At 58.6% G+C, this 55,479-nt stretch carries 59 protein-coding genes (2 of these 59 only partly in view); 33 read left to right on the forward strand and 26 right to left on the reverse strand.

Annotated elements, in window-relative coordinates:
• The 5 genes from ACOQH0_RS21560 to ftsY all read right to left on the reverse strand — a co-directional run.
• Nucleotides 1–604, reverse strand: partial view of a 4-aminobutyrate--2-oxoglutarate transaminase gene (locus tag ACOQH0_RS21560; RefSeq protein WP_042713697.1) — the 5' portion only. Its footprint begins 662 nt before the window's first position; the window shows 604 of its 1,266 coding nt (coding positions 1–604); it begins with the start codon at nt 602–604; its stop codon lies beyond the left edge, outside the window.
• Between the two features lie 136 nt (nt 605–740).
• Nucleotides 741–1,598 carry an RNA polymerase sigma factor RpoH gene (rpoH, locus tag ACOQH0_RS21565; protein WP_010436497.1) on the reverse strand — a complete coding sequence of 286 codons (858 nt, stop codon included), beginning with the start codon at nt 1,596–1,598 and terminating at the stop codon, nt 741–743.
• Nucleotides 1,599–1,849: 251 nt separating this feature from the next.
• Nucleotides 1,850–2,905 (reverse strand): permease-like cell division protein FtsX, encoded by a 1,056-nt coding sequence (gene ftsX / locus ACOQH0_RS21570; protein ID WP_126545877.1) that lies wholly within the window; start codon nt 2,903–2,905, stop codon nt 1,850–1,852.
• Nucleotides 2,892–3,563, reverse strand: a complete 672-nt coding sequence (gene ftsE, locus ACOQH0_RS21575; protein ID WP_008500091.1) for a cell division ATP-binding protein FtsE — start codon at nt 3,561–3,563, stop codon at nt 2,892–2,894. The genes ftsX and ftsE overlap by 14 nt, the downstream gene beginning before the upstream one ends.
• Before the next feature lie 2 nt (nt 3,564–3,565).
• On the reverse strand, nt 3,566–5,026 hold the full coding sequence (gene ftsY / locus ACOQH0_RS21580; RefSeq protein WP_256458771.1) for a signal recognition particle-docking protein FtsY: 1,461 nt from the start codon (nt 5,024–5,026) through the stop codon (nt 3,566–3,568).
• 127 nt (nt 5,027–5,153) lie between these two features.
• Here ftsY and rsmD point away from each other — a divergent pair, with 127 nt between their 5' ends.
• The 3 genes from rsmD (at nt 5,154) to ACOQH0_RS21595 (ending at nt 7,290) form a co-directional block, all read left to right on the forward strand.
• Nucleotides 5,154–5,756 (forward strand): 16S rRNA (guanine(966)-N(2))-methyltransferase, encoded by a 603-nt coding sequence (gene rsmD, locus ACOQH0_RS21585; RefSeq protein WP_421511160.1) that lies wholly within the window; start codon nt 5,154–5,156, stop codon nt 5,754–5,756.
• On the forward strand, nt 5,740–6,021 hold the full coding sequence (locus tag ACOQH0_RS21590) for a DUF1145 family protein (protein WP_010436509.1): 282 nt from the start codon (nt 5,740–5,742) through the stop codon (nt 6,019–6,021). Before rsmD ends, ACOQH0_RS21590 begins: the two co-directional genes overlap by 17 nt.
• A gap of 126 nt (nt 6,022–6,147) precedes the next feature.
• On the forward strand, nt 6,148–7,290 hold the full coding sequence (locus ACOQH0_RS21595) for an IS481 family transposase (protein ID WP_421511161.1): 1,143 nt from the start codon (nt 6,148–6,150) through the stop codon (nt 7,288–7,290).
• 116 nt (nt 7,291–7,406) lie between these two features.
• Here ACOQH0_RS21595 and ACOQH0_RS21600 read toward each other — a convergent pair whose 3' ends face one another.
• Complete coding sequence (locus ACOQH0_RS21600) at nt 7,407–7,766, reverse strand: DUF2500 domain-containing protein (RefSeq protein ID WP_214606133.1); 360 nt, start codon at nt 7,764–7,766, stop codon at nt 7,407–7,409.
• A 129-nt stretch (nt 7,767–7,895) separates the two neighbouring features.
• Between ACOQH0_RS21600 and ACOQH0_RS21605 the strand changes: the two genes are divergently transcribed.
• On the forward strand, nt 7,896–8,522 hold the full coding sequence (locus ACOQH0_RS21605) for a lysoplasmalogenase (RefSeq protein ID WP_421511162.1): 627 nt from the start codon (nt 7,896–7,898) through the stop codon (nt 8,520–8,522).
• A 76-nt stretch (nt 8,523–8,598) separates the two neighbouring features.
• Complete coding sequence (zntA, locus tag ACOQH0_RS21610) at nt 8,599–10,770, forward strand: Zn(II)/Cd(II)/Pb(II) translocating P-type ATPase ZntA (protein ID WP_421511163.1); 2,172 nt, start codon at nt 8,599–8,601, stop codon at nt 10,768–10,770.
• A 121-nt stretch (nt 10,771–10,891) separates the two neighbouring features.
• On the opposite strand, the gene ACOQH0_RS21615 is transcribed toward zntA, so the two are convergent.
• The 4 genes from ACOQH0_RS21615 to tusA form a co-directional block, all read right to left on the reverse strand.
• Nucleotides 10,892–12,178 carry a TRAP transporter large permease gene (locus tag ACOQH0_RS21615; protein ID WP_172701540.1) on the reverse strand — a complete coding sequence of 429 codons (1,287 nt, stop codon included), beginning with the start codon at nt 12,176–12,178 and terminating at the stop codon, nt 10,892–10,894.
• Between the two features lie 10 nt (nt 12,179–12,188).
• On the reverse strand, nt 12,189–12,698 hold the full coding sequence (locus ACOQH0_RS21620; RefSeq protein ID WP_010436519.1) for a TRAP transporter small permease: 510 nt from the start codon (nt 12,696–12,698) through the stop codon (nt 12,189–12,191).
• 12 nt (nt 12,699–12,710) lie between these two features.
• Nucleotides 12,711–13,682, reverse strand: coding sequence for a TRAP transporter substrate-binding protein (locus ACOQH0_RS21625; RefSeq protein WP_420984685.1), 972 nt, complete (start codon nt 13,680–13,682; stop codon nt 12,711–12,713).
• Nucleotides 13,683–13,873: 191 nt separating this feature from the next.
• Entirely contained in the window at nt 13,874–14,116 is a 243-nt protein-coding gene (gene tusA, locus ACOQH0_RS21630) for a sulfurtransferase TusA (RefSeq protein ID WP_010436523.1), read from the reverse strand.
• A gap of 167 nt (nt 14,117–14,283) precedes the next feature.
• Here tusA and ACOQH0_RS21635 point away from each other — a divergent pair, with 167 nt between their 5' ends.
• The gene (locus tag ACOQH0_RS21635; protein ID WP_010436525.1) at nt 14,284–14,949 is read left to right on the forward strand and encodes a 7-cyano-7-deazaguanine/7-aminomethyl-7-deazaguanine transporter; all 666 of its coding nucleotides are present in this window, start codon (nt 14,284–14,286) and stop codon (nt 14,947–14,949) included.
• Nucleotides 14,950–15,021: 72 nt separating this feature from the next.
• Nucleotides 15,022–15,579 carry a DcrB family lipoprotein gene (locus ACOQH0_RS21640; protein ID WP_010436528.1) on the forward strand — a complete coding sequence of 186 codons (558 nt, stop codon included), beginning with the start codon at nt 15,022–15,024 and terminating at the stop codon, nt 15,577–15,579.
• A gap of 4 nt (nt 15,580–15,583) precedes the next feature.
• Here the strand turns inward: ACOQH0_RS21640 and ACOQH0_RS21645 are convergent, their stop codons facing one another.
• Nucleotides 15,584–16,801, reverse strand: a complete 1,218-nt coding sequence (locus tag ACOQH0_RS21645; RefSeq protein ID WP_421511164.1) for an MFS transporter — start codon at nt 16,799–16,801, stop codon at nt 15,584–15,586.
• Between the two features lie 142 nt (nt 16,802–16,943).
• On the opposite strand from ACOQH0_RS21645, the gene ACOQH0_RS21650 reads away from it, so the two are divergent.
• The 18 genes from ACOQH0_RS21650 (at nt 16,944) to acpT (ending at nt 32,172) form a co-directional block, all read left to right on the forward strand.
• The gene (locus ACOQH0_RS21650; RefSeq protein WP_010436537.1) at nt 16,944–17,993 is read left to right on the forward strand and encodes an AI-2E family transporter; all 1,050 of its coding nucleotides are present in this window, start codon (nt 16,944–16,946) and stop codon (nt 17,991–17,993) included.
• A 125-nt stretch (nt 17,994–18,118) separates the two neighbouring features.
• Nucleotides 18,119–18,841: a beta-ketoacyl synthase chain length factor gene (locus tag ACOQH0_RS21655; protein ID WP_042717281.1), complete on the forward strand. Its 723-nt coding sequence runs from the start codon at nt 18,119–18,121 to the stop codon at nt 18,839–18,841.
• The gene (locus tag ACOQH0_RS21660) at nt 18,838–19,653 is read left to right on the forward strand and encodes a lysophospholipid acyltransferase family protein (RefSeq protein WP_421511165.1); all 816 of its coding nucleotides are present in this window, start codon (nt 18,838–18,840) and stop codon (nt 19,651–19,653) included. The genes ACOQH0_RS21655 and ACOQH0_RS21660 overlap by 4 nt, the downstream gene beginning before the upstream one ends.
• Nucleotides 19,634–19,891 (forward strand): phosphopantetheine-binding protein, encoded by a 258-nt coding sequence (locus tag ACOQH0_RS21665; RefSeq protein ID WP_010436544.1) that lies wholly within the window; start codon nt 19,634–19,636, stop codon nt 19,889–19,891. The genes ACOQH0_RS21660 and ACOQH0_RS21665 overlap by 20 nt, the downstream gene beginning before the upstream one ends.
• Nucleotides 19,892–19,904: 13 nt before the next feature.
• Complete coding sequence (locus tag ACOQH0_RS21670; RefSeq protein WP_010436547.1) at nt 19,905–20,156, forward strand: acyl carrier protein; 252 nt, start codon at nt 19,905–19,907, stop codon at nt 20,154–20,156.
• Nucleotides 20,128–20,727, forward strand: a complete 600-nt coding sequence (locus ACOQH0_RS21675) for a hypothetical protein (RefSeq protein WP_341494508.1) — start codon at nt 20,128–20,130, stop codon at nt 20,725–20,727. Before ACOQH0_RS21670 ends, ACOQH0_RS21675 begins: the two co-directional genes overlap by 29 nt.
• Nucleotides 20,720–22,069 (forward strand): AMP-dependent synthetase, encoded by a 1,350-nt coding sequence (locus ACOQH0_RS21680; protein WP_421511166.1) that lies wholly within the window; start codon nt 20,720–20,722, stop codon nt 22,067–22,069. The genes ACOQH0_RS21675 and ACOQH0_RS21680 overlap by 8 nt, the downstream gene beginning before the upstream one ends.
• Nucleotides 22,056–22,409, forward strand: a complete 354-nt coding sequence (locus tag ACOQH0_RS21685; RefSeq protein WP_174340008.1) for a hydroxymyristoyl-ACP dehydratase — start codon at nt 22,056–22,058, stop codon at nt 22,407–22,409. The genes ACOQH0_RS21680 and ACOQH0_RS21685 overlap by 14 nt, the downstream gene beginning before the upstream one ends.
• Entirely contained in the window at nt 22,400–24,091 is a 1,692-nt protein-coding gene (locus ACOQH0_RS21690) for a glycosyltransferase family 2 protein (protein ID WP_421511167.1), read from the forward strand. The genes ACOQH0_RS21685 and ACOQH0_RS21690 overlap by 10 nt, the downstream gene beginning before the upstream one ends.
• Before the next feature lie 3 nt (nt 24,092–24,094).
• Complete coding sequence (locus ACOQH0_RS21695; protein WP_100167327.1) at nt 24,095–24,517, forward strand: acyl-CoA thioesterase; 423 nt, start codon at nt 24,095–24,097, stop codon at nt 24,515–24,517.
• Nucleotides 24,514–25,119, forward strand: a complete 606-nt coding sequence (locus tag ACOQH0_RS21700; RefSeq protein WP_421511168.1) for an outer membrane lipoprotein carrier protein LolA — start codon at nt 24,514–24,516, stop codon at nt 25,117–25,119. Before ACOQH0_RS21695 ends, ACOQH0_RS21700 begins: the two co-directional genes overlap by 4 nt.
• Nucleotides 25,088–27,409, forward strand: coding sequence for an MMPL family transporter (locus ACOQH0_RS21705; protein ID WP_421511169.1), 2,322 nt, complete (start codon nt 25,088–25,090; stop codon nt 27,407–27,409). Before ACOQH0_RS21700 ends, ACOQH0_RS21705 begins: the two co-directional genes overlap by 32 nt.
• Nucleotides 27,406–27,984, forward strand: a complete 579-nt coding sequence (locus ACOQH0_RS21710; protein WP_421511170.1) for a DUF3261 domain-containing protein — start codon at nt 27,406–27,408, stop codon at nt 27,982–27,984. Before ACOQH0_RS21705 ends, ACOQH0_RS21710 begins: the two co-directional genes overlap by 4 nt.
• Before the next feature lies 1 nt (nt 27,985).
• Nucleotides 27,986–29,152, forward strand: coding sequence for a beta-ketoacyl-[acyl-carrier-protein] synthase family protein (locus tag ACOQH0_RS21715; protein ID WP_421511171.1), 1,167 nt, complete (start codon nt 27,986–27,988; stop codon nt 29,150–29,152).
• Nucleotides 29,152–29,625 (forward strand): 3-hydroxy-fatty acyl-ACP dehydratase, encoded by a 474-nt coding sequence (locus ACOQH0_RS21720; protein WP_421511172.1) that lies wholly within the window; start codon nt 29,152–29,154, stop codon nt 29,623–29,625. Before ACOQH0_RS21715 ends, ACOQH0_RS21720 begins: the two co-directional genes overlap by 1 nt.
• On the forward strand, nt 29,619–30,350 hold the full coding sequence (locus ACOQH0_RS21725) for a 3-ketoacyl-ACP reductase FabG2 (RefSeq protein ID WP_421512384.1): 732 nt from the start codon (nt 29,619–29,621) through the stop codon (nt 30,348–30,350). The genes ACOQH0_RS21720 and ACOQH0_RS21725 overlap by 7 nt, the downstream gene beginning before the upstream one ends.
• Nucleotides 30,347–31,576, forward strand: coding sequence for a beta-ketoacyl-ACP synthase (locus ACOQH0_RS21730; RefSeq protein ID WP_421511173.1), 1,230 nt, complete (start codon nt 30,347–30,349; stop codon nt 31,574–31,576). The genes ACOQH0_RS21725 and ACOQH0_RS21730 overlap by 4 nt, the downstream gene beginning before the upstream one ends.
• A gap of 2 nt (nt 31,577–31,578) precedes the next feature.
• Complete coding sequence (acpT, locus tag ACOQH0_RS21735) at nt 31,579–32,172, forward strand: 4'-phosphopantetheinyl transferase AcpT (protein ID WP_010436580.1); 594 nt, start codon at nt 31,579–31,581, stop codon at nt 32,170–32,172.
• Here acpT and arnF read toward each other — a convergent pair.
• The 8 genes from arnF to ACOQH0_RS21775 form a co-directional block, all read right to left on the reverse strand.
• The gene (gene arnF, locus ACOQH0_RS21740) at nt 32,123–32,527 is read right to left on the reverse strand and encodes a 4-amino-4-deoxy-L-arabinose-phosphoundecaprenol flippase subunit ArnF (RefSeq protein WP_218308714.1); all 405 of its coding nucleotides are present in this window, start codon (nt 32,525–32,527) and stop codon (nt 32,123–32,125) included. The two genes, acpT and arnF, sit on opposite strands and share 50 nt — an antisense overlap.
• Nucleotides 32,524–32,850, reverse strand: a complete 327-nt coding sequence (gene arnE, locus ACOQH0_RS21745) for a 4-amino-4-deoxy-L-arabinose-phosphoundecaprenol flippase subunit ArnE (protein WP_089598681.1) — start codon at nt 32,848–32,850, stop codon at nt 32,524–32,526. Before arnE ends, arnF begins: the two co-directional genes overlap by 4 nt.
• Nucleotides 32,847–34,502, reverse strand: coding sequence for a lipid IV(A) 4-amino-4-deoxy-L-arabinosyltransferase (gene arnT, locus ACOQH0_RS21750; RefSeq protein WP_421511174.1), 1,656 nt, complete (start codon nt 34,500–34,502; stop codon nt 32,847–32,849). The genes arnE and arnT overlap by 4 nt, the downstream gene beginning before the upstream one ends.
• On the reverse strand, nt 34,499–35,401 hold the full coding sequence (gene arnD, locus ACOQH0_RS21755; protein ID WP_421511175.1) for a 4-deoxy-4-formamido-L-arabinose-phosphoundecaprenol deformylase: 903 nt from the start codon (nt 35,399–35,401) through the stop codon (nt 34,499–34,501). Before arnD ends, arnT begins: the two co-directional genes overlap by 4 nt.
• The gene (arnA, locus tag ACOQH0_RS21760; RefSeq protein ID WP_010436592.1) at nt 35,398–37,380 is read right to left on the reverse strand and encodes a bifunctional UDP-4-amino-4-deoxy-L-arabinose formyltransferase/UDP-glucuronic acid oxidase ArnA; all 1,983 of its coding nucleotides are present in this window, start codon (nt 37,378–37,380) and stop codon (nt 35,398–35,400) included. The genes arnD and arnA overlap by 4 nt, the downstream gene beginning before the upstream one ends.
• Nucleotides 37,377–38,360: an undecaprenyl-phosphate 4-deoxy-4-formamido-L-arabinose transferase gene (gene arnC / locus ACOQH0_RS21765; protein WP_421512385.1), complete on the reverse strand. Its 984-nt coding sequence runs from the start codon at nt 38,358–38,360 to the stop codon at nt 37,377–37,379. The genes arnA and arnC overlap by 4 nt, the downstream gene beginning before the upstream one ends.
• Nucleotide 38,361: 1 nt before the next feature.
• Nucleotides 38,362–39,501 (reverse strand): UDP-4-amino-4-deoxy-L-arabinose aminotransferase, encoded by a 1,140-nt coding sequence (arnB, locus tag ACOQH0_RS21770; RefSeq protein ID WP_089598685.1) that lies wholly within the window; start codon nt 39,499–39,501, stop codon nt 38,362–38,364.
• Between the two features lie 323 nt (nt 39,502–39,824).
• A complete protein-coding gene (locus ACOQH0_RS21775) occupies nt 39,825–40,331 on the reverse strand; it encodes a phenolic acid decarboxylase (RefSeq protein ID WP_421511176.1) in 507 nt (168 codons plus the stop codon).
• 99 nt (nt 40,332–40,430) lie between these two features.
• Here ACOQH0_RS21775 and ACOQH0_RS21780 point away from each other — a divergent pair, with 99 nt between their 5' ends.
• Nucleotides 40,431–41,312 (forward strand): LysR family transcriptional regulator, encoded by an 882-nt coding sequence (locus ACOQH0_RS21780; RefSeq protein WP_421511177.1) that lies wholly within the window; start codon nt 40,431–40,433, stop codon nt 41,310–41,312.
• A 32-nt stretch (nt 41,313–41,344) separates the two neighbouring features.
• The gene (locus tag ACOQH0_RS21785) at nt 41,345–42,139 is read left to right on the forward strand and encodes an SDR family NAD(P)-dependent oxidoreductase (protein ID WP_172701558.1); all 795 of its coding nucleotides are present in this window, start codon (nt 41,345–41,347) and stop codon (nt 42,137–42,139) included.
• Nucleotides 42,140–42,143: 4 nt separating this feature from the next.
• Here ACOQH0_RS21785 and ACOQH0_RS21790 read toward each other — a convergent pair whose 3' ends face one another.
• Nucleotides 42,144–42,671 (reverse strand): NlpC/P60 family protein, encoded by a 528-nt coding sequence (locus ACOQH0_RS21790; protein ID WP_108417668.1) that lies wholly within the window; start codon nt 42,669–42,671, stop codon nt 42,144–42,146.
• A 237-nt stretch (nt 42,672–42,908) separates the two neighbouring features.
• Between ACOQH0_RS21790 and ACOQH0_RS21795 the strand changes: the two genes are divergently transcribed.
• Nucleotides 42,909–43,571, forward strand: coding sequence for an HAD family hydrolase (locus ACOQH0_RS21795; RefSeq protein WP_089598690.1), 663 nt, complete (start codon nt 42,909–42,911; stop codon nt 43,569–43,571).
• 496 nt (nt 43,572–44,067) lie between these two features.
• Here ACOQH0_RS21795 and ACOQH0_RS21800 read toward each other — a convergent pair whose 3' ends face one another.
• A complete protein-coding gene (locus ACOQH0_RS21800) occupies nt 44,068–45,093 on the reverse strand; it encodes a TerC/Alx family metal homeostasis membrane protein (RefSeq protein WP_421511178.1) in 1,026 nt (341 codons plus the stop codon).
• Nucleotides 45,094–45,422: 329 nt separating this feature from the next.
• On the opposite strand from ACOQH0_RS21800, the gene ACOQH0_RS21805 reads away from it, so the two are divergent.
• Nucleotides 45,423–46,757, forward strand: a complete 1,335-nt coding sequence (locus ACOQH0_RS21805; RefSeq protein WP_411777806.1) for an MFS transporter — start codon at nt 45,423–45,425, stop codon at nt 46,755–46,757.
• A 35-nt stretch (nt 46,758–46,792) separates the two neighbouring features.
• On the opposite strand, the gene ACOQH0_RS21810 is transcribed toward ACOQH0_RS21805, so the two are convergent.
• Nucleotides 46,793–47,530, reverse strand: a complete 738-nt coding sequence (locus ACOQH0_RS21810; protein WP_421512386.1) for an IclR family transcriptional regulator — start codon at nt 47,528–47,530, stop codon at nt 46,793–46,795.
• A gap of 169 nt (nt 47,531–47,699) precedes the next feature.
• On the opposite strand from ACOQH0_RS21810, the gene ACOQH0_RS21815 reads away from it, so the two are divergent.
• Nucleotides 47,700–48,392: an RraA family protein gene (locus ACOQH0_RS21815; protein WP_042717231.1), complete on the forward strand. Its 693-nt coding sequence runs from the start codon at nt 47,700–47,702 to the stop codon at nt 48,390–48,392.
• Nucleotides 48,392–49,345 carry a hydroxyacid dehydrogenase gene (locus ACOQH0_RS21820; protein ID WP_421511179.1) on the forward strand — a complete coding sequence of 318 codons (954 nt, stop codon included), beginning with the start codon at nt 48,392–48,394 and terminating at the stop codon, nt 49,343–49,345. The genes ACOQH0_RS21815 and ACOQH0_RS21820 overlap by 1 nt, the downstream gene beginning before the upstream one ends.
• Nucleotides 49,346–49,377: 32 nt before the next feature.
• On the opposite strand, the gene ACOQH0_RS21825 is transcribed toward ACOQH0_RS21820, so the two are convergent.
• Entirely contained in the window at nt 49,378–50,574 is a 1,197-nt protein-coding gene (locus ACOQH0_RS21825) for an NAD(P)/FAD-dependent oxidoreductase (RefSeq protein WP_421511180.1), read from the reverse strand.
• Between the two features lie 228 nt (nt 50,575–50,802).
• On the opposite strand from ACOQH0_RS21825, the gene pitA reads away from it, so the two are divergent.
• Entirely contained in the window at nt 50,803–52,302 is a 1,500-nt protein-coding gene (pitA, locus tag ACOQH0_RS21830) for an inorganic phosphate transporter PitA (protein WP_042717227.1), read from the forward strand.
• Between the two features lie 54 nt (nt 52,303–52,356).
• Here pitA and uspB read toward each other — a convergent pair whose 3' ends face one another.
• The gene (gene uspB / locus ACOQH0_RS21835) at nt 52,357–52,692 is read right to left on the reverse strand and encodes a universal stress protein UspB (protein ID WP_003861224.1); all 336 of its coding nucleotides are present in this window, start codon (nt 52,690–52,692) and stop codon (nt 52,357–52,359) included.
• A 283-nt stretch (nt 52,693–52,975) separates the two neighbouring features.
• On the opposite strand from uspB, the gene uspA reads away from it, so the two are divergent.
• The gene (gene uspA / locus ACOQH0_RS21840; RefSeq protein ID WP_003861223.1) at nt 52,976–53,413 is read left to right on the forward strand and encodes a universal stress protein UspA; all 438 of its coding nucleotides are present in this window, start codon (nt 52,976–52,978) and stop codon (nt 53,411–53,413) included.
• A gap of 96 nt (nt 53,414–53,509) precedes the next feature.
• Here the strand turns inward: uspA and rsmJ are convergent, their stop codons facing one another.
• Both rsmJ and prlC read right to left on the reverse strand, forming a co-directional pair.
• Entirely contained in the window at nt 53,510–54,262 is a 753-nt protein-coding gene (gene rsmJ, locus ACOQH0_RS21845) for a 16S rRNA (guanine(1516)-N(2))-methyltransferase RsmJ (RefSeq protein WP_421511181.1), read from the reverse strand.
• Nucleotides 54,263–54,269: 7 nt separating this feature from the next.
• Nucleotides 54,270–55,479, reverse strand: partial view of an oligopeptidase A gene (gene prlC / locus ACOQH0_RS21850; RefSeq protein WP_421511182.1) — the 3' portion only. The gene runs 833 nt beyond the window's last position; 1,210 of the gene's 2,043 nt are visible here — the last part of the coding sequence; the start codon falls outside the window, past its right edge — the gene reads right to left on this strand; the stop codon is at nt 54,270–54,272.

A 55,479-nucleotide genomic window follows, 5' to 3' on the forward strand; every position in this document is an offset into this window, starting at 1 on the left:
TGGCCGCCACCTGGTCTGGCGCGATATCCGCTTTGAAAATGCGCTCCAGGCTTTTTAACGCTTCCGCCGTGCTGATGCCGTGCAGATCGTTAGGGAACTGTGCGTGGTACACCGAGCCGGGGAACGGGCCGAAGCCCAGCTTGTAGGGTGCGACCTTGCCGGTCAGCGCCATGGTCATAAAGGTGCGGCCATGGAAGGCGCCGCCAAAGGTGATAAGGCCGGGGCGTTTGGTGTACGCGCGGGCAATTTTGACCGCGTTTTCAACCGCTTCTGCGCCCGTCGAGAAGAAGGCGGTTTTGGCAGGACCGTCAATCGGCACGCGCTGGTTGATGCGTTCGGCAAGCGCCACATAGCCCTCATACGGCACAATCTGGTAGGCCGTGTGGGTGAAGGCGTGGAGTTGTTTTTCGATGGCGGCAATGACTTTTGGATGGCGATGGCCGGTATTCAGCACCGCGATCCCGGCGGCGAAGTCGATGTACTCATTGCCTTCCACGTCCCACACCGTGGCGTTTTCAGCTTTATCGGCATAGAAGTTACACATCACGCCGATGCCGCGCGGCGTCGCCTGTAAACGCCGGTCGTTCAGTTCGTTATTTTTCACCCTGTCCCCCTGAGAAAGTCGCCTGCTTAGCGCATCAGTAAGTGTTTGCCAGGGGGAGGGAATTCGCCAGAGCGGGCGCTAAAAAAACAAAACCCCCGGACTCGCATCCAGGGGTTATCGGTGTACTTCGCTTAGATTACGCTTCGATAGCAGCGCGAAGTTTTTTCATGGCGTTCTTTTCAAGCTGACGGACACGTTCCGCGGAAACGCCGTAGCGGTCGGCCAGCTCCTGCAGCGTGGACTTGTTGTCTTCGTCCAGCCAGCGGGCGCGGATGATATCCTGGCTACGCTCGTCGAGACCTTCCATCGCGAAGGTCAGCTTATTCGCCGCCTGGTCTTCCCAGTTGTCCTCTTCAATGCCGTCGGCAAAGTTAGAGGTTTTATCCTGCAGGTACAGGACCGGGGCCATCGGCTGGCTGTCAGAGGCGTCGTCGTCGGAGGACATATCAAAGGTCATGTCCTGCGCGGCCATGCGGGATTCCATCTCACGGACGTCTTTGCTGGATACGCCCAGCTCGCGCGCCACCATTTCGACTTCATCCTGGTTAAACCAGCCCAGACGCTGCTTGGTTTTACGCAGATTGAAGAACAGTTTGCGCTGCGCTTTTGTCGTGGCGACCTTCACAATACGCCAGTTACGCAGGACGTATTCGTGAATTTCTGCTTTGATCCAGTGCACGGCGAAGGAGACCAGTCGCACACCCACTTCCGGGTTGAAGCGACGTACAGCCTTCATCAGGCCGATGTTACCTTCCTGAATCAAGTCCGCCTGCGGCAGGCCGTAGCCCGAGTAGTTACGAGCAACGTGAACAACAAAGCGCAGGTGAGACAGGATCAGCGTCTTAGCTGCTTCCAGATCGCCCTGGTAATGCAGCTTTTCAGCAAGCTCCTTTTCTTCCTCGGCCGTTAACATCGGCCAGGTGTTCGCAGCCCGGATGTAAGATTCCAGGTTACCAACAGGGGCTAAAGCTAAAGTTTGCATTTCTTTGGTCATTCATTCCTCTCAATGTTTCTTCTGGTCCAGGCTGTCCCCATCAGGCAACAACCATGCCAAAGCGTTTGAGCAGCGAGATTAGCATTCACACTTTTATCAGACCGTGATTTTATCCACAAGTTCCAGGTGCAACAGTGAATAAATTACGCACAAAATGTGACATGAAGATGATAACAGGGGAAGAGACAACAGGGACGCTTTCCCTGCAGAGCGAATATCTCGGTGCAGGGAAAGATTATATCACGCTTTTATTAGTCGGGAGTAAAGTGGCGTAAATGTTGAACCGTCGCCAGCCATGCGGCTACCCAGCCGATCATGGAACACACCAGCAGCAACAGCAGGCACTCATCGAACCCTAAGCCACTGATATCAAACTTTGTTCCGAAAACCTGCGCTACTTCAGTCACGGCAGACGAAAGCCGCATCACCAAAATTTCTGACAATATCAGTGAAAGAAATGCGCCGGAAAAACCGAGCAGCGCGCCGCCGTAGAGGAACGGACGGAGGATGAAACCATCCGTTGCGCCAATCAGTTTCTGCACGTTGATGGTATCGCGGCGGGCGAAGATGCTCAGACGCACGCTGTTACCGATGACGAGGAACACCGCCGCCACCATCAGCACGCCAATCATCGCCGACACGCGCCCCACCAGCCCGGTCAGGGCAGCAAGACGGGCGAACCAGCTGTCGTCCATGCGCACTTCATCAATCCCGTTGATACGGGTGATGCGGTCGCGCAGGGTGTTAAGCGAATCGGTACCCTGGAAATCGAGTTTCGGGATCACCACCGCCACGGCGGGCAGCGGATTCTCTTCCAGCATATCCAGCGCGCCGCCAAAGCCTGACCAGTTGCGGAACTCGCCCAGCGCTTCATCGCGCGAGAGATAGTTAACCTTCTCCACGCCCTGTTCGGCCTGGATTTGCCCGACCACCTGCGCCGCCGCGTTATCGTCGAGCGCTTTATCCAGATAAACGGTGATCTGCGGCGACGGATAATACTGCGACGCTGCCTGGTTAACGTTCTTATAGACCATGTAGCAGACGCTTGGCAGCGTCAGGGAGATGGCGATCACCATCACCGTCAGGAACGTCGCCAGCGGCTTGCTTTTCAGATCCTGCAATGCCCCCTGGAAGGCATAACGCACCTGCTCGTTGAACACGTTGGTCTTGCGGGAGTTCGGCTTCGGCGCGGCCTTCGCGCGCTTTGGCGTATTACGATTGCCGTCACCGCCGCCCTGCGGCTTACGGAAACGGTCAAACCGGTTTCCGAACTGCCGAATCTGGTTCATTGCATCACGCTTGTTCACCGTGGCCTCCGTGCAAATGCCCGTCGCTCAGGGTCAGCATGCGGTACGAACGACGGGAAATGAGCCCAATGTCGTGCGTCGCCATCAATACCGTGACCCCTACGCGGTTGAATTCCTCAAACAGACGCAAAATCCCTTCGGACAGGGCATCGTCCAGGTTACCGGTTGGTTCATCCGCCAGCAGTACGGCAGGCTTGTTCACCACCGCACGGGCGATGCCCACGCGCTGCTGCTCACCGCCGGACAGCTGGATCGGGAAGTTCTTCGCTTTGTCCAGCAGCCCGACCTTATCCAGCGCCGCAGAGACGCGACGGCGGATATCGTCATAGCTGGCGCCGGCAATAATCAGCGGGATAGCGACGTTATCAAAAACGGTGCGATCCATCAGCAAGTGGTGATCCTGGAAAATCATGCCGATCTGACGACGCAGGAACGGCACTTCGCGGTTTTTCAGGCGGCTAATTTCGTGGCCGCTGAAAAAGATTTTCCCGGCGCTGGGCCGTTCGATCCCACAGATAAGCTTGAGCAGGGTACTTTTCCCCGCGCCGGAATGGCCGGTCAGGAATGCCATCTCGCCTGGCTGCAGATGGAACGTTACCCCCTGCAGCGCTTGTCTCCCACCGAGATAGGCCTTGCTGACGTGTTCAAAGCGAATCATTGTTAGTCCTCTCGGGCAAATAATGCCTCAATAAAGTCGTCCGCCTTAAACGGACGCAAATCCTCAATACGCTCGCCCACACCGATGTAACGGATAGGAATGCCGAACTGGTCGGCCACGGAGAAGATCACCCCGCCTTTGGCGGTGCCGTCCAGCTTGGTCAGCGCGATCCCCGTCAGTCCTACCGCTTCATGGAACAGCTTCGCCTGACTGATGGCGTTCTGCCCGGTGCTGGCGTCAATGGTCAGCATAATTTCATGCGGTGCGTCTTCGTCCAGCTTCTTCATGACGCGGACGATTTTCTTCAACTCTTCCATCAGGTGCGATTTGTTCTGCAAACGCCCTGCGGTATCGGCAATCAGCACGTCCACGTTACGCGCCTTCGCCGCCTGGATGGCGTCGAAGATCACGGATGCGGAATCCGCGCCGGTATGCTGGGCAATCACCGGAATGTTGTTGCGCTGGCCCCAGACCTGCAGCTGCTCAACCGCCGCTGCACGGAAGGTATCGCCCGCCGCCAGCATCACCGACTTGCCCTGCTGCTCGAACTGACGCGCCAGCTTGCCGATGGTAGTGGTTTTACCTACGCCGTTCACGCCCACCATCAGAATAACAAATGGCGTTTTGCCTTCAATATTAAGCGGTTCGTCAACTTTTGCGAGAATTTCGCCCATCTCGTCTTTCAGCAGGCCGTACAGCGCTTCGGCATCACGCAGCTGTTTGCGGCTCGCCCCTTCGGTCAGGTTGGCGATGATCTTACGGGTGGTTTCCACACCGACGTCCGCAATCAGCAGCTGTTCTTCCAGTTCCTCAAAGAGATCGTCGTCGATCTTCTTGCCGCGGAACAGACTGATAAATCCGGAACCTAAGTTTTCTTTGGTTTTGAGCAGGCTACGCTTCAGGCGCGCGAAGAAACCTTCTTTGGTCGGTTTGTCCTGCTCCTGAACGATCTCTTCTTCGGCTTGCTCTTCTACCGGCACAACGATAACCGCTTCTTCTGCGGCTTCTGCCGCCAGCGCCTGGGCTTCCAGCTCTTCGTCGGTCAGCTCTGGCTCGCGTGCCGCTTCTTCTTCCACCGCTTCAACGATTTCAACGGTTTCCGCTTCGGCCTGCCACTCTTCGGCAGAAACCTCTTCGGCTTTTACCTCTTCCGGCAGCGGCAGCTCTTCGTGCTCAATAACGGCCTGCGGCGCGTGGGTAATGTCTTCGACGACAACCGGCTCTGGCTTCTCGCTTTCCTGAACCTGTTCAGTGACCTCAACTACCTCTTCAGCAAAGGATTCAATCTCTTCTTTGCTGTGCGCCGTTTCTTCCGCATCGACAACCGCGGCGGTTTCTACAGGCGTTTCAGGCTGCGACTGCTCTTCAACGGCTTGTTGTTCTTCGGTTTTCTGTTCTGTTTCTTGCTCTTTTTCACCGAAGCCCAGCCAGGAAAAGAAGCCACGTTTTTTTTGTTTTGCCATCTGCGACTACACTCCTCGCGGCGCTATATACATGTAAGCTAAAAAAATGATGAAATAGTCTAACACTTTACTTAATTGACATCACCGCCCGCAATCGCAGGCCAATTGTTAACAGAGCTTTCCTGAGATGAAGAAACCCAACCGCGCCCCGGCCGGTCAAATTCGTATTATCGGCGGTCAGTGGCGAGGCCGGAAATTACCGGTGCCGGACAGCCCCGGTTTACGCCCTACTACCGACCGCGTGCGCGAGACGCTGTTTAACTGGCTGGCCCCGTCAATGGTAGACGCCCACTGCCTGGACTGCTTCGCCGGAAGCGGCGCATTAGGGCTTGAAGCGCTGTCGCGCTATGCCGCCAGCGCCACGCTGCTGGAGATGGAGCGCGGCGTGGCGCAGACGCTGCAGCAAAATCTGGCGACGCTGAAGGCGAGCAACGCCAAAGTGGTCAACACCAACACGCTGAGCTTCCTCGCGCAACAGGGCACACCGCACAACGTGGTGTTCGTCGACCCACCGTTCCGCAAGGGGCTGCTGGAAGAGACGTTATCCCTGCTCGAGCAAAACAGCTGGCTGGCGGATGACGCGCTAATCTATGTAGAAAGCGAAGTGGAGAACGGTTTGCCGCCGGTGCCCGCGCACTGGGATCTGCACCGCGAAAAGGTCGCCGGTCAGGTTGCTTATCGTCTGTATCACCGTCAGGCACAAGGAGGATCCGATGCCGGTACTGATTAACCTGGGACGTTTGCTGATGCTGGGCGTCTGGGCGTTTTTGATTCTGAATCTGGTGCATCCTTTCCCGCGCCCGATGAACATTTTCGTTAACGTGGCGCTGATTTTCACGTCGTTTATGCACGCCCTGCAGATGGTGATGCTGAAAAACGGTCTTCCGAAAGACGGCCCGCAGATGACCGGATGGCAGCAGCTGCGCGTGTTTATTTTCGGCGTGTTTGAGCTGCTGGTGTGGATGAAGAAGTTTAAGGCGCAGGTGAAGAAGTAAGGTGCGGCCTGGTGCCCTCACCCTAACCCTCTCCCACTGTACGGTCCGGGGACATAGTGAACACTTGTTCGGGGACATGGTAGACACTTACAACTAAGGCATAAGAACCCGTTTATGGAGTCGCTTATGCCCTGGGATGCGAGAGATACCATGTCATTACGTACCGAGTTTGTTTTGTTCGCCTCGCAGGACGGGGCGAACATCCGTTCCCTCTGCCGTCGCTTCGGCATTTCACCGGCCACCGGCTACAAGTGGCTTCGCCGCTGGGCGGAGGAAGGGGCTGCCGGCCTTCAGGACCGCCCGCGCATACCGCACCATTCCCCTAACCGCTCATCTGACGACATCACTGCCCTGCTGCGTATGGCCCATGACCGCCATCAACGCTGGGGCGCACGCAAGATAAAGCGCTGGCTCGAAGACCAGGGGCACACCATGCCCGCCTTCAGCACCGTCCATAACCTGATGGCCCGTCACGGCCTGCTGCCGGGCACTTCACCGGGCATTCCCGCCACGGGACGCTTCGAACACGACGCGCCGAACCGCCTCTGGCAGATGGACTTTAAGGGCCACTTTCCCTTTGGCGGTGGCCGCTGCCATCCGCTCACCCTCCTGGACGACCATTCCCGTTTTTCCCTGTGCCTGGCGCACTGTACCGATGAACGGCGCGAGACCGTGCAGCAGCAACTGGTCAGCGTGTTTGAACGTTACGGCCTGCCGGACCGGATGACGATGGACAACGGCTCACCGTGGGGAGACACCACCGGCACCTGGACGGCGCTGGAGCTGTGGCTGATGCGCCACGGTATCCGGGTGGGGCATTCCCGGCCTTATCATCCGCAGACGCAGGGCAAGCTGGAGCGTTTTCACCGCAGCCTGAAGGCGGAAGTGCTGCAGGGCAAGTGGTTCGCGAGCGAGGGTGAACTGCAGCGCGCCTTCGACCACTGGCGGACGGTGTACAACCTTGAACGCCCGCATGAGGCGCTGGATATGGCGGTACCGGGCTCGCGGTATAAGCCGTCTGCACGACAATACAGCGGCAACACCACGCCCCCGGAATACGACGAGGGCGTGATGGTCAGGAAAGTGGATATCAGCGGAAAGCTGAGCGTGAAAGGGGTAAGTCTGAGCGCAGGCAAGGCGTTCAGGGGAGAACGGGTCGGGCTGAAGGAGACGCAGGAAGACGGCAGCTACGAGGTGTGGTGGTACAGCACGAAAGTGGGGGTGCTCGACCTGAAGAAAAAGTCGATCACCATGGGTAAAGGATGTTAAAAAGTGTTCACCATGTCCCCGAACACCTGTCTACCATGTCCCCGGACCGTACACCCACAGGGAGAGGGGACATTGACTCCCTCTCCCCTTGGGAGAGGGCCGGGGTGAGGGGAAAATTACAGCTCCGGTTCAAACCCTTCAAACCGCGATCCTTTATAGCTCAACGTTCCTTTCTCCCCCACCGTCAGCTGATGGTACTGCTGCGCCTCCAGGCGGAAGGTCACCTCCAGCCCGCCCGTTTCCGGCTTAAAGCTCGCTTCATAGCGCATGCTGGTTCCAGCGGGCGTCACCTGCTGCTGGCGCGAGCGGCGGTCGTTGAGCGGTTTCTCACGCTTGTTCGTCACCACCACGCGCTTTTGCATCAGCGGTGCGGCGTCGTTATCCGCCTTCTCGCGGCGCTGCTGCACGAAACGGAACGAGGCGGCAATGACGATAATCGCCACCACGATAATGAAAAAAAGCGGCATCTTGCTCATTGATAAATCCCATCAGATTTTGCGGAATTCAGGATACCTTGCCTTCCCCGTCATTGCCAAACGCCCGCCCGCGTCACTACACTGGATCAGAAACTGATTATTCAGCCTCAACAGATACAGGGAGTTAATATGCTTTGGTCATTTATCGCCGTCTGTTTGTCCGCATGGCTTTTTGTCGATGCGTCGTATCGTGGCCCTGCCTGGCAGCGCTGGCTGTTCAAACCCGTCACGCTGCTGCTCCTGCTGCTGCTGGCCTGGCAAGCGCCGATGTTTAACGCCGTCAGCTATCTGGTCCTCGCCGGGCTGTGTGCGTCCCTGATAGGCGATGCGCTGACTCTGCTCCCCCGTCAGCGCCTGCTCTATGCCGTCGGCGCGTTCTTCCTGTCGCATCTGCTGTACACGATCTACTTCGCCAGCCAGATGACGCTCTCGTTCTTCTGGCCGCTGCCGCTGGTGCTGCTGGTGATTGGTGCCCTGCTGATTGCGGTGATTTGGTCGCGTCTGGAAGAGATGCGTTTGCCGGTCTGTACCTTTATCGCCATGACGCTGGTGATGGTGTGGCTTGCAGGCGAGCTGTGGTTCTTCCGTCCGACGTCTCAGGCAATGTCAGCGTTCTTTGGCGCGGCGCTGTTGCTGATCGGGAATATCGTCTGGCTGGGCAGCCACTATCGCCGTCGCTTCCGCGCGGATAACGCGATTGCCGCCGCCTGCTACTTTGGCGGGCACTTCCTGATCGTGCGTTCGCTGTATATTTAAATAAGTCTTGACTCTGGAGTCGACTCCAGAGTGTATGCTGCGGTTAATGAGAAAATTATCATTACCGGAGACTGCCATGTCGACTCCAGAAACATCTAAAAAAGTCCCACAATTCTCGGCACTTAAGCTCAGCCCGGTTCCGCCGAAAGACGACTGCTGCTGCGAAGGCGCGTGCGAAACGCAAACTGAAATGCTGCCTGAAAGCGGCAACCGCTACAGCTGGGTCGTCAACGGCATGGACTGCGCGGCCTGCGCGCGCAAAGTGGAAAACGCGGTGATGCAAGTGCCGGGCGTGAGTCACGTTCAGGTGCTGTTCGCCACCGAAAAACTGCTGGTCAGCGCCGAAAGCGACGTCAGCAAACAGGTTGAAGCCGCCGTCAGCAAGGCGGGCTATACCCTGCGTAGCGAAACGGCCCCCGTCGAAAAAACCTCCTCCCTGAAAGAAAACCTGCCGCTCATTACCCTCGTCATCATGATGGCCCTGAGCTGGGGGCTGGAGCAGATTAACCACCCGTTCGGCAATCTGGCGTTTATCGCCACCACGCTGGTCGGGCTGTTCCCGATTGCCCGCCAGGCACTGCGCCTGATGAAAAGCGGCAGCTGGTTTGCCATCGAAACGCTGATGAGCGTGGCAGCCATCGGCGCGCTGTTCATTGGCGCGACGGCGGAAGCGGCGATGGTGCTGCTGCTGTTCTTAATCGGCGAACGGCTTGAGGGCTGGGCGGCGAGCCGGGCGCGTAAAGGGGTCAGCGCACTGATGACGCTGAAGCCTGAAACCGCCACACGGGTAAAAAACGGCAATCGTGAAACGGTGGCGATTAATACCCTACGTCCCGGAGACGTGATTGAAGTCGCCGCGGGCGGTCGTTTACCCGCCGACGGCGCGCTGGTTACCGCCACCGCCAGCTTCGACGAGAGCGCCCTGACCGGGGAATCCATTCCGGTAGAACGCGCGGCAGGTGAAAAAGTGCCTGCTGGTGCCACCAGCGTCGACCGTCTGGTGCAGCTGACGGTCCTTTCCGAACCGGGCGACAGCGCCATCGACCGCATCCTCAGGCTGATAGAAGAAGCCGAGGAGCGCCGCGCGCCCGTCGAGCGTTTCATCGACCGTTTTAGCCGGATTTATACCCCTGCCATCATGCTGGTTGCCCTGCTGGTCACTATCGTGCCGCCGCTGTTCTTCGGCGCACCGTGGGAGGGCTGGATCTATAAAGGGCTGACGCTGCTGCTGATCGGCTGCCCGTGCGCGCTGGTGATCTCCACGCCTGCGGCGATTACCTCCGGGCTGGCAGCGGCGGCACGTCGCGGGGCACTGATTAAGGGCGGCGCGGCGCTGGAGCAGCTGAGCCAGGTTCAGCATATCGCGTTCGATAAAACCGGCACGCTGACCGTCGGCAAGCCGCAGGTCACCGGCGTGTATCCGCAGGATATCGGTGAAGATGAACTGCTTACGCTGGCCGCCGCCGTTGAGCAGGGTTCCACTCACCCGCTGGCGCAGGCGATTGTGCATGAAGCGCAGTCGCGCGGGCTGGCAATTCCGTCGGCAACGGCACAGCGGGCGCTGGTCGGGTCGGGGATTGAGGCCACCGTTGACGGTAAAAAGGTGCTGATTGTCGCGGCGGGCAAGTCTTCTCATCCAGAGGTTGAGGCGTTAGAACAGACCGGACAAACTGTCGTGACCCTCATGCAGGACGGCGTCGCGAAAGGGATGCTGGCGCTGCGCGACACCCTGCGCGATGACGCCAAAGAGGCCGTGACGGCGCTGCATCAGCTTGGCGTACAGGGCGTGATCCTGACAGGCGATAATCCGCGCGCGGCGGCGGCAATTGCCGGTGAGCTGGGGCTGGATTTCAAGGCCGGATTGCTGCCCGCAGATAAAGTCCGCGCGGTCACGGAGCTGAACGCATTCGCCCCGCTGGCGATGGTCGGTGACGGCATTAACGATGCGCCTGCGATGAAGGCGGCAACCATCGGCATTGCAATGGGCAGCGGCACCGACGTGGCGCTGGAGACGGCGGATGCGGCGCTGACCCACAACCGCCTGACCGGGCTGGCGCAGATGATTAGCCTGGCGCGGGCGACGCGCGCCAACATCCGCCAGAACATTGGGATTGCGCTGGGACTGAAGGGGATATTCCTCGTCACCACCCTGCTCGGCATGACCGGCCTGTGGCTGGCGGTGCTGGCGGATACGGGTGCAACGGTGCTGGTAACGGCAAACGCGCTGCGGTTATTACGTCGGAAATAAAATCGTTATCGAACCGTAGGCCGGGTAAGGCGTAGCCGCCACCCGGCTGTGGGTCGGGTCGGGGTGCGGCCTGATGCCCTCACCCCAACCCTCTCCCACGGGGAGAGGGAGAAGAGCGGCGTCACTGCATCCCTAACACCCCCGGCAACCATAATGAAATCGCCGGGATGTACGTCACCATCCCCAGCACCACCAGCAGCATGCCGTAAAATGGCAGCATGGCGCGCACCACGGTTTCAATCTTCTGCTTGCTCACCGCGCTCGCCACGAACAGCACCGACCCAACCGGCGGGGTGATCAGCCCGATCCCCAGGTTCACCATCATGATCATCCCGAAATGCACCGGGTCGATCCCCAGCGAATTGGTCACCGGCAGCAGCACCGGGGTCAGGATCAGGATGATCGGCGCCATGTCCATCAGGGTGCCAATCAGCAGCAACATGACGTTGAGGTACATCAGGATCACGTACTTGTTATCGGAGAGCGAGGTGAAGAACTCGGTGATGCGGGTCGGGAGCTGCATGTAGGTCATCACCGCGCCAAAGGCCGCCGCAAAACCAATCAAAATCATCACGATGGTGACGGTTTTCACCGTCCGACACAGCAGCTTCGGCAGTTCGCTCCACTTATAATCGCGGTAGATGAACATGGTGACGAAGAACGCCCACAGGCAGGCCACGGCGGCGGATTCGGTTGCCGTGAAGATCCCGGACAATATCCCGCCGAGGATGATCACGACCGTCATCAGCCCCCACAGGGCATCGAGCAATATCTTCAGCGCCTGCTTAAACGGGATTTTCTCGCCTTTCGGGTAGCCGCGCTTATGGGCGAAGCCGAGGCAGAGGATCATCAGACATAACCCTAACAGCAGCCCCGGCAGCACGCCCGCGATAAACAGCGTGGCAATAGAAACCGTCCCGCCCGCGGCCAGCGAGTAAATGACCGAGTTGTGGCTGGGCGGGATCAGAATCGCCTGCACGGAACCGCTGGCCGTTACCGCCGCCGCATATTCCCGCGGGTAGCCCTTCTTCTCCATCTCCGGGATCATCACGCTGCCGATAGAGGCCGTATCCGCCACCGACGAGCCGGAAATTGCGCCGAAGAACGTTGAGGCGACAATGTTCACCAGCGACAGCCCGCCGCGAATAAAGCCGACAAACACGTAGGCGAAATTCACCAGCCGTCGGGCAATGCCCCCTTCCGCCATGATCGCCCCGGCAAGGATAAAGAACGGGATCGCCAGCAGGGTAAACTTGTTCACCCCGCTGGTGATCTGGATCATCAGCGCCTCCAGCGGCAGATCGATCCACAACGCACCCGCCACGGCGCTTAACCCGACGGCGAAAGCCACCGGCATCCCCAGCGCCAGCAGAATGGCGAGGGTGAATAACAAAACGAATGCATCCATTGTTCACCCCTTAACTGTGGTTGCCGATAAGCACGACGGGACGGTTTTCCTGCGAGCCAAACAGCAGGCGTTCAATCACAAACAGGATCAGAATGGCCGACCCGACGGGCAGCGGCAGATAGCTTTCGCCAGAGGTCAGGAGTGGGAACTCCGCGACGGGCTGTTCCCAGAGGTCGACGCACAGCCAGAGGCTGTACCAGAACATCAGGGCGGAGATCAGCAGCATCAGCAGGTCGACCACGCGGGCGCAGAGGTTTTTCAGCATGTCGGGCAGACGGTCGGTGAGCATGTTTACCGCGATGTGCGACCCGGCGCGATACCCCACCGCCGCGCCAATAAAGGTAAAGGTCACCATGCAGATAATGGCGATCGGCTCCGGCCAGGACTCCCCGCGGTTGAGCACGTAGCGCGAGAAGATGCCAATCGGGATCACGATCGTCATCACCAGCAGCGAGACGCCCGCCACGGTCATGGCGAGCAGGTACAGACGGTCCATCCACTTCAGGTAGAGTTCGGACATACGTACTCCGTTTTACTGGACGTCAGCGATGGCTTTCATCAGATCCTGATGCTTGTCGCCATACTGGGCGCGCACCGGCTCTGTGGCTTTGATAAACACCGTTTTGTCGATGTCGTGGAACTGCACCCCACCCGCCTTCATTTTCGCCAGCGCCTGGTCGTTATAGGCCTGCCAGAGCTTGCGCTGCTCGAACTGCGCTTCGCGGGCCAGCGTCAGGACCTTTTGCTGCTCGTCGGCGCTGAGCTTGTCCCATTTCACTTTTGAGTAGAGGAGCATTTCCGGGGTGATAAAGTGGCCGCTGAGGGTGTAGTTTTTGGCGACCGGCATGTAGTTGTGGGCGATAAAGGTTGGCGGGTTGTTCTCCGCGCCGTCGATCACCCCGGTCTGCATGCCGCTGTAGACTTCGCTCACGCCCATCGCGACCGAGTTTGCCCCCATATCCTTCAGCGTGGCGAGCGCCACCGGGCTACCCTGCACGCGGATTTTTTTCCCTTTCAGATCGTCCGGTTTAACGATCGGCTCTTTGGTGATCAGGTTACGGGTGCCGGAATCCATCCAGCCGAGGAACACCAGCTTCGATTTCGGGTTCGCGGTCAGCTTGTCGCCAATCTGCTTGCCGATATCTCCGTCGATCACCTTGTGCATGTGGTCCTCATCGCGGAAGACATACGGCAGCGTGAAGACTTCGATATCCGGCAGGATGGCGGCAACCGGCGCCATCGAGACGCGGATCATGTCGATAGCCCCCATCTGCGCCTGCTCAATCATCTGCTTTTCATCCCCGAGCACGCCGCCGGGGAAGACTTTGATCTCCAGCTTGCCGTCGGTTTGCTGCTTGAGTTTTTCACCCATGTGCTGAACCGCCACCACGTTCGGGTAGCCTTCGGGGTGTACATCGGCAGCTTTGATGGTTTGAGCAGAAACGGTGCAGGCAAAAGCAGACAGACACAGCGCGGCCAGTAACGGCTTGAGGGTCGTTTTCATCGGGTCAACTCCAGGGTAGTGAGATAAGCGTTAAAACGGCGTTTTATTTTTATACGCTTAAAAATTAGACTACGGCTGGAAAAGCGGAGGTGAAGCGCCTCACAAAAGCGCGAAAATTTGAAACGATGGTTTAGAAAGGTTTTCCCCCTCTCCCCGTGGGAGAGGGTCGGGGTGAGGTCATCTTGCCGCACTTACCCCTTACGAATCACATACCGGTACGGCAGCGTTTCGGTCTGCTGCGCCACCAGCTCATGCTCCATAAAGGTACAAAAGCCGGGAATGTCGCGGGTGGTGGCCGGATCGTCTGCGATGATCAGCAGCGTTTCACCGGTCTGCATAGTGCGCACAGTTTTGCGCACCATCATTACCGGCTCCGGGCAGCGGAGGCCCTGAGCGTCAAGGGTGTGGTCTGGGCTGGAAAACAGGTCGGTCATGGTCTTCTCGATCAAAATAAAACGGCTGTAGTTTACGCCCGGTTGCCGCCAATGCAAACCAGGTTAACGGTTGCGTGAAAATTAGCCATTGCAAAGTCCCGTCAAAGCAGTATCATGCGGCGGTTTTTATTGGGTTCCCTCACCCCAACGTATAAAAAGGTCACAATATGACGCAGTTTTCTCAATCACAGCGCGTAAAAGCGTTGTTCTGGCTTTCGCTTTTTCATCTGCTGGTGATCACTTCCAGCAACTATCTGGTGCAGCTCCCGATCTCCATTTTTGGTTTCCATACCACCTGGGGCGCGTTCAGTTTTCCGTTTATTTTCCTCGCCACCGATCTGACCGTGCGAATCTTTGGCGCACCGCTGGCGCGTCGCATTATTTTCGCGGTGATGCTCCCGGCGCTGTTCGTGTCGTATGTGATCTCTTCCCTGTTCTACATGGGAAGCTGGCAGGGTTTTGAGGCGCTGACGCACTTCAACCTCTTTGTCGCCCGTATCGCCGCCGCCAGCTTTATGGCCTACGCGCTGGGGCAGATCCTCGACGTTCACGTGTTTAACCGCCTGCGTCAAAATCACCGCTGGTGGATGGCGCCTACGGCCTCCACGCTGTTCGGAAACGTGAGCGATACGCTGGCCTTCTTCTTCATCGCCTTCTGGCGTAGCCCGGATGCGTTCATGGCCGAACACTGGATGGAAATCGCCCTGGTGGACTACTGCTTCAAGGTGCTTATCAGTATTGTATTCTTCCTGCCGATGTACGGCGTGCTGCTGAATATGCTGCTGAAAAGGCTGGCAGATAAATCTGAAATCACCGCATTGCAGGCAGGTTAAAGGTTCGCTTTATCAGTTGTGATAAGATGAGCGAATGAGCCGCTATGGCCGTTTATCGAAAGGAAGAAGTCAATGCGCAATCTGGTTAAATATGTCGGGATTGGCCTGCTGGTTGTTGGCCTTGCAGCCTGTGATAACAGCGACACCAAAACGCCTGCACAGGGCGCGTCCGCAGAGAGCAACGCGACCGGGCAGCCGGTAAGCCTGCTGGACGGCAAACTCAGTTTCTCTCTGCCAGCGGATATGACCGATCAGAGCGGCAAGCTGGGTACCCAGGCGAACAACATGCACGTGTATTCCGACGCAACCGGTCAGAAAGCGGTCATTGTGATTGTGGGTGACGACACCACTGAAGCGCTGAGCGTGTTGTCCAAACGTCTGGAAGATCAGCAGCGTAGCCGCGACCCGCAGCTGCAGGTGGTGACCAATAAGTCTATCGAACTCAAAGGCCACACGCTGCAACAGCTGGACAGCATTATCTCTGCGAAAGGCCAGACCGCTTACTCTTCCGTGGTACTGGGTAAAGTTGATAACAAACTGCTGACACTGCAGATCACGCTGCCTGCGGAAGACCAGCAGAAAGCGCAGACTGCCGCAGAAAACATCATTAACACCCTCGTGATTCAGTAATCTTTCACGAGGATGACGTGGCCTCCGGTGCGTGCACCGGGGGCCATTTTTTTAGCCGCCACGTCAGCATCAGCGCCAGCACCACTAAACCTGCCGCCGCCAGATAGATAACCGGCACGCCAGCCCAGGCCATCACCAGCCCTGCCAGCGGCCCGGTGATCCCCAGCGACATATCCATAAACACCGTATAGGTAGCGAGCGCGGCCCCCTGATTTTGCTGCGGCACGACCTTCACCGCCACCACGCCCAGCGCCGGGAAGACCAGCGAGAAGCCCGCCCCCGCAAGAAAGACGCCGATTTTCGCCATCCACGGCGCAGTGGCGATTCCGGTCAGCAGCAGCCCGACGATTTCGACCGCAAAGCAGATCATCGCCACGTTCAGCCCGCCCAGACGGTTAATGCCGTTCGGGAAGAGCAGACGCGCGCCGACAAACGCACAGCTAAACAGGGTTAAGGCAAAGGCCGCGCCGTCCCAGCCTTTGGCGTCGTAAAACAGGGTGATGAAGGTGGCGATCACCCCAAAGCCGGTGGTCGCCAGCGCCAGTGCCATCCCGTATGGCCAGACGCGACCCAGCACCGCGCGAAACGGCAGCGGCTTGCCCTTGCTGGCTTTCACTTTCGGGCGCGGCAGCGCCAGCAGGATCGCCAGCAGCGCAACCGCCATAATGGTGAGGGACAGGCCGTACAGACCGCCCCAGGCGTAACACACCACCCCAAGCGGCGCGCCAATCGCCATAGCGCCGTAGGTGACAATCCCGTTCCAGGAGATCACCCGCCCGATGTGCGATGCGCCGACGACGCCCACGCCCCAGAGCGTGGAACCCGTACCTGCAAGGCTTTGCCCGATGCCCAGAATCACGCGGCCCAGGCATAGCAGCACCAGACTGACCAGCGGCCACTGGCTGGCGGTGGCCGCCAGAAAGTACCCCAGCCCGCTCAGAAAGCAGCCGCACAGCCCCACGACGACAATGCTCTTCGGCCCAAACAGATCGGCGTAACGTCCCGCATGGGGGCGGCTTATCAACGTCGCAAAGTATTGCAGGCTAATGACCAGCCCCGCCCAGAAGGCGCTAAAGCCCATCACGTCGTGAACGTAGCCCGGCAGGATCGCCAGCGGCAGGCCAATCGTCAGATAGCTGGCGAAGTTAAAAATCACAACAGAAACAATGCGCAGATTGAGGCGCAAACCGCTCAGTGCCGGTTCGGCGGAAGGTTCGGGCATGGGTTTAACCTGGATTTTTGCAACAGTGTTTCACTATTACCATGAAGAGAGATGAAAATCAGCAGTGACTTTCAGAGTAACACCCCAGACGAAGGGGATCCGGCGCACTACAATAAACAAGCCCCCCGAAAAAGGAATTCGTATGATAGCCAGCCCGCCCGATAAAGCAGGACTTCACATTTTGTTAAAACTCGCCTGTCTGGTCGTTATCCTGGCAGGTATCCACGCTGCGGCTGATATCATCGTTCAGCTGTTACTGGCGCTCTTTTTTGCCATTGTGCTCAACCCGCTGGTGACCTGGTTTTTACGCCGCGGCGTCAGCCGTCCGGTGGCGATTACTATCGTCGTCATCGTCATGCTGATTGTTCTGACGGCGCTGTTTGGCGTGCTGGCTGCCTCCCTGAGTGAATTCTCGACCATGCTGCCGCAATACAACAAAGCCCTCACCCGCAAGCTGGTTGATTTGCAGGAGATGATGCCGTTTATCAACCTGCATATTTCGCCAGAACGGATGCTGCGCCGGATGGATTCAGAGAAAGTGATGACCTACGCCACCACGCTGATGACCGGCCTTTCCGGCGCGATGGCCAGCATCCTGCTGCTGGTGATGACGGTGGTGTTTATGCTGTTCGAAGTCCGCCACGTTCCCTACAAACTGCGCTTTGCGCTGAACAATCCGCAAATTCATATTGCCGGTTTACACCGCGCATTAAAGGGCGTCACCAAATATCTGGCGCTGAAAACGTTATTAAGCCTGTGGACCGGGATCATCGTCTGGCTGGGGCTGATGCTAATGGGCGTGCAGTTTGCGCTGATGTGGGGCGTGCTGGCGTTTCTGTTAAACTACGTGCCCAACATTGGTGCGGTGCTCTCCGCCGTGCCGCCCATGATCCAGGCCTTCCTGTTTAACGGGTTTTACGAATGCATGCTGGTCGGGGCGCTTTTCCTTGTCGTGCATATGGTGCTGGGGAATATTCTCGAGCCGCGCATGATGGGCCACCGGCTGGGCATGTCGACGCTGGTGGTGTTTTTATCGTTACTGATCTGGGGCTGGCTGCTGGGTCCCGTCGGAATGTTGCTGTCGGTACCGCTCACCAGCGTCTGTAAAATTTGGATGGAGACCACCAAAGGCGGCAGTAAACTCGCCATTCTGCTGGGTCCAGGTCGACCAAAAAGCCGGTTGCCGGGCTAATCGCAGGGAAAGGGCTAAAAGAGACGTTTATTCGCATGCGCGCCAACAACATTGTACGATGTGCGCAGCTCATCGCGCTTGCGAAGAATAAGTCACAGAAACAGGTTTATCGCGGACGCGCGTAGATGAAATTTACACTCTCAATTATCGACTGGCAGGCACGAGCGCCAGGACTGGGCGATGCCGCTGCGTGGCAGGACTGGTCACGCCAGTCTGACGCTATCGACCCCGCCGCGCCGCTGGCAAAACTGACCGACCTGCCGATGATGACCGCGCGCCGCCTCAACTCTGGCAGCAGGTTGGCCGTGGATATCGGCCTCGCGATGCTGCGAAAGCACCAGATTGACGCCGTCGTCTACAGCAGTCGCCACGGTGAACTGGAGCGCAATTACCGTATTCTGCAGGCGCTGGCGGCGGAAGAACCTGTTTCTCCCACGGATTTTGCCATGTCGGTCCACAATGCTGCCGTCGGGAATCTCACGATCGCCGCGCGTCAGCCGATTGTCTCCTCGTCGGTCTCCGCCGGTATGGATACCTTCCAGCAAGGTTTGTGTGAAGTATTAAGCCTGCTCCATGCGGGCTATTCCCGCGTGCTGCTGGTCGATTTTGACGGCGTCCTGCCTGCGTTTTATCACGCCGGGCTGCCGCCGCAGATGCCCGTCTGGCCGTATGCCCTGGCGCTGGTGATTGAAGCCGGCGATCTGCTCTGCTGCGAAACGCGTGGCGGAAGTGAAGGTGAAGAGCCCGCGCTGCCGCAAAGCCTCCAGTTCCTGCGCCATTACCTGAACGACGCGCCGCAATTTACCCTCTCTGGCGAACGCCTCCAGTGGCAATGGACGCGCAAATGAGCGGACTGACTTCGCGTCTCGACCGGTTATGGCGCATGACGATGACCGGATTCTGCTTCGCGCTGTTCGGCCTCGGCGGGCTGCTGCTGTCGCTGGTGTGGTTTAACCTGCTGCTGGTTATTCAGCGCGATCGCGCGAAGCGCCGCCAGCTGGCCCGCCGCAGCATTTCCGCCAGTTTTCGCCTGTTTCTCGCGGTGGTACGGGGGGTGGGGGTGCTGGATTACCGCTTCAACAACCTCGACGTGCTGCGTGCGGAGCGCGGCTGTCTGGTGATAGCCAACCACCCTTCGCTGCTGGACTACGTGTTCCTGGCGTCGGTCATGAACGAAACCGACTGCCTGGTGAAAAGCGCCCTACTGCGTAACCCGTTTGTCAGCGGGGTGATCCGCGCCGCGGATTATCTGATCAACAGCGAAGCTGAAACCCTGCTCTCCGCCAGCCAGCAGCGTCTGGCAAAGGGCGATACGCTGCTCATATTCCCGGAAGGAACCCGCACGCGCGTTGGCGAAACCATCACGCTGCAGCGCGGGGCGGCTAACATCGCCGTTCGCTGCAATAGCGCTGTGCGTGTGGTGGTGATCCACTGCAGCGAACGCATGCTGGATAAGCAAAGCAGCTGGTACAACGTTCCGCCCAACAAACCTTTTTTTACCGTGGATGTTCGCGAACGCATCAACATTCATGAATTTTACGATGCGAGCCAGCACGAACCTGCGCTGGCGGCAAGGCAGTTAAACCGGCATATGCAGCATCAGTTAACAACCGGTCTTCAATCTTTGTCAGGAACGAAAGATGCAAGCGCTCTATCTTGAAATTAAGAATCTCATTATCTCTACGCTGAATCTGGAAGAACTTACGCCAGAGGATATCGATACTGACGCCCCGCTGTTTGGCGACGGGCTAGGTCTGGACTCGATAGATGCCCTGGAGCTGGGGCTGGCTGTGAAAAATCAGTATGGCGTAGTGCTTTCTGCGGAAAGCGACGAGATGCGTCAGCACTTCTATTCCGTTGCCACGCTCGCGGCTTTTATCCATCAACAACGCGCCTGAGAATTTACCCGCTATGACTAACCAGGAAACGATTTATCAGGAAGTCTCTGCGCTTCTTATTACGCTGTTTGAAGTCGCCCCCGAGGACATCACCCCGGAAGCGCGCCTGTACGACGATCTGGATCTCGACAGCATTGATGCCGTTGACATGGTGGTTCACCTGCAGAAGAAGACGGGCCATAAAATCAAGCCTGACACCTTCAAAGCGGTGCGTACCGTCCAGGACGTGGTCGACGTTGTGGAACAGCTTCAGCGCGAAGCGTAACGTGCCTGCGATTCCATTCATCCCGATACTGACGGGGTTGATGCTGCTGGCATGGCCTTTTTTGATTGGCTTCGGGCTGGCAAACAACAATTTGCACGGGATACTGCCCGTGATAGCGCTTGTGCTGCTGTTGCGGGTCTGGCAGGTGCGCCGTCAGAGCGGCCCTCTGCGCAACATGATCCTGGGCGTTGCCCTCACAGGCGTGGCGCTGTGCGCGGCGAGCTATGTGCTGCACGCTCACCAGTGGGTGTTGTTTTATCCGGTAGTCGTTAATCTGGTGATGCTGGTGGTGTTTGGCGGATCGCTGTGGACAACCATGCCGATGGTAGAACGATTTGCACGGCTGCGTGAGCCCACTCTCTCGCCCACCGGCATCCGCTACACTCGCATCGTTACCCGGGTGTGGTGCGGCTTTTTTATCGGCAACGGCACGATGGCGCTGTTTACCGTGTTGCACGCCGACATACGCCTGTGGACGCTGTGGAACGGCATAATTGCCTACATCCTGATGGGCACGCTGATGGCCTGCGAGTGGCTGGTGCGACAACGGGTAATGAAAAAAGATGCATAAACCGCTTCCGCTCAGCCAGTGGCTCAGTGCGCCCCGCCCTGACGATACGCCGATAGCCTGGCGCGACGATGGCGTCTGGACGCTCGGCGATCTGCGTCACGACGTGACGCAGCTGGTTAACACGCTGCGTCAGGAAGAGGGCGAGCGCTGGGCGCTGTGCGTTGAAAACGGCTATCTGTTTACGGTCGCCCTGCTGGCGACGCTGCACGCGGGTAAAACGCCCGTGCTACCCGGGCACAGCCGGGCTGCACAGCTTAACGAACAGCGGGACTTGTTCAGCGGCGTCCTGAGTGACACAGCGCTTGCCTTTGCAGGGCGACAGCGGTTGGTGGCCTCCACCCCGCGCACAGACAACGGCTTTTCCCCGCTGCCAGCCATAGACGATACGCGCGCCATCGAGCTTTTCACCTCCGGCTCCACCGGCGCGCCGCAGCGGGTGGTTAAGCCGATTATCAGTCTGGATCGCGAAGCCCGCTTGCTGGCGGAACAGTTTGGCGATCGTCTTGCGGGCTGCCATGTTGTCGCCTCCGTGGTGCTGCATCACCTGTATGGCCTGACGTTTCGTGTCGTCTTACCCATGGCGCTCGGCCTGCCGTCACGGACCAACCTGCTCAACTATGCCGAGCAGCTCTCAGCCCTGCCCCACGACAAACGCTATCTTTTTATCAGCAGCCCGGCCTTCCTCAAGCGGCTGGATACGGCACTGACGCCGCCCCCCATTGCCCTGCTCATTTCCGCAGGTGGCGTATTGCCCTGGCGGGATATCACCGCGTTTCAGCGTTGGCTCAACCTCTGGCCCGATGAAATCTACGGCAGTACCGAAACGGGGGTCATGGCCTGGCGTCACCGTCAGGATGAGACAACGCGCTGGCAGCCGTTCCCCGGCGTGACGTTTCACAACGGTCGCGTCACGTCGCCGCTGATCCACGAGCCGGAAGGCGTCGTGCTGGATGATAAGTTACACTTCGCGGCCGACGGGCAGTTCAGCATCGTTGGCCGCCGTGGGCGGGTGGTCAAAATCGAAGACAAACGCATTTCGCTCGATGAAATTGAGCAGCGGCTGCTGGCGCTGGACGGCATCTGCGACGCCGCCGCGCTGGCGGTGACGCGCGGGGGACGTCAGGGCATTGGCGTGCTGCTGGTGCTCAGTGACGACGCGCGAATGCACAGAGAAAGCGTGGGGAAAAATGCCCAGGAATCCGCCTGGCGCCGCGCCCTTCGCCCCTGCCTTGAACCTGTTGCCGTGCCCCGCTACTGGCGGATTGTCGATGAAATTCCGGTCAACAGCATGAACAAGCGTGTGACTGCGCAGCTACAGGAGTTATTTCATGAAGATCCATGAAATCGAACGCCGCCAGCCCGATGCGACGCATCTGGAGATCGACCTCTATCTGGATCCGGCCCTGCTCTGGTTTAAGGGGCATTTCGCCGTACAGCCCTTGCTCCCCGGCGTGGCGCAGCTCGACTGGATAATGGACTACGCCACCACGCTGCTGGCACCGGGCTACCGTTTTCACAGCATTCAGAACGTGAAGTTCGCGGCCCCGCTGCTGCCGGAGAACAGGGTGACGCTGCTCCTGGCCTGGCAGCCCGAACGCCAGATGCTGACCTTCAGCTACCAGCGCCATGCCGGTGACGAACGCCATACTGCCAGCAGCGGGAAGATTCGCCTATGTCAGTAACCTTCCGCCCCTGCGTACTGATCCCGTGCTACAACCACGGGGCGATGATGGCCTCGGTGCTGGCACGCCTCGCGTCCTTCGATCTACCCTGTCTGGTGGTGGACGACGGCAGCGATGAACCCACGCGCCGCACGCTTGACGATCTTGCTGCGCGCCATCCGCAGGTCACGCTGCTGCGGCTGGCAGAAAACAGCGGGAAAGGGGCGGCGGTCATGCAGGGTCTGCAAGCCTGTGCAGAGCGCGGCTTCACCCACGCGATTCAGGTGGACGCCGACGGTCAGCACGCTATCGAAGACATTCCCAAACTGCTGGCGCTGGCGGAGCGCCACCCTGAGGCGTTAATTTCCGGCAGGCCCGTTTACGATGACTCCATTCCCCGTTCACGCCTGTACGGACGCTGGATAACGCACGTCTGGGTGTGGATTGAAACCCTGTCGCTGCAGCTAAAAGACAGCATGTGCGGTTTTCGGGTCTACCCCATCGCGCCGGTGCTGCGGCTTGCCACGCGTACGCCGCTCGGTAAACGGATGGATTTTGATACCGAAGTGATGGTGCGGCTCTACTGGCAGGGCAACACCAGCTATTTTCTGCCCACCCGCGTGACCTATCCGCCGGACGGGCTATCCCATTTCGATGCGCTAAAAGACAACCTGCGCATCTCGCTGATGCATACCCGCCTGTTCTTCGGCATGCTGCCGCGCATTCCCGCTCTGCTGATGCGCCGCCGCACGCAGCACTGGGCGCAGCAGCAGGAGGTGAAAGGGCTGTGGGGAATTCGTCTGATGCTGCGCGTCTGGCAGCTGCTGGGGCGTAACGCCTTTACCGTCCTGCTGTGGCCGGTCACCGCCGTATACTGGCTGACCGCCCGTTCTGCACGCCAGGCGTCACGGCAATGGCTGACGCGCGTAAAGCAGGTGATGGCGCAGCGGCAGATGCCTCAGCCTCCCCGCCTGCACAGCTTTTTCCACTTCCTGCGTTTTGGTCAGGCCATGCTCAACAAAGTGGCCAGCTGGCGCGGCGAAATGAAGCTCCATCGCGATCTGGTCTTTGCACCGGGTGCGCAGGCCGCGCTGGGTCTGGACGATCCGCAGGGCAAACTGCTGCTCGCCTCGCATCTTGGCGACGTGGAAGCCTGCCGGGCGCTGGCGCAGCGCGAAGGCGGGAAAACCATCAACGCGCTGGTCTTCAGCGATAACGCCAAACGTTTCAAACAGGTGATGGAGGAGATGGCCCCACAGGCAGGTATTCACCTGATGCCCGTGACCGACATCGGCCCGGATACCGCCATCCTCATCAAAGAGAAGCTGGATCGCGGCGAATGGGTCGCCATTGTGGGCGACCGCATCGCCGTCACGCCGCAGCGCGGCGGCAGCTGGCGCGTGATATGGAGTGATTTTATGGGCCAGCCCGCGCCGTTCCCGCAGGGGCCGTTTATCCTGGCGTCTATTTTGCGCTGCCCGGTGGTGCTGATTTTTGCTCTCTGCCAGCAGGGAAAACTGACCCTGCACTGCGAGCCCTTTGCCGACCCGCTGCTGCTGCCGCGCGGCGAACGTCAGCAGGCGCTGCAGCAGACCGTCGATCGCTATGCGCAGCGGCTGGAGCATTACGCCCTCATGTCGCCGCTCGACTGGTTTAATTTTTTCGATTTCTGGCAGCTGCCAGAGGTCAACGAGAAGGAGTAAAGGGTGCTGACCGATCCCCGCTTTACGGCTGAAGTCGAGATCACCGTTCCGTTCCACGACGTCGATATGATGGGCGTGGTCTGGCACGGCAACTATTTCCGCTACTTTGAGATCGCCCGCGAGGCGCTGCTCAACCAGTTTAATTACGGCTACCGCCAGATGAAGGCCTCCGGCTACGTCTGGCCGGTGGTGGATACCCGCGTGAAATACCGCGACGCGGTGACCTTCGAGCAGCGCATCCGCGTTCGCGCCCACATTGAAGAATATGAAAACCGCCTGCGCATCGCCTATCAAATCTTCGACGCGCAAACCGGAAAACGCACCACCACCGGCTACACCATTCAGGTGGCGGTGGATGAAGCCAGCCGGGAGATGTGCTTTGTCAGCCCGGCTATTCTGTTTGAACGTATGGGGATCGCGCCATGAAATGGATACCGCTTCTCGCCCTGCTGATTAGCCCGCTGGTCAGCGCGGTCACGCTGGACGAACTGCAGCAGCGCTTTGCGGAACAGCCGGTGGTGCGCGCGCACTTCGAACAAACCCGCACCATCAAGGACATGCCACAGCCGCTGCGCTCGCAGGGAGAGATGCTGATCGCCCGCGACAGCGGCCTGCTGTGGGATCAAAAAGCGCCGTTTCCGATGACGCTGCTGCTGGACGACAAGCGGATGGTGCAGATCGTTAACGGCCAACAGCCGCAAACCCTCACCGCCGACAATAACCCGCAGATGTTCCAGTTCAACCACCTGCTGCGGGCGCTGTTTCAGGCCGACCGCAAGGTGCTCGAAGAGAACTTCCGCATCGATTTTAAAGACCAGGGGGAAGGCCGCTGGTCGCTGGTGCTGACGCCTGTGACCACGCCGCTGGACAAGATTTTCGCCACCCTCGATTTGCGCGGTGCCGCGTACCTGGAATCGATTCGATTGAACGATAAGCAGGGCGACACGACCGATATCGCCCTGTCCCGCCACCAACTGACGCCCGCCAGCCTGACCGATGCCGAACGCCAACGCTTTGCCGCACCGTAAATCCCTGCGCCCGGCGCTGCTGTGGGCCACGGTATGCCTGATCCTGTTGGGCGTACTGCTTACGCTGCTGCCCGGCGCGCGGCTGAACAGCAGCGTGCTGGCGATGTTGCCGAAACAGACGCTCGGGGCGATCCCCCCGGCGCTCAATGACGGATTTATGCAGCGTCTCGACCGCCAGCTCGTCTGGCTGGTCAGCCCCGGCAAAAAACCAGATCCGCGCGTGGCGCAGCAATGGCTGGAACTGCTGCAGCGCAGTCACGCGCTGAATGTGGTGAAAGGGCCAATGGACGCCGCCGGACAAAAAGCCTGGGGTGATTTCTTCTGGCAGCACCGTAACGGCCTGATCGATCCCGCCACCCGGGCGCGCCTGCAACACGGCGGGGACGCGCAGGCCCGGTGGATCCTGTCCCAGCTCTATTCCGCCTTTTCCGGCGTGAGCGGCAAGGAGCTGCAAAACGATCCGCTGATGCTGATGCGCGGCTCACAGCTCGGCCTCGCTCAAAACGGCCAGAAAATGCAGCTGATGGACGGCTGGCTGGTCACCAAAGATGACGCCGGAAACTACTGGTATCTGCTGCACGGCGAACTGGCGGGTTCGTCGTTCGATATGCAGCAAACCCACCGGCTGGTCACCACCCTTAAGGCGCTGGAAGAGACGCTGAAAACGCACTCCCCGCAGGCGCAGCTGCTCTCTCGCGGCACGGTGTTTTACAGCGATTACGCCAGCCAGCAGGCCAAACGGGATATTTCCACGCTCGGCGTCGCCACGGTGCTCGGGGTGATCCTGCTGATTGTGGCGGTGTTCCGCTCCGTGCGCCCGCTGCTGTTGAGCATGCTCTCCATTGCCATCGGCGCGCTGGCGGGCACGGTGTTTACGCTGCTGCTGTTTGGCGAGCTGCACCTGATGACGCTGGTGATGAGCATGAGCATCATCGGTATTTCGGCAGACTATACGCTTTACTACCTCACGGAGCGGATGGTGCACGGCGCTGATGACTCACCCTGGCAAAGCCTGTCGAAGGTACGCAATGCGCTGCTGCTGGCGTTGCTCACCACCGTCGTCGCCTACCTGATGATGATGCTCGCCCCCTTCCCCGGCATCCGCCAGATGGCGGTATTTGCCGCGGCGGGGCTGAGCGCCTCGTGCCTGACGGTGATTTTCTGGCATCCGTGGTTGTGCCACAGAATGCCGGTTCGCCCGATTCCCGCGAAAGGTTTTATGCTGCGCTGGCTGAACGCCTGGCGTAGCAGCAAAACCCTGTCCGTAGGGCTGCCGCTGGCGCTGGCGCTGATTTCCGCCATCGGGATAGGCAGCTTACGGGTCGACGACGATATCGCCCAGCTTCAGGCGCTGCCGAAAGACATTCTGGCACAGGAAAAAACCATTACCGCCCTGACCGGGCAGAGCGTCGACCAAAAGTGGTTTGTGGTGTACGGCGCGTCGGCTCAGCAAACGCTTGAGCGGCTGGAGGCCTTTACCCCGGCGCTGGCGCAGGCGCAAAAAGCGGGCGATATGGCCCACTGGCGCACCCTGCCGCTGAACTCGCTGGCGCGTCAGAAAAGCGATCTGCAGCTTCTGCACAACGCCGCGCCTGCGGTGACAACAATGTTGAAAAGCGCGGGGCTGAACAGCGTCACACCCAATCTGGACGCGATGCCGGTTAGCGTTGAGGCCTGGCTCGCCAGCCCGGTCAGCGAAGGCTGGCGGCTGCTGTGGCTGACGTTGCCCAACGGCGAAAGCGGCGTACTGGTCCCGGTGGATGGCGTGAAAAACAGCGCGGCGCTCGGCAAACTGGCGGCCAGCCACGAGGGCGTTGCCTGGGTCGACCGCAAAGCCAGCTTCGACAGCCTGTTTGCGCTCTACCGTTCGCTGCTGACGGGCTTACTGTTCGTGGCGCTGGCGGTAATTGCCTGCGGCGCGATGGTGCGCCTCGGCTGGCGCAAAGGGGCGATCAGCCTGGTTCCCTCCCTGCTCTCGCTCAGCTGCGGGCTGGCGGCGCTGGCCGTCGCGGGCCATCCGGTGAACCTGTTTTCGCTGCTGGCGCTGGTGCTGGTGCTCGGAATTGGCATCAACTACACGCTGTTTTTCAGCAACCCGCGCGGAACGCCCCTGACCGCGATGCTGGCGATTACGCTTGCCATGATGACCACGCTGCTGACGCTGGGCATGCTGGTGTTCAGCACCACCCAGGCCATCAGCAGCTTTGGCATTGTGCTGGTGAGCGGTATTTTCACCGCCTTCCTGCTCGCCCCGCTGGCGATGCCGACGACGAAAGAGAGCATACGATGATCCGATTTTACCGCCTGGCGATATGTCTTCTGGCGCTGATGCTGGCAGGCTGTAGCCATTCGCCGAACCGCGATGACGCGCGGCCCGAGGCCTGGCTCCAGCCGGGCACCCGCGTGACGCTGCCGCCGCCGGGTATCACCCCGGCAATTAGCTCGCAACAGCTACTGACCGGCAGGTTCAACGGACACACCCAGTCGCTGCTGGTGATGCTGAATGCCGACGAACATAAGGTGACGCTGGCCGGCCTCTCCTCCGTGGGGATCCGTCTGTTCCTCGCGACGTATGACAATACCGGTATCCATACCGAACAGTCGGTTGTGGCGCCGGAGCTGCCGCCCGCCAGCCAGGTACTGGCGGACGTGATGCTCAGCCACTGGCCGCTCAGCGCCTGGCAGCCGCAGTTGCCGAAAGGCTGGACGCTGAACGATACTGACAGCAGACGCGAGCTGCGCAACCCCGACGGCAAGCTGGTCACGGAGATTGTCTACCTGCAACGCAAAGGCAAACGTGAGCCGATTAGCATCGAGCAGCATGTTTTTAACTACCACATCACCATTCAATATCTGGGTGACTGAGATGATCTACCTTTCTGCCGTTGGCATGGTCAACGCCCTGGGCAACTCGGCTGATGAGATTGCGGCAAACCTGACCGCAGGCGTTGCGCCGGGGATGCGTCACCGCGCGGGCTGGCTGCAGGGCGTGCCGGATGCGGTGCTGGGCGGCGTGGAGGGCGAGCTGCCGTCAATACCGGACCACCTGTCGGCGCATCGCAGCCGTAACAACCAGCTGTTGCTGGCGGCGCTGGCGCAGATCCAGCCTGCCGTCGATGCGGCCATCGCGCGCGTGGGACGCGACCGCGTGGCGGTGGTGCTTGGCACCAGCACGTCCGGACTGGACGAAGGTGACGCGTACGTGCGCCTCTCTCAGAACGGCGAGGAGAGCCCGCAGTGGCAATACCCGCAGCAGGAGCTGGGCGATCCGTCGCGCTTTCTCGCCAGCTGGCTTGAGCTGGACGGCCCGGCATATACCCTCTCGACCGCCTGCTCCTCCAGCGCGCGGGCAATCATCAGCGGTTGTCGTTTGATCAACGCCGGGCTGGTGGATGTCGCCATTGTGGGCGGTGCCGACAGCCTGAGCCGCATGCCGGTTAACGGGTTTAACAGCCTGGAGTCCCTCTCGCCAACCCTGTGCGAACCCTTTGGCCGTGACCGCCGGGGGATCACCATTGGTGAAGCGGCGGCGCTGATGGTGCTAACCCGCGAGCCGGGAGAGATCGCGCTGCTGGGCGCGGGTGAATCCAGCGATGCGTATCATATTTCCGCGCCGCACCCGCAGGGTGAAGGGGCCATCCGCGCCATCACGCAGGCGCTGAACGAGGCGGGCATGACGGCGGATGATATCGGCTATATCAACCTGCACGGTACCGCCACGCCGCTTAACGATCGCATTGAGGCGCAGGTGACCCACGATCTGTTTGGCGAACGCGTGCCGTGCAGTTCCACCAAACATCTGACCGGCCACACGCTGGGCGCCGCCGGGATCACCGAGGCCGCGCTAAGCTGGCTGATCCTGACCCGCAACCTGCCCCTGCCGCCGCAGGATTTTTCCCGCTACGCGCAGGACGACACGCTGCCCGCCTGCGGACTGCTGCACGCGCCTGCCCCGCTGAAAAAACCGGCGATCCTGTCGAACTCGTTCGCGTTTGGCGGCAACAACGCCAGCCTGCTGCTGGGGAGAGTGTGATGAAATATTTACCCCCCGCCGGGTACCTTCCTCACGGCGCGCCCATGATGCTGCTGGAGACCGTCGAGAGCGTCACCGACAATGGCGCAGCGTGCAGCGTCACGGTGAGCGGGCACGGCGTGCTCGCCCCGTTTCTGAACGCCGACGGCAACCTGCCGGGCTGGTTTGCGCTGGAGCTGATGGCGCAGACCGTCGGCGTCTGGTCTGAGTGGCATCGTCTGCAAAAAGGGCTGCCGCACAGCCCGCTGGGCATGGTGCTGGGCGCGCGTGAGCTGGTATGCGCCGCAGGGCTTTTTACCGCAGGCACCACGCTGACCATTACCATCGAACGGCTGATGCAGGATGAACGCTTTGGCAGCTTCGAGTGCGTCATCCACGCGGATAACGCCTCCCTTGCCACGGGCCGGGTGAACACCTTCCAGCCGAGCGAAGAAGAATTAACATCACTTTTCAATCAGGGAACGCCATCATGAGATCCGTACTGGTCACCGGTGCCAGCAAAGGCATTGGCCGCGCTATTGCCCTTCAGCTTGCGGCTGACGGTTTCACCGTGGGCGTGCATTACCACCGCGATGCCGCTGGCGCACAGGAGACACTCGACGCGATTGTTCAGGCGGGCGGCACGGGCCGTTTACTTGCCTTCGACGTGAGCAACCGCGAGCAGTGCCGCGCGGTGCTGGAACAGGAAATAGCTGACCACGGCGCATGGTATGGCGTGGTCAGTAACGCAGGCATCACCCGCGACGGCGCGTTTCCGGCGCTCAGCGAGGATGACTGGGACAGCGTGATCCACACCAATCTCGACAGTTTCTATAACGTTATCCATCCCTGCATTATGCCGATGATCGGCACCCGCAAGGGCGGGCGGATTATCACCCTGTCGTCGGTTTCTGGCCTGATGGGCAACCGCGGGCAGGTGAACTACAGCGCTGCCAAAGCCGGGATTATCGGGGCCACCAAAGCGCTGGCCGTTGAGCTGGCGAAGCGCAAAATCACCGTGAACTGCATCGCGCCGGGGCTGATTGATACCGGCATGATCGAGATGGACGAGGCCGCGCTGAACGCGGCAATGTCGATGATCCCGATGCAGCGTATGGGCCACGTTGACGAAGTGGCCGGGCTGGCGAGCTACCTGATGTCAGACAAGGCGGGCTATGTGACGCGCCAGGTGATCTCGATTAACGGAGGTATGCTATGACGCGCCGCGTCGTGATTACCGGCATGGGCGGCATCACCGCGTTTGGCGAAGCGTGGCCGACCATTTCACGCCGCCTGCGCGGGTATGAAAATGCGGTGCGCACCATGTCTGAATGGCAGGCGTTTGACGGTCTGCAAACCCTGCTGGCCGCGCCCATTGAGGACTTCACCCTGCCGGATCACTACACCCGCAAGCGGATTCGGGCCATGGGTCGCGTGTCGCTGCTCTCTACCCGTGCCACCGAGCTGGCGCTGGAGCAGGCGGGCCTGATCGACGACCCCGTACTGACCAGCGGTCAAACCGGCATTGCCTACGGCTCGTCGACGGGCAGCACCGGGCCGGTGAGCGAATTCGCGTCCATGCTTATGGAAAAGCACACCCATAACATCACCGGCACGACCTATGTGCAGATGATGCCGCACACTACTGCCGTCAACACGGGACTGTTCTTTGGCCTGCGCGGACGGGTGATCCCCACCTCGAGCGCCTGTACCTCCGGGAGCCAGGCGATTGGCTATGCGTGGGAGGCCATTCGTCATGGTTATCAAACCGTGATGGTGGCGGGCGGTGCGGAAGAGCTTTGCCCCTCGGAAGCCGCCGTTTTTGATACCCTCTTCGCCACCAGCCAGCGTAACGACGCGCCCAAAACCACGCCGTCGCCTTTCGACAGCCAGCGCGACGGCCTGGTGATTGGCGAAGGTGCAGGCACCGTCATTCTGGAAGAGCTGGAGCACGCCAAAGCGCGCGGTGCGACAATTTACGGCGAGATTGTGGGCTTTGCCACCAACTGCGATGCGGCCCATATCACCCAGCCCCAGCGTGAAACCATGCAGATTTGTATGGAACAGTCGCTGGCGATGGCGGGTCTGAGCCCTCAGGATATTGGCTACATTTCCGCCCACGGCACGGCGACCGATCGCGGGGACATCGCCGAGAGTCAGGCCACCGCCGCCATTTTCGGCGACAGCGTGCCCATTTCATCCCTGAAAAGCTATTTTGGCCACACGCTGGGCGCGTGCGGGGCGCTGGAAGCCTGGCTGAGCCTGGAGATGATGCGCGAAGGCTGGTTCATTCCAACGCTCAATTTAAGACAACCGGATGAGCAATGCGGCGCTTTAGATTATATTATGGGGGAAGCCCGTCAGATTGACTGTGAGTATCTGCAAAGCAATAACTTCGCATTCGGCGGCATCAATACTTCGATAATCATTAAACGCTGGGCGTAACTATGTACCAGTTTGTACTGGGAAAAATCTCCACCCTTAGCGCGGACCCGCTGGCGTCAACGCTCGCAGACAGGGCACCTCAGGGTGCGCGAAACGCATCCTGGCTCGCAGGCCGGACGCTGCTCGCCAGAACATTATCCCCCTCGCCGCTGCCCGACATCATTTACGGTGAACAGGGAAAACCAGCTTTTGCGAAGGGGCACCCGTTGTGGTTCAACCTGAGCCATAGCGGCGACGACATTGCCTTATTGATGAGCGACGAAGGTGAAGTCGGCTGCGATATCGAAGTGATCCGCCCGCGGCAGAACTGGCAGGCGCTGGCGAATGCCGTCTTTAGCATCACCGAGCATGAAGAGCTTGAGCGCGAAGCGCCCGAGGAACAGCTTTCTGCCTTCTGGCGTATCTGGACGCGGAAAGAGGCGATTGTAAAACAGCGCGGCGGCAGCGCCTGGCAGATTGTCAGCATCGACAGCACCGCGCAGACGCATTCGGTGAGCCAGCTGCGCTTTGGCACGCTGAGCCTGGCGGTGTGTACCCCGACGCCCTTTACCTTGACCGCCGAGTCGATTTCTTACCCCAATACGTCTGCGGCATAAAGATCGTCAGCACGCCGAGAATAATCAGGCCAACACCCGCCAGCCCGCGCCAGGAAAAGTGTTCTCCCCAGCCGGGCAGCACAACGGCGGCACCCCACACCAGAATGTAGCTGAGACTCAGCAGGGCATAGGCTCTACTGAGCGCCATGCGCTGCAGGGCCAGATACCAGCAGCCCATCGAGGCAACATAGCCAGTTAGACCCAGCATCAAGGTTCCCGTGCCGGGCGCGGCGTGCCAGAGGGCAGCAAAAAAGGCGTCACTCACCGGCGGCAGCGTCACCATGGCGTGGCGCAGCACCAGCTGCGCCACGCTGACCAACACCACGCTGCATAACGCCCAACATGTCCCCTTCACAGGCTTCCTCCCAGCAGGATAATCCCGACCATAATCAACCCGACGCCCAGCCAGTGGCGTGACGGGACGGACTCATGCCAGACGATTTTCGCCGCCAGCGTGACCCAGACAATGTTCAGACTGAGCATGGGGTAAGCCACGCCGACGGGCAGAAGCTGCAACACCACCAGCCAGGCAAGCATCCCGCAGCCAAGCGCCAGCAAGGCCAGCCCAAGCCACAGGGCAGTTCGCTGACCGCCCTTCGCCCGGGTTGCCTGTTTCTGACACAGCTGCCCTGCGCAGCTCAGCAGGCTTGCCAGTACCAGCCAGATCCAGGCCATCATTGCGGCAGATATTGCAGGTAGGCCAGACGCCCCTGAATCGTCAGGCTGTCCGGTTTCGGCAGCCCGGCGCGGGCAATGTCATCGTTTTTTGAAAGCAGGATCACCAGTGATACCGGCCCCTGCTGACGATGCGTTTCGAGCCATTGTGCGATGTCACCATTGCTCACAAACCGTCCTTTCACATCCGGGTAACCGAGGCCATATTTCAGCTCCCCGGTCTGGCCAAAAAGAATGATGTCATGACGATTCAGTTCCCACGCCAGCCCCGACGCCACGCCAACGTTGTTTGCCAGCACAAACCGGCTCTCCTCCAGCGGCATACGCACGGTATCCACCAGCGACTGCGGCTGTTTGGAATCCACCACCAGGTTAGGGATGGCAAACCCAATGAGCAGCGCAAGACCGGCAGGACAAAGTGCCGCGAGCCACCAGCGCCGCGCGCTCTGCTTCAGCGTAAACCAGCCCACCGCGGCCCAGATAAGAAAAGCGATCGCGGCACAGAAGACTTTGTACAGTTCAACCGATGTCCAGACCGGATGTTTAGCGAGTCCCCACGGCGACACCACCAGCGCCGCCACCACGCCGATAATGCCAAACGCGAGGTTGATGCCGCCGTTGACGCGCAGCACGCGGGCTCCTTTTTCCGCCATCGTGCAGGCGTAGCGCGCCATCAGGATAGCCAGCGGCGCGAAGCACGGCAGGATATAGGTGGGCAGCTTGCCTTTGGCGATGCTGAAGAACAGCAGCGGCATCACCACCCAGCCCAGCAGATAGAGCCCCGCCCCCTCATTTTGCCTCTCACGCCAGCCGAGGCGCAGCGCGCCCGGCAGCAGCGCCAGCCAGGGCAGACTCCCCGCGACGAGGAACGGCAGGTAGTACCAGAACGGCGCTTTATGCTGAGCATCGCTCTGCGCAAAACGCTGGATATGCTCCACCCAGAAGAAGTAACGCCAGAAATCCGGTTCGCGCTGGGCGATCGCCAGCCCCCAGGGCAGGACGATAAGCACGCAGCTCAGGATCGCCAGCCAGCTGAAAACAAGCACCTCTTTCCAGCGTTTCTGCGCAATCACCCACGGCAGCACGCCCATCACCGGAACCGCCAGCGCCAGGAAGCCTTTGGTCATGACGCCCATGCCGCAGGCCAGCCCCAGCAGAATGTAGCCCCCCGCTTTTCCGGCCACGGTTTTCGACCGTGCGGCCAGCCAGAAGCTGCACATCGCTAACGCCAGCCACAGGGCGATAATCGGATCCAGCACGGCGTAGGTGCCGATGCCATAGACCAGGAACAACGTTAAGAAGATAAGGCCGGAGAAAATCGCCACCCGCTTATCCTGCCAGAGGCGCCAGGCGAGCCAGATGACCAGCAGCGCCGTCAACCCGGTGGAGAAGATCGCTCCGGCGCGCACGGCAAAGTTGGAGTGGCCAAAGATCAGCTGCCCGATGCTGTTAACCCAGTAACCGGCAATCGGCTTTTCAAAGTAACGCAGGCCGAGAAAATGCGGCACAATCCAGTCGCCTGAGGCGAGCATTTCACGGCTGATTTCCGCGTAGCGCGTCTCGTCCGGCTGCCACAACAGGCGGAGATCGACCGGGATAACGTAGTAAACAATAAACAGTGCGAGAAGCGCTACGCCATAACGGGCTGCTTTCATGATACCGGGCTCACGGTTTGTTGATAGCCAAGCCAGCCTTCCCGACCGGCCATTTCATTGCGCACAATTTTGCCGACCGGCAAGGTGCTGAGATCGTCTGGCAGCATGTCGCCGAGCGGGCAGAACTGAATGCCCTCGGCGGCAGCCATCGTCAACAGCGCATCAAAATCACGCTGATACGCGATCCCTTCCACCTCGGCGTGAATCGTGTAGACCGGCGTACCCTCGTCGCGATGCATGCAGTCCAGTATGTAGCGGTTAAACCCTGCGGCACTGACGTCGCGCCCGACCACTTCATCCCAGGTCGGCAGCGTGACCGGAATTTGAACCGTACCGGTGCGATCGTTCCCTAACAGCGGTAAAAACGGGGCAGTACCGCGACAATCGCTGTTATAGCGAAACGCGAAGGTCTCCTTGGCTTTCACCACGCGCTGGTCGGCACGCCATCCCGCCGCGGCGGAACAGCGCACGGGCTGACCGGTAATCGCCTCCAGCTCCTGCACGCCGCGCTCGACGTCTTGTTCCAGGCGCGGAATATCCCAGACGCCCGCCCAGGCCTGCCAGGCATGGTGATCCCAGGCGTGAAGCCCCACTTCGTGCTGATGCGCCGCTTCGCAGATAATCGCTTCATTCCCCGCCCCGATGCGCCTGCCGGGCCAGGCGGTCCCCGCCAGCAAAATATCCCAGCCGTAGAGGGATGCCGCGCGCGAGCGCAGCATTTTGAACAGAAATGCCGGTTTAACCAGGCGCCACAGATGACGCCCCATGTTGTCTGGCCCGACGCTGAAGAAAATGCTGGCACGCACGTCGTGCTTGCTCAGCAGTTCCAGCAGCCGCGGGACGCCGTCGCGGGTGCCGCGAAAGGTGTCGACATCAATGCGTAAACCGACCTTTTTCATGATGCCTGTTCCGACAGCTCCACGGTGCGCAGGAAGAAGTCGAGCGTTTCATCAATGGTCTGCTCCATCTTCACGGTTGGCGTCCAGTTCAGGCAGCGCTTCGCGTTGCGGATGCTCGGTTTGCGGTGCTCAACGTCCTGATAGCCTTTGCCGTAGTAGCTGCTGCTCTCCACTTCGCGGAACCCGGCAAACGGCGGGAACTGGCTGCGCAGCGGATGGCGCTCAAAGCTTGCCAGCAGCATTTCCGCCAGCTCGCGGATGCTCGCTTCGTTGTCCGGGTTGCCGATGTTGATGATCTCCCCGTTGCAGCGGCCGTCTTTGTTTTCGATGATGCGGAACAGCGCTTCGATGCCGTCGCTGATATCGGTGAAGCAGCGTTTCTGTTTGCCGCCTTCGATAAGCTTGATGGGCGACCCTTCCACCAGGTTCAGGATCAATTGGGTGATGGCGCGGGAGCTGCCGATACGCGCGGCGTTCAGGTTATCCAGACGCGGCCCCATCCAGTTAAACGGACGGAACAGGGTAAAGCGTAGCCCCTCTTTCTCGCCGTAGGCCCAAATCACGCGATCCAGCAGCTGCTTGGAGACGGAGTAGATCCAGCGCTGCTTGTTGATCGGCCCGACCACCAGGCTGGAGGTGTCCTCGTCGAAGTTCTTATCGGTACACATGCCGTACACCTCAGAAGTGGACGGGAAGATGATGCGCTTATCGTATTTCACGCAGTCGCGGATAATCTTCAGGTTCTCTTCGAAATCCAGCTCGAACACGCGCAGCGGATTACGGGTGTACTCAATCGGTGTGGCAATCGCCACCAGCGGCAGCACCACGTCGCATTTCTTGATGTGGTACTCGATCCATTCGGAGTGGATGCTGATGTCCCCTTCAACGAAGTGGAAGCGCGGATTACCGAGGAAACGGCCGATCGCATCGGATCCAATGTCCAGACCGTAGATCTCGTAGTTGTCGTCTTTCAGCAGGCGCTCGGTGAGGTGGTTACCGATAAACCCGTTCACCCCGAGGATCAACACGCGCGTGCGCCGTTTGAGCGCTACCACCGGCGCGCTGGTGATCAGCGCCCCCGCCACCAGCCCCAGAGACTGCGCCAGCTGCGCCCCCTGAACGTACAAGCCGCTGTCGGTTTGTCCGGTGACGATCTCCAGCGCCTGCTCGCCGCAGCTCACAATCAGCGGGGAGACCGAGACGACGGTGCCCGGTTTGGCGGCAGGAATGTCGTCACGCACGCGGGATTTCCAGACGATAAATTTACTCACGCCCGCAAAGCTGTATGCACCCGGCCACGGGTCGGTCACGGCGCGTACCAGGTTGTGCAGCTGGCGGGCCGGTTGGTTCCAGTCCAGACGGCCATCTTCCGGCGTGCGGCGACCGAAGCAGCTGGCCTTGCTTTCATCCTGCGCGGTTTCGGTAAAGGTTCCCTGAAGGATCGTCGGCAGCGCGTCGCGCAGCAGGCTTTGCGCGGCGGTGCAGAGCTTGCGGTGCAGCTCCAGCGCCGTCTCATCGGCGTCAATGCTCACTTTCTGCTGCGCCACGATGCCGCCCGCATCGGCACGTCGCACCATTTTGTGCAACGTTACGCCGGTTTCCGTTTCACCGTTAACCAGCGCCCAGTTCAGCGGGGCGCGGCCACGGTAGGCTGGCAGCAGGGAGCCGTGCAGGTTGAACGCCCCTTTGTCTGCCACGCTCAGGATCGCATCGCAGAGCAGGTTGCGGTAATAGAACGAGAAAATCACGTCCGGCGCGAGTTTCTGAATGCGATCCACCCACAGCGGGTGGTTCACGTCGTCCGGGGCGTACACCGGGATCCCGTGTTCAGCCGCAATACGCGCCACCGAGCCAAAGAAATGGTTTTCTCCGGCAACGTCCGGATGCGTGAAGATGGCCGTAATGTCGAAGCCCGCGTCCAGCAAGGCTTGCGTGCCCGAGCACCCCATATCGTGATAGGCGAAGACGACAGCTTTCATGGGAGTTTTTCCTCTTGAGATGCGGTGTGTTCCTGACGGACAACCCGTTGAATAAAGTAGCGCGGACGCGCGCGAACATCGTTGTAAATACGGCCGATGTATTCACCGAGCAGGCCCATACCAATGAACTGAGCGCCGATGAACATGAACAGCACGGCAAACAGCATAAAGACCCCTTCCGCCGCCCACTGTGGGCCATAGGCCAGCCGCAGCACGACCAGCAGAACGGAAAGCGCAAACCCGGCCAGCGCGATAACGCTGCCGAAAACGCTCAGCAGGCGCAGCGGCGTGGTGGTCAGGCAGGTGATGAGGTCGTACATCAGGTTGATCAGCCGCATAAAGCTGTACTTTGACTCCCCGTGCTCGCGCTCGGCGTGCAGCACTGGGATCTCCGTCGCTTTACGGGCAAAGGTGTTCGCCAGAATCGGAATGAAGGTACTGCGTTCGTGGCAGTGCAACATGGCGTCGATGATGTGGCGGCGATAGGCGCGCAGCATGCAGCCGTAATCGCCCATCGCTTTGCCGGTGGTGCGTTGGATCAGCCGGTTAATGGTGCGTGAGGCCAGCTTGCGGAACAGGCTGTCCTGACGGTTTTGCCGCACGGTGCCGACCACGTCGTAGCCCTCGTCGGCTTTGGCAACCAGGCGTGGGATCTCTTCCGGCGGGTTTTGCAGGTCAGCGTCCAGCGTTATCACCAGATCGCCCGTCACGTGGCTGAACCCGGCCATGATCGCCGAGTGCTGGCCGTAGTTACGGTTAAGCAGCACGGCAACAATATGGCTGCCCTCCGCCTGCGCGGCGTCGGTCAGCATCATCGCGGAGTCATCGCTGCTGCCATCATCCACCAACAGAATTTCGTAAGCCTTGCCCAGGGTGTCACAGGCAGCGGTTGTACGGCGGATCAGCTCCGGCAGGCTCTCCTGCTCGTTGTAGACCGGGATCACCACGGAGACTTTTTGAACGGGCGGCGCGCTGAACATATCAATGTCCTGCAAGCTGATGGAGCGCGGTAATGACGCGGGTTGTGTCGTCATGGGTCATGTCCGGGAAAAGAGGGAGAGAACAAATACGCGCGCTGTTCCATTCGGTGTTCGGGAGTGAGACCTCCGGAAAACGCTCGCGGTAATATTTTTGCGTGTGGGCCGCGCGGAAGTGCAGGCCGGTACCGATGCCCTGCTCTTTCAGCGCGGCCATCAGGGCATCGCGCGAAATGCCGCACCGGGCTTCATCCACGCGAATAATAAACAGGTGCCAGGCATGCAGATGCGGCCAGGCCGGGGTGCGCAGCGGCTGGAAAGGGGTATCCGCGAGTTCAAGCCGGTAGCGGTCGGCAATGTCGCGACGGCGCTTATTGGCCTCGCCCAGCTTGCCCAGCTGCACCAGCGCCAGCGCGGCGTTGATATCCGCAAGGTTGTATTTGAAGCCAGGGGTGATGACCTCCGCCTGCGGCGCGCGGCCGTGGGTCTGGCGGTCATAGGCATCTACGCCCAGACCGTGGAACTTCAGGCTGCGGATTTTTTGCGCCAGCTGTGCGTCATCCGTCACCACCAGGCCACCTTCGGCGCAGGTCATGTTTTTGATGGCGTGAAAGGAGAAGATGGCCGTGCCCTGCCAGCCCACGTGACGGTTTTTGTAGTAGGTTCCGGCGGCATGGGCGGCATCTTCAATGACGGGAATACCGTGGCGTTCACCGACGGCGCGAATGGCGTCGATATCGCACGGCGCGCCCGCATAATGCACCGGCACAATGGCTTTCGTGCGGGGCGTAATGGCGGCCTCGACCGCCTCAGGCGTCACCATCAGCGTCTCTTTGTCGACGTCGATCATCACCGGCGTGGCGCCCAGCAGCACGATCATATTCAGCGTCGACACCCAGGTCAGGGAGGGGGTAATCACCTCATCGCCGGGACCGATATCCATCGCCATCAGAGTGACATGCATCCCCGCCGTGGCGGAGGAGACGGCAATCGCATGACGGTTTCCGGTAAGCGTACAAAACGCGTCTTCCAGCGCCTGATTTTTCGGCCCGGTGGTGATCCAGCCGGAGGTTAATACCTCCTGCACGGCGGCGATTTCCTCAGCGCCCATTGAAGGACGAGAAAACGGCAAAAAATCACGCATTATTAATTTCCTTGAGATGTTTAAGGCAACTTTTTGATATTAACCAAATGCCGACGCGTTTATTTCAACGAACCATAAACTCATCTCAAGGTAACGTTCATTTCTTAGGGAAAAATTAAGATGGCGAAAAAGAGGAATAGCCAAACAACTAAAATCAATTAATAAACAAAGAGTTGTTAAATTATGAATTATTTATTTTGTGATTACGCTCACCGTTAACGCGCTTTTTATCTAAACCAAACATCAACAAACAAAAAATTCCCGACCATTTCGAATAAATATGAAATGAGCCGGGAACTTTTCTTTTTAGTTAATTGTCGCGCTTATTTTAAATTATCAGGAAAGTTTTTTGGAAGTTCACTGGCAGCGCACGCAATAACGCTTTCATCGTTAGCACCGCAGTCGCGAACAAAAGTAATAGTGGCAAATTCATCAATCACTTCGGTTGGATATGCCGGGCCCACATCGCGATAGCTATTCATCAGCGGAATGTGATCGTTCTGGAAGCAGACGGTTTTTTCCGGATTGTTCATTACCCAGCGCGGGAAGAAGATCGTGCCGTGGAACAGGCTGTCGCCCAGGTTCACAATCAGGCTCACGTCGGTGCCGGTGGGCTCGGTCCAGGAGATTTTATAGATGCTCTCCCCAACGCGGACGATGTACGCCTGCTGGTCTTTCACCCAGCGGTTGCCGACCAGGCCGCTGTGAATACGGTAGTCGAGGGTGTTTTCGTTTTTGACATAAATTTCATAGTTCCAGCCGTTATCGTAGGTATAAACCAGATGTTTGCCGACGAAGCCGCTTAAATCATGTTTGTCGAAGGTGTTCATAAGATGTCTCCTTTGTTTTGATGAGACGATCTTATTCCTTCAAAAAACGAATGAATAACGCTATGTTTGAATCAAATTCATCCAAATTTTAGATTAATTATGCACAAGACGACGCTCGAACAATGGGCCTTGCTGGAGAGAGTGGTGGAGGCTGGCAGCTTTGCTAAAGCAGCGGAAGAGACCCACCGCAGCCAGTCTTCGGTCAGCTATAACCTGTCGCTGCTGCAGGAGCGGCTGGGCGTGGCGCTGCTGATGGCGGAGGGAAGACGGGCCGTGCTCACCCCCGCAGGGGAATTATTACTGAGTCAGGTTAAACCGCTGCTGAAGGCGTTCTCTTACGTCGAGACGCGCGCCGCGACGCTGCAGAGCGGCATGCGGACCCGGCTCGACCTCATGGTTGACAGTATTTTCCCGCGTCGCCGCCTGTTCGCCATTTTGCGGCAGTTCCAGCAGCGCTATCCGCAAACGCAGGTGCGGCTTACCGAAGTGCTGGAAAACAGCCGCAACGATGCGCTGAATGATGAAGCCGACGTGATGATCCTCACCCGCCGCCAGGACATTACCGGACTGGGCGAATGGCTGATGAATATCGACTTTGTCGCCGTTGCCCATCACGAGCACCCTCTGTTTGCACTTGATGCACCGCTGAACGATGAACTACTGCGCCCGTGGCCGCTGATCCAGATTGCGGACAGCCAGCCTGCTGCCCGTCCTGCTGGCGGGTCCTGGACATTTTCCACCATTGATGCCGCCATCGAAGCGGTGATGAACCAGGTTGGATACGGCTGGCTGCCGGAAGAGCGTATTCAAACGCAGCTGGAACAAGGCATTCTGAAAGCGCTGCCGCTCAGCCACGGCGTGCGCCGCGCGACGCCGCTGCACCTCATCGTTAAGCGCTCGCTCAGCCCGCTGGATGAGCAGGTGGACACCCTGCTGCACCTTTTTAAACAGGAGCCGTCATCCTCACCTGCTACGCTTTAAGGTCTGAACGTTAAAACCACAAGGAGCGGAGCATGAAAATCGATTTTACGGGGAAAGTGGCGCTGGTGACCGCCTCAACCGGCGGGATTGGGTTCGCTATCGCCCGAGGGCTGGCTGAAAGTGGTGCGGAAGTGATTGTGAATGGCCGCAGCACGGACTCGGTAAACAAGGGTATTCAGCAACTCCAGCAGGTCGTGCCCGGCGTGCAGGTGCGGGCGGCCATTGCCGATCTCAGTACACCGGAAGGGGTGGACGCGCTGCTGAACGTGGCAACGAACGTCGACATTCTTGTCAACAACGCGGGGATTTACGGCCCGCAGGATTTCTACTCCACCGACGATGACACCTGGGAGCGTTACTGGCAGACCAACGTAATGTCCGGCGTGCGCCTCTCCCGCGCCCTGCTGCCCGGCATGGTGCAGAAAGGCTGGGGGCGCGTGGTGTTTATTTCGTCCGAATCAGCCTGCAATATTCCGGCGGATATGATCCACTATGGCGTGACCAAAACGGCGCAGCTCTCGCTGGCGCGCGGGCTGGCGAAATTTGTAGCCGGAAGCGGCGTCACGGTTAACAGCGTCCTGCCAGGACCGACGATGTCTGACGGTTTTGCCGGGATGATGAAGGACGAGATCGAGAAAACCGGGAAATCGCTGGAGCAACTGGCGAAAGAGTTTGTGATGGCTAATCGCCCCAGCTCGGTGATTCAGCGCGCCGCGACGGTGGAAGAAGTGGCGAATATGGTGGTGTATGTCTGTTCGACGCAGGCCTCCGCCACCTCCGGCGCGGCACTGCGCGTCGATGGTGGCGTGGTGGATGACATCATCTGAGCCGTCAGGCTGCAGCGCCCGCCACCCGGCGGGCGGTGATGAAATGTTCCTGCCAGTAGTTGTCCGTCAGGGTTGAAACCGTTACGCCCTGGCTGCTCGAGGCGTGAATAAACTGGCTATCACCAATGTAAACGCCCACATGCTTTCGGTTCGGGCCCGTCTGGAAAAACACCAAATCTCCGGCCTTCAAACGGTATTGTGCCACCTGCACACCGCGATGGATCTGCTCGCTCGTGGTGCGCGGCAGTTTCAGGTGTGCGGCATCACTGAAGAGGTGCTGCATCAGCGCAGAGCAATCTACCCCGCGATGCGTAGTTCCTCCCCACTGGTAGTGGGTCCCTTTCCATTTCTGGTATTGATCGAGAATGCGGGAACGTAGCGGACCCGTTTGCTGATGCATCAGCCCGGACGTTGCCGGGGATGCCGACAGCTCGCTGTTCATTGACAACATGGAAGCAGGCAGTTGAAAACTAAATGCTGAAAACGAGGCAAAACTTAACGAGAGTATTGAAATAAGCGATCTAAGAGTCATATCAAAAAGAAGCAGTGAGTGAGTTTTTCCTTACGGGTGGGGCCAATATTTCCCCAAAAATCGTGCAATGTGGCGATAATATAGACTGTTCGTTTTTCATCCAATTCTTATCGGGTCTGATTTTGGACTCTTCGGCCCTGTCGCAAGAATGAGAAAAAAACGCGCCTGGTATAAGGACTGTGGCGTTAAAGCAGGTAAACTAATGAGCAGAATGTGTATTTCAGCTAAGACGTATTTATGACCAATATGATTGCCGACGACGCCGTGGCCAAATCCCACGTGCTCTCTGTCTTTGACTTTGATGGAACATTGACGCATCACGACAGCTTTATCCCTTTCCTGCGCTTTGCCTTTGGCAAGCGTTACTTTGCGGGACGGCTGGTACGGATGGCGTTACCGACGCTCCACTGCGTGCGCCGCAAGCTAACGCGTGATGAGCTGAAAGAGGTGTTGATCAAAACGTTCCTGACAGGGGTGGACGAGCACTGGTTACGTCAGCAGGCGGAAGCCTTTTGTGAAAAATACTGGAACAAGCTGATGCGCCCTGAAGGGGTTTTAGCCGTGGCGGCTGAGGTGAATTCCGGTGCGGAAGTGACTATCTGCTCCGCCTCCCCGGCACTGGTGCTTCAGCCGTGGGCGGATAAGCTCGGCATTAAGCTGATTGGTACGCAACTGGAAGTGAAAAACGGCAAGCTGACCGGACGTATCACCGGCAATAACTGCCGCTGTGCACAGAAAGTCGCGAGGCTGGAAAAGGTCTACGGCGATCTCAACACCTACCACCTGCGCGCCTGGGGTGACACCCGTGGTGACCACGAACTGCTGGCGGCAGCGCAGGATCCACACTGGCGTCACTTCCATCATCCGCGCAAGCGTCGGAATTCACCGATTAAGGGGTAAGTGCGGTCGTTTGCCCTCACCCCGGCCCTCTCCCACAGGGAGAGGGATCCCCAGTAATTTTTTAACCGGAAGCGATGAATGTTGTTTCAGGATAATCAATGACTCACAGCGACGCCCTGGTCCGGCTGTAAATCGCTGAGGCGTTTGCCTTCCGGCCGGGGCGAGGCGCAGGGATGCGCCGAGAGGGCGGGCTTTACATGGACGTTGCCTTCGCCCGTCCCCGACAAGCCGGAAGGAATAAGCCGAGGGTACCGCGAAGCGGCGATTTACCGCCGGGAGCCCGGGTCGCCAGGGTGGTGGCGACTGAGCCACCCTGGCACGTTCACCGGTTATGTCCTTGCAGAGTAGCAAGGAACATAAAGTGAACGGAATAACCTCCACAGCCGTATGTTCCCCCTCACCCCAGCCCTCTCCCTCAAGGGAGAGGGAGTCGTCTTTGCCGGCATTATTTTGTGGGGATCCCTCAACCCACAGGGAGAGGGAGACAAACGGTACATCAGGCCTCACGTTTCCCTGGGAACATCACGCTCGTAATAATCCCCAGCGCCAGCACGCCCAATACCACAAACAGACTGGCCGTCGCGCCAATGCTGTAACCGTGATGCCAGAAGTGATCGGTGGCATTCAGACCCAGCTTGAATGCCACAAAGAACAGCAGCAGCACTACGGCTTTCTCGAGGTGCACCAGGTACTGCTTCAGCGCTTCCAGCACGAAGTAAAGGGTACGCAGGCCGAGGATAGCGAACATCATGGCGCTGTAGATAATCAGCGGTTCGCGGCTCACCGCGATAATGGCCGGTACGGAGTCAAACGCGAACATCACGTCAGAGAGTTCCACCACCGCCACACAGAGCAGTAACGGCGTCGCGTAGCGCTTCGCTTTCTTCACGCGGCCAACCATGACGTCCTGGTTTTCTGGCTTCTCCAGCTCAGCATCCACCTCTTTTTGCGTCAGGATAAACGCGTGGCTGCTGATTTTCGGCCAGACCGGGTAAAAGCGTTTTACCAGACGATAAGCCAGATGACCGGAGTAATCTTCAACTTCATCGCTCTCTTCATTACGCTTGAGCATCATCACCGCCGTCCAGCCGACGACCAGCGCGAAAACCACCTCAACGTACGGTCCCAGACTTAAAAGGCTGGTACCGATAGCCACAAAGATACCGCGGAAAACAATCGCCCCCAGCACGCCCCAGTAGAGCACACGGTGACGGTATTTATCCGGCACGCCAAACCAGGCGAAGATGGCCATCATCACGAACAGGTTATCGATGGAGAGAACTTCCTCAAGCGCGTAGCCGGTAAGGAACAGGCTCGCCATTTCGGCACCGTGGTGGATGTACAGGAACCCGGCAAACGCCATCGCCATCGAGAACCAGAAAACGGACCACATCGCCGCGCTTTTCAGCGAGACAGGTTTATCGTGACGGTGCATGAAGAGGTCAATAAACATCGCCCCAACGGCCATTACGACAAAGACAACAACGGTTTCCGTCGGGAAACCGAGATGAGCAGCAGACATACACAACCCTTTTATAGAGGCAAAACACAGCACCATGCAGACTGGCGTAAACCAGCCGAGAAAAAGGGTGGACTGTTGATCAACGTCTCCACCCTCAAAACCGCAGCTCTGTGACTGCGCAAGGTGTGTACTTTACCTCACAACGTAGGGTGGCGCATCTGCCGTTTAGACGCATTACGTTAAGAACTTTATATGTGAGTCACCTCTTATTTACATAATTTAAACCTTCCATTAACTGGATAAAAAGAACGCGCCGCCGCTATAGTGGTTTTGTTTAATAAAACCGAGTTGTACCTGATAAAACCAAGAATAAACCCTGCGAGGACACAATGACAGAACAAACACGTTATGGCGCAACCGCCACTGAGGAGATAGAAAAAGAGACGATGCGGAAAGTGATCTGGCGTATCCTGCCGTTCCTCATCGTCAGCTATCTGATCTCCATTATCGATCGCGGTAATATCGGCATGGCTTCGCTGCAGATGAATGAGGATCTTGGCCTCAGCAAAGCGGCATTTGGCTTCGCCAGCAGCCTTTACTTTGTGGCCTATTTTTTGTTTGAAGTGCCAAGCAACCTGGCGATGCAAAAAGTCGGCGCACGTATCTGGATCCCGCGCATCATGATTAGCTGGGGCATTGTGTCCATGTGTATGTCGCTGGTCCAGAACACCACGTCGCTCTATATCGTCCGTTTTCTTCTCGGCGCCGCAGAGGCGGGCTTCTTCCCTGGCGTCGTGCTTTATCTGACCTGGTGGATCCCTTCCCGTTACCGCGCACGCATTATTGCCTCCTTTATGGTCGCCATCCCACTCGCCAACTTCATCGGCTCCCCGCTTTCCGGGTTGATACTGTCCATGGACGGCTGGCTGGGTCTGCGTGGCTGGCATCTGCTGTTTATCATTGAAGGTTTGCCCGCCGTACTGCTCGGCATTGCCGCCTGGTTTATTCTCCGCGATCGCCCCCATCAGGCGAACTGGCTCAGCAGTGAGCAGAAGCAATGGCTGGAAACCACGCTGGAAAACGAGCGCAATCAGCAAAAGAATATTGGACATCAAACGACGTGGCAGCTGCTGAAGCACCGCCAAATCTGGCTGCTGGCGCTGATTTACGCTGGCGCATCGTCTGCCGGCACGACCATCAGCGTATGGTCTCCTCAACTGCTGAAATCCTTCCATCTCAATAATCTTGAGACAGGCCTGTTCAACGCCATCCCGTACGGTCTGGCATCCGTACTCATGATTGTATGGGGACGAAGTTCTGACCGAACCAACGAACGCCGCTGGCATACCGCGCTGACGCTTTTCATGATTGCCGCAGGCGTATTTGCCGCATTTGTCAGCGTCTCCCTTGCTGCCACCATTGTTATTCTCAGCATCATGCTCATCGGCGCTTATTCAATGAAAGGGCCTTTCTGGGCGCTGGCGTCCGGCTGGATGAGCAGTACCTCGGCGGCAGCAGGACTCGCCGCGATTGGCGCCATCGCGAACCTGATTGGCGGAGCAGTAATGGTAAATGCGTACGGCATTATCAATGAGCGGACGGGCAGTTATACGCTGGCTATGCTTCCGCTGGCCGCGCTGTGTGTGGCGGGGGGGATCGCGGTGCTGATGATGGGCCGACAGACCCGCAACACTCAGCTACACGAGAAGCAGGTAACAAATTAACGATAACAAAAGCGGGACGCGTGTCCCGCTTTTCGTTAACGGTTTTCTTCTGCTGTATCGCTCGTTTCACCGTAAAACTGCTGGCAGAAGGGCTTACTCGCCCCCATTTTCTGTGACAGGCGGCTGGCAGTGTCATGCATCAACTGGCTGATACCTTGCTCCCTGCGGTCTTCTGTCAATCTTGATATGGGCCCGGTCAAAGCCAGCACCGCAATCAACTTGTCGTGAACACCGAAGACCGGCATTGCAAACGCAGCAGTATGGGGATCGCGGGCACCTGCGGTGTAGAGCGGAACAGCAGGCTCACCGCCCGGCAGGCGTTCATTGAGACCCCAATGGCGTAGGACCTGACTGATGGCAGAATCGTCCAGCGGGAACTGTGTGCCGGGAAGATTGCTGTGACGAAGCCCATGTGAGGCTTCAGCACGAAACAGGCACAGACGTTGCCCGCCCTCTAACACATACCAGCTGGCACTCTCCTGAGAAGCCAGGGATAAAGCCTGTAGCTCAGGTTGAACTACCCTGGAAAGATGGAAAGACTGTTCATACAGCTTACCGAGGTAAAGCAGACGAGGGCCAAGCGCATAATTGCCGTCATCATGCCTGACGACATAGTTCATCCGTTCAAGAGAATTCATCAAGCGGTAAACCGTGGTTTTATGATAACCCGATAGCTGAGCCAGCGCGGTCAGCGTCAGGCTTTCATCGCCAGGACGGAAGCAATCCAGTAAAGCCAGCGCTTTTTCAACCGCTACAACGCCTTCATTCCCCATCATTATCTCCTTTTCAGCCCGGCAGTGAGTGTACCTCAAATTTTGTGAGTCACTTCGTGTTTACATCACAAACCCCCTCTCGGGTCTGGCTAAAAGGAAAGCAACACCGCTATAGTTGTTTCGTATTGTACACCTGAATTGTACACAGTAAAACAATATGGAGGCATTCATGTCCGTTTCTGAAAAACCAACGATCAATCGCCACTTCGAACGCGTTTCTGCTGAAGAGGTTCGCCAGGCCGCAGAGTATCAGGCAGCTATCCTCGCGGATGTTGCCGGACGCCGCGGCACGCTCCATGGCCGCATCAAGCCGCTGGCACCGCATATGGCCGTTGCGGGCCCGGCCGTCACCGTTGAGGTACGGCCAGGCGATAATCTGGCCATTCACGCCGCGATGGCGGTTGCCCAACCCGGGGATGTTCTGGTCGTCGATGGAAAAGGCGATCTGAGCTGTGCGCTACTGGGTGAAATTATGGCAACCCAGGCCCAGGCGAGCGGGATTGCCGGGATCATCATCGACGGAGCAGTGCGTGACGCTGACACGCTGAGCAAGGGTAACTATCCCGTTTTCTCTGCCGGTCTGAATCCCTGCGGCCCGACAAAGTCTATTCCTGGCCGGGTTAACCATCCGATTTCCGTTGCCGGCGCGACGGTACAGGCCGGAGATTTAGTGGTAGCCGATATCGACGGCGTGGTGGTGATCCCGCGCGATGAGGTTCAGCAGATTATCGCCCTGGCAAAAGGAAAGCTGGAGATGGAGACTAAACGTCTTGCCGCCATCCGCGAGGGAGATTTACGTCCACACTGGCTTAACGACGCGCTGCGCAAGGCGGGCATGCTGGCGGACGGGGAGACGCTGTAATGGCAAACAAAAAGGTAGTCATTGTTACCGGAAGCGACCTGGCGGAGCAGGCCATGGAAATGTTGCAGGGTTTTGAGGTGGTGTTTGCTGGTCGCCAGCCCACGGAGGATGGGCTTATTGCGCTGTGCGAGCAGCATAACCCGGTGGCAATACTGGTACGTTACGGCAAGATAACCGCGAAAATCATGGATGCTGCGCCTGCCCTGAAGGTTATTTCCAAACACGGAAGCGGGATCGATGTGATAGACCTGGCGGCGGCGGCCGAGCGTAACATCGCCGTCCGATCCGCGCCGGGGGCAAACGCAGCGGCGGTGGCGGAACACACCTGGGCGTTGATTCTCGCCTGCGCCAAATCCGTGGTGTCCCTGGACACGCGACTGCGCGAAGGGCACTGGGACAAAGCCACGCATAAATCCATCGAACTGGAGGGGCAAACGCTGGGGCTGATCGGGCTGGGGGCGATTGGCTCGCGGGTGGCGAATATGGGTCACGCCTTTGGTATGCGGGTTCTGGCTTACGATCCTTACGCTAAATCAATGCCTTCCGTCTGCGAGCGCACTGATACCCTGACTGACCTTCTTTCCCGCTCCGATGTGATTTCTTTGCATTGTCCCCTCACCGACGAGAATCGGGGCATGATCAATACGGAGACGCTCGCGCACGTTAAACGAAACGCTATCCTGGTGAATACGGCACGCGGCGGCTTGATTCACGACAGGTCATTGTTCGCAGCGTTAAAGGATGGAACACTGCACAGCGCGGGGCTGGACAGCTTTACCAGCGAACCGCTGACCGCGCCGCACATCTGGCAGGGCATCGATAACATCATTATCTCCCCGCATATTGGCGGCGTCAGCGCAGCGTCATATATAAAAATGGGAACCGTGGCGGCCAGAAATATTGTAGACGTTTTGAGTGCGGCTGATGAAAGAATGCTTACCGTCAGCGGCTAGCTCGAAAATGGACGAACCGAAACGCCCTTCCGTCACGGTTTCTCTGCCAGCGCCTGCGCGCACGCCCAGGCGCTGGCCCACGCCCACTGGAAGTTATACCCGCCGAGCCAGCCGGTGACGTCCATCACTTCACCTATGAAGTAGAGCCCTGGAACATTGCGTGCTTCCATGGTGCGCGAAGAAAGTTCGTGCGTATCAACACCGCCCAGCGTCACTTCCGCCGTGCGGTAGCCCTCGGTGCCGTTTGGCTGAACGCGCCAGGCTGTCAGCGTCTCGACCAGCGCGTCCTGCTCGCGGCTGTTTAGCTGCTTAAGCGACACATCGGGGATCTGCCCCAGCACCTGCAGGCACTCCACCAGACGCTTCGGCAGCTGCATCGCCAGGGTATTTTTCAGGCTCTGATTCGGGTGCGCGGTACGCTGATCGTTGAGGAACACGTCCAGATCGCAGTCCGGCACCAGGTTTACCGTCACAAATTCGCCCGGCTGCCAGTAGCTGGAGATTTGCAGCACCGCCGGACCGGAGAGGCCGCGATGGGTAAAGAGCAGGTTTTCGCGGAAGACCGTGCCGTCTTCGGCGGTAATGACCGAGGGAACGGACACGCCGGAAAGCGTCTGGAGCTGTTCCAGAAGCGGTTTATGCAGCGTGAACGGCACCAGACCGGCACGCGTTGGCAAGACTTTCAGGCCAAACTGTTCGGCAATTTTATAGCCGAACGGGGACGCGCCCAGCCCCGGCATCGACAGGCCGCCGCTGGCGATCACCAGGCTGTCGGCGCTGACGGTTTCACCGTTCAGCTGTAGCCTGTAACCCTGCTCGTCGCGGGCAACCTCCAGCACGTCCGTACGCAGGCGCATCGTCACGCCACCCTTCTCGCACTCGGCCACCAGCATATCGACAATCTGCTGCGCGGAGTCGTCGCAGAACAGCTGGCCCAGCGTTTTCTCATGCCACGCGATGCCGTGCTTACCCACCAGATCGATAAAATCCCACTGGGTGTAACGCGCCAGCGCAGATTTGCAAAAATGACGGTTTTGGCTCAAATAGGCCGCGGGTTCAACATACAGATTAGTAAAGTTGCAGCGCCCGCCGCCGGACATCAGGATCTTACGGCCTGGCTTTTTACCGTTATCCAGCAGCAGCACGCGACGACCCGCCTGTCCGGCCATTGCCGCACAAAACATACCCGCCGCACCGGCGCCAATTACCACGGCATCAAACCTTTCCACGTCAAAATCCTCTTCGTTAACTGCCGCGGATTGTAAAGTTTCCTCTGTGGTCACACCAGCGTAAAAAGATATTACAAAGCCATTTCATTGATATTTAAAGATTATCCTTTCAGGCACTTTTCCCAAATCAGGTGGTATGTCAAAAAAAGTCTATATTTCACTTTGCCCGCCGTGCATTTGTCCTGGATAATGCGCCGCGTTCATGTCCTCAAAATGGCGTAACGTCCTATGCTACATTTGTTTGCCGGCCTGGATTTACATACCGGGCTTTTATTATTGCTTGCTCTGGTTTTTGTACTGTTTTACGAAGCGATCAACGGCTTCCACGACACTGCAAACGCAGTAGCAACGGTTATCTACACTCGCGCAATGCGATCGCAGCTTGCGGTTGTTATGGCGGCGGTATTTAACTTTTTCGGTGTCCTCCTGGGCGGACTGAGCGTTGCGTATGCGATCGTGCATATGCTGCCAACGGATCTGCTTCTCAACGTTAGTTCTGGCCATGGCCTTGCTATGGTGTTCTCAATGCTGCTTGCTGCAATTATCTGGAACCTCGGTACCTGGTATTTCGGCCTGCCTGCATCCAGTTCTCACACACTCATCGGCGCGATTATCGGTATCGGGTTAACCAATGCCCTGATGACCGGGACGTCCGTTGTTGATGCGCTGAACATCCCGAAAGTGTTGGGGATTTTCGGCTCTTTGATCATCTCTCCTATCGTGGGTCTGGTCGTTGCGGGTGGATTAATTTTCATCCTGCGTCGCTACTGGAGCAACACGAAAAAACGTGCGCGTATCCACCTGACGCCAGCAGAGCGTGAGAAGAAAGACGGCAAGAAAAAGCCGCCATTCTGGACGCGTATTGCGCTGATCATTTCCGCTATTGGCGTGGCGTTCTCTCACGGCGCGAACGATGGTCAGAAAGGGATTGGTCTGGTGATGCTGGTACTGATTGGCGTCGCACCGGCTGGCTTCGTGGTCAACATGAACGCCTCCGGTTACGAAATCACCCGTACCCGTGATGCAATTAACAACGTCGAAGTGTACTTCCAGCAGCATCCTGCCCTGTTGAAGAAAGCGACCGGCGTTGACCAGTTGATTCCGTCTCCTGAAGCGGGTGCCACCACCGCGCCGGGCGAGTTCCACTGCCATCCGGCAAACGCGATTAACGCGCTGGAACGTGCCAAAGGCATGCTGGGCGACATCGAAAGCTACGACAAACTGGCTGTTGAACAGCGTGGTCAACTGCGTCGCATCATGCTCTGCATCTCTGACGTGACGGATAAAGTCGCGAAGCTGCCAGAAGTGAATGCTGACGACAAACGTCTGCTGAAGAAACTGAAAAGCGATATGCTCAACACCATTGAGTACGCGCCAATCTGGATCATCATGGCCGTCGCGCTGGCACTGGGTATCGGTACAATGATTGGCTGGCGTCGTGTGGCGACCACCATCGGCGAGAAGATCGGTAAGAAAGGCATGACCTATGCGCAGGGTATGTCTGCGCAGATGACGGCGGCGGTTTCTATCGGTCTGGCGAGCTACACCGGTATGCCAGTATCCACCACCCACGTACTCTCCTCGTCCGTGGCAGGTACCATGATTGTTGACGGCGGCGGTCTGCAGCGTAAAACCGTGACCAACATTCTGATGGCCTGGGTGTTTACCCTTCCGGCATCCATCCTGCTGTCTGGCGGTTTGTACTGGATTTCGCTGAAGCTGATTTAATCGGTTGAAGGCGATAAAAAAGCGGGTCAGGAAACTGACCCGCTTTTTTTATGCTCAGTGCCAAATCATCAATGCAATCATACTGACCACGACCAGCCCGCACAGGGCACTGGTCAAAATGAACTGACGACGCAGACGCTCGCAACGACGGATAAACTCTTCATCGTGATGATCGCGGTAACGCTGGTAGTAGATGTATCCCACCAGACGCATCTGTTTGCTGGGCTGTCCATGCGAGGTGAAGAACCCTCCACCGTCCACATACTGATAAAGCAACGGATCGCAACCACGAAGTACTACTAACAGCGCACGTAACGATGAGAAGTAGCGCGCCATATTCACTATGCAAACTACGCATAACGCCCAAAACAATGCGACGGTGCTAATCATACATCCTCCCCGGCGTCCGCCCACGAAGCAAGGCTTCTGAGCTACCGCACTCCAATGCCCTGACAGACAGTTCAGTGAAAGAATGACCAAAAGTCGATCCGGTTCGCGTTTTAATATCCGAACGGTTCATTAAATAGTGTAGGAGATCCGTTAATTTTTTTGCCACAAGGTTAATCGTTATCAACACCAAAGCTTGAAAAATATGTTTAACTGGGCCGTAATGAATGTATCAGACGACGGCATTCTCATTTAGTCATCGATAACTTAAGGAAGGAGTAACACTATGGCTTACAAACACATTCTCATCGCGGTAGACCTCTCCCCGGAGAGCAAAGTGCTGGTTGATAAAGCGGTATCCATGGCACGTCCCTACAACGCGAAAGTTTCGCTGATTCACGTTGATGTGAACTACTCCGACCTTTACACCGGTCTGATCGACGTGAATCTTGGCGATATGCAGAAACGCATCTCCGAAGAGACTCACCATGCGCTGAGCGAACTGTCCACCAACGCGGGCTATCCAATCACCGAAACCCTGAGCGGCAGCGGCGACCTGGGCCAGGTGCTGGTTGATGCGATCAAGAAATATGACATGGACCTGGTGGTTTGCGGTCACCATCAGGACTTCTGGAGCAAGCTGATGTCTTCCGCACGCCAGCTGATTAATACCGTTCACGTGGATATGCTGATTGTTCCATTGCGTGACGAAGAAGACGAGTAAGTGCGTTAAATTCCCCTCACCCTAACCCTCTCCCACAGGGAGAGGGGATAGATCGAGAACGTAGGCCGGGTAAGGCGAAGCCGCCACCCGGCTTTTTTATTCCGGCGTCCCCGAATAAATATCAAACCGGTGCCCTTTAGTGATCACCGCATTGGTCGTGGCGACATCCGCCAGCGGCGGCGCATAGTCCGGGCGCTTCACCACCACCCGCTTCGTTGCCAGCTGACGGGCAGGCTCCAGCAGGCCATCTGCATCTAAATCCGGCCCCACCAGCGACTGAAACACCCGCATCTCTTTCTTCACCAGCGCGCTTTTCTGCTTATGCGGGAACATCGGGTCGAGATAGACCACCTGCGGGCGAGGGGTGATATCGGTCAGCGCTGTCAGACTGGAGGCGTGAATCAGCTGCAAACGCGCCTGCAGCCACGAGCCGATTTCCGGGTCCGCATAGCCTCGCGCCAGCCCGTCGTCGAGCAGCGCAGCGACCACCGGATTACGCTCCAGCATCCGCACGTGACAGCCGACAGAGGCCAGCACAAAGGCATCACGCCCTAACCCCGCCGTGGCATCGACCACGTCCGGAAGATAGCTCCCTTTGATGCCGACCGCTTTAGCCACCGCCTCGCCGCGACCGCCGCCGAACTTGCGCCGGTGCGCCATCGCGCCGCCGACAAAGTCGACAAAAATCCCGCCGAGCTTCGGTTCATCGCGCTTGCGTAACTCCAGGTGCTCCGGCGTCATCACCAGCGCCATCGGGTTTTCTTCATCGTGTTCCAGCCCCCAGCGGGCCGCCAGAACAGATAAGGCGCCGTCTCCGGCGCCCGTTTCATCTACTAAGCAGATCTTCACGTAACAATCAGCCTTTGATTCCGTAATGCTCAAGCATCGCATCCAGCTGCGGCTCGCGGCCACGGAAGCGTTTGAACAGCACCATTGGCTCTTCAGAACCGCCGCGGGTCAGGATGTTATCGAGGAACGACTGACCGGTTTCGCGGTTGAAAATCCCCTCCTCTTCGAAGCGAGAGAAGGCATCTGCCGCCAGCACGTCGGCCCACAGGTAGCTGTAGTAGCCCGCCGCGTAGCCGCCAGCAAAGATGTGGCTGAAGGCATGCGGGAAGCGGCCCCAGGTTGGCCCTGGAATAACGGCAACCTGCTTTTTGATTTCGGCCAGGGTGTCGAGGATTTTCGCCCCCTGCTCCGGGCTAAACTCCGCGTGCAGGCGGAAGTCGAACAGGCCGAACTCCAGCTGACGCAGGATGAACATCGCCGCCTGATAGTTTTTCGCCGCCAGCATTTTATCCAGCAGCTCCTTCGGCAGCGGTTCGCCGGTCTCATAGTGGCCGGAGATAAACGCCAGCGCGTCCGGCTCCCAGCACCAGTTTTCCATAAACTGGCTTGGCAGCTCGACCGCATCCCACGGCACACCGCTGATACCGGCTACGCCTGCGGTTTCGATGCGGGTCAGCATGTGGTGCAGACCGTGACCGAACTCGTGGAACAGGGTAATCACTTCATCGTGGGTGAAGAGCGCAGGCTTGCCGCTCACCGGACGGTTGAAGTTACAGGTCAGGTAGGCGACCGGCTTCTGCAGGGAGCCGTCGGCTTTACGCATCTGGCCTACGCAGTCGTCCATCCACGCCCCGCCGCGCTTGTTCTCACGGGCGTACAGGTCAAGGTAGAAGCTGCCGCGCAGTTCATTTTTCTCGTCATACAGTTCGAAGAAGCGCACGTCCGGATGCCAGACGTCGATATCGGTACGCTCTTTCGCGGTGATGCCGTAAATGCGTTTCACCACTTCAAACAGGCCGTTAACGGCTTTGTTTTCCGGGAAGTACGGGCGCAGCTGCTCGTCGCTGATGCTGTAGAGGTGCTGCTTCTGCTTTTCGCTGTAGTAAGCGATGTCCCACGGCTGCAGCTCGTCCACACCGAACTCCGCTTTGGCGAAGGCGCGCAGCTGGGCCAGCTCTTTTTCACCCTGCGGACGGGCGCGTTTCGCGAGATCGGTGAGGAAGTCGAGCACCTGCTGCGGGTTCTCCGCCATTTTGGTGGCGAGGGATTTATCGGCG

It is taken from the genome of Enterobacter sp. JS8-1 (genome assembly GCF_049187015.1).
GTDB lineage: Bacteria > Pseudomonadota > Gammaproteobacteria > Enterobacterales > Enterobacteriaceae > Enterobacter > Enterobacter mori.

Bases quoted from the DNA above. Each gene is read 5' to 3' on its own strand.
- ACOQH0_RS21650 (WP_010436537.1), top strand. From the start codon at position 16,944: ATGATAGCCAGCCCGCCCGATAAAGCAGGACTTCACATTTTGTTAAAA.
- uspB (WP_003861224.1), bottom strand. From the start codon at position 52,692: ATGATTAGCACCGTCGCATTGTTTTGGGCGTTATGCGTAGTTTGCATA.
- rpoH (WP_010436497.1), bottom strand. From the start codon at position 1,598: ATGACCAAAGAAATGCAAACTTTAGCTTTAGCCCCTGTTGGTAACCTG.
- ACOQH0_RS21815 (WP_042717231.1), top strand. From the start codon at position 47,700: ATGTCCGTTTCTGAAAAACCAACGATCAATCGCCACTTCGAACGCGTT.
- ftsY (WP_256458771.1), bottom strand. From the start codon at position 5,026: ATGGCAAAACAAAAAAAACGTGGCTTCTTTTCCTGGCTGGGCTTCGGT.
- ACOQH0_RS21715 (WP_421511171.1), top strand. From the start codon at position 27,986: ATGATCTACCTTTCTGCCGTTGGCATGGTCAACGCCCTGGGCAACTCG.
- ACOQH0_RS21780 (WP_421511177.1), top strand. From the start codon at position 40,431: ATGCACAAGACGACGCTCGAACAATGGGCCTTGCTGGAGAGAGTGGTG.
- zntA (WP_421511163.1), top strand. From the start codon at position 8,599: ATGTCGACTCCAGAAACATCTAAAAAAGTCCCACAATTCTCGGCACTT.
- arnC (WP_421512385.1), bottom strand. From the start codon at position 38,360: ATGTTCAGCGCGCCGCCCGTTCAAAAAGTCTCCGTGGTGATCCCGGTC.
- arnD (WP_421511175.1), bottom strand. From the start codon at position 35,401: ATGAAAAAGGTCGGTTTACGCATTGATGTCGACACCTTTCGCGGCACC.
- ACOQH0_RS21635 (WP_010436525.1), top strand. From the start codon at position 14,284: ATGACGCAGTTTTCTCAATCACAGCGCGTAAAAGCGTTGTTCTGGCTT.
- ACOQH0_RS21720 (WP_421511172.1), top strand. From the start codon at position 29,152: ATGAAATATTTACCCCCCGCCGGGTACCTTCCTCACGGCGCGCCCATG.
- ftsE (WP_008500091.1), bottom strand. From the start codon at position 3,563: ATGATTCGCTTTGAACACGTCAGCAAGGCCTATCTCGGTGGGAGACAA.
- uspA (WP_003861223.1), top strand. From the start codon at position 52,976: ATGGCTTACAAACACATTCTCATCGCGGTAGACCTCTCCCCGGAGAGC.
- ACOQH0_RS21790 (WP_108417668.1), bottom strand. From the start codon at position 42,671: ATGACTCTTAGATCGCTTATTTCAATACTCTCGTTAAGTTTTGCCTCG.
- ACOQH0_RS21800 (WP_421511178.1), bottom strand. From the start codon at position 45,093: ATGTCTGCTGCTCATCTCGGTTTCCCGACGGAAACCGTTGTTGTCTTT.
- ACOQH0_RS21640 (WP_010436528.1), top strand. From the start codon at position 15,022: ATGCGCAATCTGGTTAAATATGTCGGGATTGGCCTGCTGGTTGTTGGC.
- pitA (WP_042717227.1), top strand. From the start codon at position 50,803: ATGCTACATTTGTTTGCCGGCCTGGATTTACATACCGGGCTTTTATTA.
- ACOQH0_RS21615 (WP_172701540.1), bottom strand. From the start codon at position 12,178: ATGGATGCATTCGTTTTGTTATTCACCCTCGCCATTCTGCTGGCGCTG.
- ACOQH0_RS21820 (WP_421511179.1), top strand. From the start codon at position 48,392: ATGGCAAACAAAAAGGTAGTCATTGTTACCGGAAGCGACCTGGCGGAG.
- ACOQH0_RS21605 (WP_421511162.1), top strand. From the start codon at position 7,896: ATGCTTTGGTCATTTATCGCCGTCTGTTTGTCCGCATGGCTTTTTGTC.
- ACOQH0_RS21700 (WP_421511168.1), top strand. From the start codon at position 24,514: ATGAAATGGATACCGCTTCTCGCCCTGCTGATTAGCCCGCTGGTCAGC.
- arnE (WP_089598681.1), bottom strand. From the start codon at position 32,850: ATGATGGCCTGGATCTGGCTGGTACTGGCAAGCCTGCTGAGCTGCGCA.
- ACOQH0_RS21600 (WP_214606133.1), bottom strand. From the start codon at position 7,766: ATGAGCAAGATGCCGCTTTTTTTCATTATCGTGGTGGCGATTATCGTC.
- ACOQH0_RS21805 (WP_411777806.1), top strand. From the start codon at position 45,423: ATGACAGAACAAACACGTTATGGCGCAACCGCCACTGAGGAGATAGAA.
- ACOQH0_RS21625 (WP_420984685.1), bottom strand. From the start codon at position 13,682: ATGAAAACGACCCTCAAGCCGTTACTGGCCGCGCTGTGTCTGTCTGCT.
- ACOQH0_RS21810 (WP_421512386.1), bottom strand. From the start codon at position 47,530: ATGGGGAATGAAGGCGTTGTAGCGGTTGAAAAAGCGCTGGCTTTACTG.
- arnT (WP_421511174.1), bottom strand. From the start codon at position 34,502: ATGAAAGCAGCCCGTTATGGCGTAGCGCTTCTCGCACTGTTTATTGTT.
- ACOQH0_RS21795 (WP_089598690.1), top strand. From the start codon at position 42,909: ATGACCAATATGATTGCCGACGACGCCGTGGCCAAATCCCACGTGCTC.
- ACOQH0_RS21655 (WP_042717281.1), top strand. From the start codon at position 18,119: ATGAAATTTACACTCTCAATTATCGACTGGCAGGCACGAGCGCCAGGA.
- ACOQH0_RS21645 (WP_421511164.1), bottom strand. From the start codon at position 16,801: ATGCCCGAACCTTCCGCCGAACCGGCACTGAGCGGTTTGCGCCTCAAT.
- ACOQH0_RS21595 (WP_421511161.1), top strand. From the start codon at position 6,148: ATGCCCTGGGATGCGAGAGATACCATGTCATTACGTACCGAGTTTGTT.
- ACOQH0_RS21690 (WP_421511167.1), top strand. From the start codon at position 22,400: ATGTCAGTAACCTTCCGCCCCTGCGTACTGATCCCGTGCTACAACCAC.
- ACOQH0_RS21685 (WP_174340008.1), top strand. From the start codon at position 22,056: ATGAAGATCCATGAAATCGAACGCCGCCAGCCCGATGCGACGCATCTG.
- ACOQH0_RS21680 (WP_421511166.1), top strand. From the start codon at position 20,720: ATGCATAAACCGCTTCCGCTCAGCCAGTGGCTCAGTGCGCCCCGCCCT.
- arnA (WP_010436592.1), bottom strand. From the start codon at position 37,380: ATGAAAGCTGTCGTCTTCGCCTATCACGATATGGGGTGCTCGGGCACG.
- ACOQH0_RS21785 (WP_172701558.1), top strand. From the start codon at position 41,345: ATGAAAATCGATTTTACGGGGAAAGTGGCGCTGGTGACCGCCTCAACC.
- ACOQH0_RS21670 (WP_010436547.1), top strand. From the start codon at position 19,905: ATGACTAACCAGGAAACGATTTATCAGGAAGTCTCTGCGCTTCTTATT.
- rsmD (WP_421511160.1), top strand. From the start codon at position 5,154: ATGAAGAAACCCAACCGCGCCCCGGCCGGTCAAATTCGTATTATCGGC.
- tusA (WP_010436523.1), bottom strand. From the start codon at position 14,116: ATGACCGACCTGTTTTCCAGCCCAGACCACACCCTTGACGCTCAGGGC.
- ACOQH0_RS21730 (WP_421511173.1), top strand. From the start codon at position 30,347: ATGACGCGCCGCGTCGTGATTACCGGCATGGGCGGCATCACCGCGTTT.
- acpT (WP_010436580.1), top strand. From the start codon at position 31,579: ATGTACCAGTTTGTACTGGGAAAAATCTCCACCCTTAGCGCGGACCCG.
- ACOQH0_RS21705 (WP_421511169.1), top strand. From the start codon at position 25,088: ATGCCGAACGCCAACGCTTTGCCGCACCGTAAATCCCTGCGCCCGGCG.
- ACOQH0_RS21775 (WP_421511176.1), bottom strand. From the start codon at position 40,331: ATGAACACCTTCGACAAACATGATTTAAGCGGCTTCGTCGGCAAACAT.
- ACOQH0_RS21710 (WP_421511170.1), top strand. From the start codon at position 27,406: ATGATCCGATTTTACCGCCTGGCGATATGTCTTCTGGCGCTGATGCTG.
- ACOQH0_RS21590 (WP_010436509.1), top strand. From the start codon at position 5,740: ATGCCGGTACTGATTAACCTGGGACGTTTGCTGATGCTGGGCGTCTGG.
- arnB (WP_089598685.1), bottom strand. From the start codon at position 39,501: ATGCGTGATTTTTTGCCGTTTTCTCGTCCTTCAATGGGCGCTGAGGAA.
- ACOQH0_RS21665 (WP_010436544.1), top strand. From the start codon at position 19,634: ATGCAAGCGCTCTATCTTGAAATTAAGAATCTCATTATCTCTACGCTG.
- ACOQH0_RS21620 (WP_010436519.1), bottom strand. From the start codon at position 12,698: ATGTCCGAACTCTACCTGAAGTGGATGGACCGTCTGTACCTGCTCGCC.
- ACOQH0_RS21660 (WP_421511165.1), top strand. From the start codon at position 18,838: ATGAGCGGACTGACTTCGCGTCTCGACCGGTTATGGCGCATGACGATG.